This is a genomic window from Porphyrobacter sp. THAI-01a (assembly GCF_056868655.1).
The window spans coordinates 1,922,888-1,979,022 of sequence record NZ_CP180579.1 but is presented as its reverse complement, the minus strand read 5'-3'; the positions used below and the strand labels follow the sequence as shown (position 1 = coordinate 1,979,022).

The following is a 56,135-nucleotide window of genomic DNA, read 5'->3' as shown; positions in this document are numbered from 1 at the left end:
GCACCAGCGCCAGCGGCTGGGCGAGGAACTCGCTCACGGTGAACAGCTCGCCGCTCGCGGGCGAGAGGTTCCAGATGCGGGTGATGCCGTAGAAGGCGATCAGCAGCACGCCGAGCACCAGCACCGAGCGGGCCGAATAGCGCGCCGAGATGTCGCCCTTGAGCAGGGCGTTGATCGACACCGATCCGATCGCGATGCCGGCCGAGAAGGCGACCAGCAGGACCGCGGCGACCTGCTTGTCGGCGAGCAGCACGTTCTTGGCGAGCGGGATGAACTGCACCGAGAGGATCGCCGCGATCGCCCAGAAATAGCTGATCGCCAGTACCGAATAGCGCAGCTCCGGGTTGCCCATCGCGAAGGCGATCAGCGATTTCGAGGCGCGCACCGGGTTCCAGTCGACCTTCGTCTCCTCGGTCTGGGGCGGGGCGGGGGGCACCCAGCGGCAGGTCGCATAGCCGACCAGCGCGATGGCGATCACCGCGATGATCGAATCGTTGATGTGCATCGCCCCGCCCAGCATCATGCCGACGAGGATCGCCACATAGGTGCCCGCCTCGACAAGGCCGGTGCCGGCCAGCACCTCGTCCTTGTGGAGATGCTGCGGCAGGATCGCGTATTTGATCGGGCCGAAAAAGGTGGAATGGACCCCCATCGCGAACAGCGCGGCGAACATCAGGGGCAAGGCAAGGCCCTCGATCTGCACCCCGCGCGAGGCGAGCAGCAGGCCGGTCGCGCCGACCGACATGATGATGATCTCGGCGAACTTGATCCAGCGGATGATGGTGGTCTTGTCGCGCATGTCGGCGAGCTGGCCGGCGGTGGCCGAGAACAGCACGAAGGGCAGCACGAACAGTGCGGTGGCGATGCCGCTGATCAGCGTCTCCATCTCGGGCGAATCGTAGACCGAGTAGACCACGAACAGCACCATCGCGTTCTTGTAGAGATTGTCGTTGAGCGCGTTCAGGAGCTGGGTCAGGAACAGCGGCAGGAAGCGCCGCTTGCGCATGAGATCGGTCGATGTGGTCATGCGGTTGTTACGCTGTCGCTTCCCCGTGTGTTACCGGCACATAGCGCGAAGGGCCGCAAGGGCAAGAGCATAGGCCGCGCGCCGGCTCCGCGTGCGAGCGTGTCATCAGGGGTTTTGCGCGCCCTCGTCCGGCGCTAGAGGGGTGCGGAAGCCCATGTCGAGCCTGCCCAATATCCTCACGCTCTCGCGCATCTTCGCGGTGCCGCTCCTGGCCTTCTTCCTGTGGTGGCCGGACTGGCGGCTGGGCTATCTGGTGGGCTTCGTGCTCTATTGCATCATTGCCATCACCGATTTCTTCGACGGCTATCTGGCGCGCGCGCAGGGGACGGTCTCGAAGCTCGGCATCTTCCTCGATCCGATCGCCGACAAGATCATGGTCGCCGCCGTGATCCTCGTGCTGACGGCGCAGGGATACCTGCGCGGGCCCTATGCGGGGGACATCCATGTGATCGCGGGCCTCGTGATCCTCGTGCGCGAGATCGCCGTCAGCGGCCTGCGCGAATTCCTCGGCGGGATTCAGGTCTCGGTGCCGGTCTCCAAGCTCGCCAAGTGGAAGACGACCTTCCAGCTGGTCGCGCTGGGCGCGCTGATCCTCGGCGGGGCGGTGCATGGCAAGCCCTGCCAGTCGGTGTTCGAGGGCTGCGGCACGCTTGCGGACAGCTGGGTGCACCTGGTCGGCCTCGTCTCGCTGTGGACCGCGGCGGCGCTGACCTGCATCACCGGCTGGGACTACCTGCGCGTCGGCCTCAAGCACATGGATTGAGTTGCAGCATTGTCACTGGAACCGGGCGGCCGGTTCGGGTTACACCATCTCCCATGGGATCGGATGCATCGGGCGAGCCGGGCGCGTTTGTCGGCCGGCTGGCGGATCAGGCGCGCAAGCTTCAGCGCGAGGCAAGAAGAGCCATCGCGCAGGGCGACTATGCCCGCGCCTCGGCGCTGATCGGCGATGCGGAGATGCTCGCCGAGGATGTCCACGGCCTTGTCGACGATATCGAGCACCGCGAGACTGACCGACTGATGGGCCACGCCGCCGCCGAGACCGAGGCCCGCACCCGGCCTGCGGCAGTCCCGCTCCCCCGCCGCCGCCTGCGCCTCGCGATCGGCGCCAGCCTCGCCATGAGCCTCGCGCTGACGGAGTGCTGAACGGGCGCTAGTCGTATTCGGGCGCCGGCCCCTCACCATGGGGGAGCCGCTGTGCGCCATCCTGTTCGCGCCGTTCCTCGCCCGGGTAGCGCACCAGAAGCACCAGCAGCAGCCCCACACCCCAGATCGCGGCAATGCTGAAATATAACAACGGTGCATTCCCTGCGCCCGACGTGTTCGCCGCGAGCGCGGCGCCGATCGGCCGGCCGAAATTGCTGATGCCCATGTAGATCGTGAACTGGGTCGCCGCGACCGCCGGATCGCACACCCGCATCGCCAGCGTCAGCGCGGCGATGAAGTAGATCAGTCGCGTCGTTTCCATCGCGATCTGGAAGGCCATGAGCACGCGCTCGTCGCTCCAGGCCGAGGAGTTCGCGCCCATTGCCGCAGTCGACAGCATGCCGATCGCCAGCGCCAGCGCGACCGCGCGCTGGGGACCGATCCGCCCGACCAGCCAGCCGCCCGCGAGAATGCCGCACAGCCCGCTCGTGAGCGTCAGGGCGGAGATGAAACCGGTGTATTGCGTCGGCGTCCACCCCGCGTGCTGCTGGTAGAGCACGGGGTGAAACGCCTCGAAGCCGCCTTCGGGGATCACCCGGATGAGCAGGATCGGCAGCAGCAGCAGGCTGACTGGCGCCAGCACCGCGCGCGTGGCGCTGCGCAGCAACGGCCACCATGCCTCGACCACCAGCGTGTCATTATGCGGGTGGCTCCGGCCCGGGCTCCACGGCAGGCGCTTCTCGCCCTCGCGCTCGCGGATCACGGTCGCGAACAGCATCACGAGGGCGGGGATGACGGCCAGCACCAGCAGGCAGGTGGCGATGCCGAACCGCGCCAGCAGCCAGCCGCCGGTTGCGGTGGTGAGCGAAGCGCCGACAAACTGCGCCCCGGCCATGATCCCGCCCGCCCGGGCGCGCTCCTCCTCGGGCATGATGTCGATGGCGAGACTGTCGATCCCCACATCCTGAAAGGTCACCGCCAGATTGGCGAGGAACCCGAGCGCGGCGATCTGGGCGACGTGATGGGCCTCGGGCGACAGGGCCGCGCCTGCGATCAGAGTCATGACGAGCGTCCCTTGCGCGCCGATGATCCAGACACGGCGGCGCCCCATCGGCAGGAAAGTATAGCGGTCGATGAGGAAGCCGTTCGCGATCTTGAGCGTCCACGGCAGCGCGGCCGCCCCCACGACCGAGGCGATCGCTCCGGTGCCGACCCCGTTTGCTGCCATCCACGCCGGCAGGGCGAAGAAGAACAAGCCAATCGGAAAGCCCTGCGTGAGGTAGAAAAGCAGCAGCGTCGTGAACCGCAGCGGCCTGCTGTCGGTCAGCACGAAAACATGCGCGCGCACGCGTGCCATGTCCGGCATGGGCCTATGTCCCCCCCGATTTCCCCGCGGGAAGTTTCTCACGCACGCCTGCTTTCGGCAAGCGGGAGTTCGGGTGCTGGGAATTGGCGGCCGGCGCGGGCCCCTCGCCGGGCGCTAACCCGCCCGCAGTTCCTCCGCCAGCAGCATGAAATCCGCCTCGCGCGGGGAGTTCTTGCGCCAGGCGAGCACGATCTCGCGCTTGGCGGTGGGGCTGTCGACCGGCCGCGCGACCACCTCGGTTCCGGCGAGGATTCCCGCTTCGAGCGCCATTTCGGGCAGCATGGTCAGGCCGAGGTCGTTGTCGACCAGTTGCACCAGCGTGTGCAGCGAGGTGCCGATCATCGCCGCGCTCGCGCGCAGTTCGGAGCGCGAACACGCCGCCAGCGCATGATCGCGCAGGCAGTGGCCGTCCTCGAGCAGCAGGAGCCGGCCCTGGTCGATCATCTCGGGCTTGATGGTCGCCGGCGGATCGCGGGGATCGTCCTTGGGGAAGGCGATGAACAGCCGGTCGTCGGCGATATGCGCGATTGCGGCATCGCCGGTGTCGAAGGGCAGGGCGAGCAGCACGCAATCGACCCGTCCGTGATTGAGGGATTCGAGCGCATCATGGCTCGTCTCCTCGCGCAGCATCAGCTTGAGGTCGGGCCGCTCGCGCTTCAGCCGGGGCAGGATGCGCGGCAGCAGGAAAGGGGCGATGGTGGGGATGACGCTCATCCGCAGTTCGCCCACCAGCGGCTTGCCCGCGGCATGCACCAGATCGGCCAGCTCCTCCGCCTCGCGCAGCAGGCGCCCGGCCTTGGCCACCACCTGTTCGCCCAGCGCCGTGAAGCGCACCACCCGGCGCGAGCGTTCCACCAGCGTCACGCCGAGCAGCGATTCGAGCTCGCGGATTCCGGCTGAGAGCGTCGACTGCGACACGAAGCTCGCATCCGCCGCCTTGCCGAAGTGCCCGTGCTCGTGAAGCGCGACGAGGTATTGCAGCTGCTTGATGGTCGGCAGGTACGTGGACACGGCCTTCCCTCCTTAATCCGTTCGCCCTGAGCTTGTCGAAGGGCTGTCCTTCCTCAAAGCGCATGGGGACACAAGAAAGTGCAGGGCTTCGACAGGCTCAGCCCGAACGGTTCTGGTTCCTATTCCGCCGCCAGCGCACCGGGTTCAGGGACGTCGTCGATATGGGTCATCTTGAGCTTGCCCTTCTCGACCGCGAAGGCGAGCTTGCCCTCGACGAGGTCCAGCGCGTCCTTGCCGAACACCTCGTAGCGCCAGCCTTCGAGCACCGGCAGCTTGCGCACGCCGGCGGCCAGCGCCTCCATCTCGTCGGCGCGGGTGAGGAGGCGGGGCGCGACGTCGATCTCGCGGGCGCGGATTTTCAGCAGCAGCTTCAGGAGGTCCGCCACCAGCGCGCCTTCCTTGCCCAGCGGTGCGCCCTGCTTGATCTTCTCGGGCATCTCGTTCTTGGGCAGGGGCTCTGCCTCGGCGAGGACCTTCATCAGCCGCTTGCCGATGTCATTGTCCTTCCACGCCGGGGAAAGCCCGCGCACCTTGGCGAGATCGCCTTGCACCTTGGGCGGATGGCTGGCGATGTCGGCGAGCGTCTCGTCGCGCATGATCCGGCCGCGCGGGATGTTCTTGTGCTGCGCCTCGCTCTCGCGCCAGGCAGCCAGCGCCTTCATCCGGCCCAGCACCTGCGGGTTGCGCCCCGGCTGGCGGATGCGCTTCCAGGCGAGGCCCGGGTCGGTGAGGTAGTTCGCAGGATCGGCGAGCTTCTCCATCTCCGCATCGAGCCACACGCCGCGCCCGGTCTTGATCAGCTTCTTGAGGATCTTGGGGAAGATCGCGGCAAGGTGCGTCACGTCGCCGATGGCATATTCGATCTGCCGGTCGGTGAGCGGGCGGCGGCTCCAGTCGGTAAAGCGCGCGCCCTTGTCGATGGTGAGGCCGACCCAGGTCTCGACAAGGTTGGCATAGCCGATCTGTTCGGACTGGCTGATCGCCATCATCGCGATCTGGGTGTCGAAGATGGGATGGGGGGTGCGCCCCGTCATGTTGACGATGATCTCGACGTCCTGCCCGCCGGCGTGGAAGACCTTGAGCACATCCTCGTTGTCGGTGAGCAGGTCGAGCAGCGGCGTCAGGTCGATGCCGTCCGCCATCGGGTCGATCGCGGCGGCCTCTTCCGTATTGGCGATCTGCACCAGGCAGAGTTCCGGCCAATAGGTGTTCTCGCGCATGAATTCGGTGTCGACCGCGACGAAATCGGACTTCGCCAGGCGGGCGCAGAGGTCGGAGAGGGCCTCGGTGGTGGTGATAAGCGGGTGGATTTTCATGTTCTCTTGCTTCAATGGGGGCGGAGTGCCGCCCTCGGGTCGAACCCAGTTTGCGCCCGCAGCCCTGCCAAGCGTGGCTTGACAAAGTGCAAGGCTTGCCCTGTTAGCGCGCCGACGACGGAGCCGAGGGCCTCACGGCGCCGCGCGAGCGCGCCCTAGCGTCATAACCGCCAACAGGACAAGAGTTTAGATGCACCCCTACCGCACGCATACTTGCGCACAGCTTTCTTCCGATCACGTCGGCCAGACCGTGCGACTTTCGGGCTGGATCCACAGGAAGCGCGACCACGGGGGCGTGTTGTTCGTCGACCTGCGCGACCATTACGGCATCACCCAGATCGTCGCCGACAGCGACAGCCCGGCACTGCCCGTGCTTGAAGGCCTGCGGGTCGAGAGCGTCGTCACCATCGAGGGCGAGGTCAAGGCGCGGGTGGCCGAGACGGTCAACGCCAACCTCGCCACCGGCGCGATCGAGGTCTTCGCCCGCGGCGTCACCGTGCAGAGCGCAGCCGAGGAGCTGCCGATGCCGGTCGCCGACGAGCAGCCCTACCCCGAGGACATCCGCCTCAAGTACCGCTTCCTCGACCTGCGCCGCGAGACGCTCCACCGCAACATCATGACCCGCGTGGCGGTGATCGCCGACATGCGCAGCCGCATGAACGCGGCCGGTTTCAACGAGTTCTCGACACCCATTCTCACCGCGTCTTCGCCCGAGGGCGCGCGCGACTTCCTCGTGCCGAGCCGCATCCACGCGGGCAAGTTCTACGCGCTCCCGCAGGCGCCGCAGCAGTACAAGCAGTTGCTGATGGTCGCCGGCTTCGACCGCTATTTCCAGATCGCCCCCTGCTTCCGCGACGAGGACCCGCGCGCCGACCGTCTGCCGGGCGAGTTCTACCAGCTCGATCTCGAGATGAGCTTTGTCACGCAGGAAGAAGTGTGGGAGACGATGGAGCCCGTGATCCAGGGCACCTTCGCGGCCTTCGCGGGCGACAAGAGCGTCACCCCGGCGGGCCAGTTCCCGCGCATCCCCTATGACGAGGCGATGCTGAAGTATGGCTCGGACAAGCCGGACCTTCGCAACCCGCTGATCATCAGCGACGTGTCGTCGCACTTCACCCAGAGCGGCTTCGGCCTGTTCGAGAAGATCGTCGGCGGCGGCGGTGTCGTCCGCGCCATCCCTGCGCCCGCCACCCATGAGAAGAGCCGCAAGTTCTTCGACGACATGAACGACTGGGCGCGCAAGGAAGGCTACGCGGGCCTCGGCTATGTCACCCGCAAGGGCGGCGAATTCGGCGGCCCGATCGCCAAGAACCATGGGCCGGAGCGCATGGCGGAACTCTACGCCGAGCTCGGCCTCGGCGAGAACGACGGCTTGTTCTTTGCCGCAGGCAAGGAGGCCGATGCCGCCAAGCTCGCGGGCGCTGCGCGCATCCGCGTGGGCGAGGAACTGGGCCTCATCGACGAGAACGCCTTCGCCCTGTGCTGGATCGTCGACTTCCCCTTCTACGAGTACAACGAGGACGAGAAGAAGGTCGACTTCTCCCACAATCCCTTCTCGATGCCGCAGGGCGGGATCGAGGCGCTGGAGGGGCAGGACCCGCTCACGATCAAGGCGTTCCAGTACGATCTCGTGTGCAACGGCTACGAGATCGCAAGCGGATCGATCCGCAACCACAAGCCGGAAACGATGGTCAAGGCCTTCGAGATCGTCGGCCTCAGCCAGGCGGATGTCGAAGAACGTTTCGGCGGCATGTACCGCGCCTTCCAGTACGGTGCGCCGCCGCACGGGGGGATGGCGGCGGGCGTCGACCGCATCGTGATGCTGCTGTGCGGCGCGAAGAACCTGCGCGAGATCTCGCTCTTCCCGATGAACCAGCGCGCCGAGGACCTGCTGATGGGCGCGCCGTCGCCGGCCGAGCCGAAGGCGCTGCGGGAGCTGCACCTGCGCGTGATCGAGCCGCAGGCCAAGCCCGCAGGCTGAGGGCGCGGGTGCGCCCTGCCTGTGGGCAGCGTGCCTCAAGCCCACTTGCGCATCCCCGCGCCCTTCATTAGGGCGAGGGACGAGTTTACCTAACCCCAGTTTCAAGAGGGAATACCATGAGCGATACTGCCGATCGGGTGGCCAAGATTGTCGTCGAGCACCTCGGCGTCGAAGCCGAAAAGGTCACTCAGGATGCGAGCTTCATCGACGATCTGGGCGCCGACAGCCTTGACATCGTCGAGCTGGTGATGGCCTTCGAAGAGGAATTCGGTGTCGAAATCCCCGACGATGCGGCCGAGAAGATCACCACCGTCGGTGACGCCACCAAGTACATCGAAGAACACAAGGGCTGATCGCCCGACCATTCCCGTTTTGCCCTGAGCGTGTCGAAGGGTGCTTGCCGGCCTGTTGGCCGGCAGGACAATGCGGGGCTTCGACAGGCTCAGCCCGGACGGGTTGAGCCTGTTGTGCGTTTTGGAGAATGATATGCGCCGTGTGGTTGTTACCGGCCTCGGTCTTGTCACCCCGCTGGGCGGCGACGTCGAGACATCGTGGGCGAACCTCATTGCCGGTGAAAGCGGAGCGGGCCAGATCACCCGCTTCGACACTTCGGACCAGAAGTGCACCATCGCCTGCGAGGTGAAGCCGAAGGATCACCCCTGGGGCTTCGACCCCGACAAGCGCGTCGACCACAAGGTCCAGCGCCAGGTCGATCCCTTCATCGTCTACGGCATCGACGCCGCAGGGCAGGCGCTGGAAGACGCGGGCCTGACCGACATGACCGAGGCCGAGAAGGAGCGCACCGGCTGCTCGATCGGTTCGGGCATCGGTGGCCTGCCGGGCATCGAGCTGGAAAGCGTCAATCTCCACGAGCGCGGCCCCAGCCGGGTCAGCCCGCACTTCGTGCACGGGCGCCTCATCAACCTCATCACCGGGCAGGTGCAGATCAAGTACGGCTTCATGGGTCCGAACCATGCCGTCGTCACCGCCTGCTCCACCGGCGCGCACTCGATCGGCGATGCCGCGCGGATGATCATGATGGACGATGCCGACGTGATGCTGGCGGGCGGTGCGGAATCGACCGTCAACCCGCTCGGCATCGCCGGCTTCGCCCAGGCGCGCGCGCTCAACATGAGCATGAACGACCGCCCCACCGAGGCGAGCCGCCCCTATGACCGCAACCGCGACGGCTTCGTCATGGGCGAGGGCGCAGGGGTGGTGGTGCTCGAGGAATATGAGCGGGCCAAGGCGCGCGGCGCCAAGATCTATGCCGAAGTGACCGGCTACGGCCTTTCGGGCGATGCCTACCACGTCACCGCCCCGCATCCCGAAGGCCGCGGCGCGGAACTCGCGATGCGCATGGCGCTGCGGAAGGCCGGTCTCGGGCCGGGCGACATCGACTACATCAACGCCCATGGCACCTCGACCATGGCCGACACCATCGAACTCGCCGCGATCAAGCGGGTGCTGGGCGATGATCTCGGCGGCGCGTCGATGTCCTCGACCAAGAGCGCGATCGGCCACCTTCTGGGCGGTGCGGGCGCGGTCGAGGCGATCTTCTGCATCCTCGCGATGCGCGACCAGATCGTGCCGCCGACCCTCAACCTCCACGATCCCGACGAGGGCACTGAGGGTATCGACCTCGTGCCGCTGGTCGCCAAGAAGCGTCAGGTGCGCGCGGTGCTCAACAACTCCTTCGGCTTCGGCGGCACCAATGCCTCGCTGATCATGCAGAAGCTGGACTGACGGTGTGACCCGCGGGCGGCTCGTCCTCGGCGGTCTGGTCGCGCTGGCGCTTGCCGGGCTGATCTTCGCATGGAGCCTGCTCGGCTCGGCGACGATCGCCAAGGACACGAGCTTCACCATCCCCGCGGGCGCCTCGGTGTCCTCTGTCGCCGACAAGCTCGAGGCCGAGGGGCTAATCTCCTCGGCCTCCGGCTTCGTCCTGCAGGCGCGCATCTTCGGCTCCGACACGCCGATCCAGGCGGGCGAGTTCCTGCTGACCCCCGGCATGAGCCAGGGCGACATCCTCGCCGCCTTCCAGTCGGGCGACGTGATCCGCCGCTTTGTCACCATCCCCGAAGGCATGCCCTCGATCCTCGTGTGGGAACGCCTGATGGCCGAGGAGCTGCTGACCGGCGACATCGACGTGCCCCCCGAAGGCTCGGTCCTGCCCGACACCTACAGCTTCGAGCGCGGCCAGACCCGCAAGAGCCTGGTCGAACAGATGCAGGCGGCGATGGACAAGGCGCTGGCCGAGGAATGGGCCAAGCGCCGCCCCGGCATTCCGGTCGATACCATGCGCGAGGCGCTGATCCTCGCCTCGATCGTCGAGAAGGAAACCGGCAAGCCCGAGGAACGCCGCATGGTCGCCGGGCTCTATTCCAACCGCGTGCGCACCGGCATGATGCTGCAGGCCGACCCGACGATCATCTACCCGATCACCAAGGGCAAGCCGCTCGGCCGCCGCATCCGCCAGTCGGAGATCGCCGCCGTCAATGGCTACAACACCTACACCAAGGTGGGTCTGCCCGAGGGCCCGATTACCAATCCCGGCCGCGCCAGCATCGCGGCGGTGATGAACCCGGAGAACACGGGCGCGCTGTTCATGGTTGCGGACGGCACGGGCGGGCACTGGTTCGCCGACACGCTCGCCGAACACAACGCCAACGTCGCCAAGTGGTATGCGATCCGCCGCGAGCGGGGCGAGATGTAGGCGAGCCGCGTCCCATCGCCGACCCTTTCATCCTCACCGCCGTTCTGCCGCCCGATCTGCAAGGCTTCGCGGAAGGCCTGCGCCGCGCGCATTTCCCGCCGGAGCGCAATCACCTCCACGCCCACGTCACCCTGTTCCACGCCTTCGCCCCGGCGCTGCTGGAGGAACTGCGCGATTATCTGCCCGGGATCGCGGCGGAGTTCGCGCCGCCCGAGGGGGCGGTGAAGGGGGTGATGGATCTGGGCAAGGGCACCGCCATCGCGCTCGAGGCACCGCAGCTGCTGGCCCTGCGGGCGCTGATCGCCGAGCACTTCCGCGGCAGCCTCACCGCCCAGGATCTCCAAGAGCCGCGCCCGCACATCACCATCCAGAACAAGGTGACGAAGGAAGAGGCGCGGGCGCTCCAGGCAAGCCTCGCTCCGGTGCTTGCGCCGTGGATCGCCAGGGGGCGTTTCGCCTTCCCCGCGCTGGCGCTGTGGCGTTATCGCGGCGGCCCGTGGGAGCCGGTCAAGACCTGCGCCTTCCGGGGCCGCGAGCGGCTGTAACCCGCGCGCGCAACAGGGCTTGACCCTGCAAGCCGCGCGCCCTAAGTGCGCGCCTCGCCCGGGCCGACACCCGGACGCGAATCCGGCATGGCAATGCGTGCCGGATCCCCCTTGGGGCGGAGTAGCTCAGCCGGTTAGAGCAGCGGAATCATAATCCGCGTGTCGGGGGTTCGAGTCCCTCCTCCGCTACCACAGGTTTTTCCGGAAGCTTGCGGGTTTTTCCCCATTGCGCCTTCTGGAAGAACCATCGCCAATAGCGGGCGACCGTCACTCATCGGTTGCTATCAGATGCGCGATCAGTGCGGATGGGCCTTGCGCAGCCTGCGCCAGTGCGCGGCGAGCAGCAGCAGTGTGCCTGCCACCGTCAGCGCCAGTTCCCCGGTCTCGCTGGCGGACAGGATGCCGCCGACCAGCGCGGCGAAGGCGGCGAGGACCAGCAGGCTCTGGCCCTTGCCGGGTCGTCCACGCAGCAGCACCGGCCCGCTGACCAGCATAACCGGGACGATCAGCGCGGCATGGACCCATGCGTCTTCGCGCAAGCCTTCGGGCAATGCCGCGAGGACGGCGACCGGCAGGCTCGCCAGCAGCCAGGGCAGGGCGAGGCAATGCAGCAGGCACAGCACCGAAAGCCCCATTCCCAAGCGGTGCCAGGGCGCCTCGTTACTGGCGCTTGCTGCAGATCCTGACATATGTTGCCCCTATTGCGTTATAATACAACGTCACATAATGACGCCTGCTAGCGATACAAGTGCAACCCGGCAGGATTACCGCATGACCACCCCTTCATCCGATCGACGCCTTCCCGTGACCGTCCTTTCCGGCTTTCTCGGGGCAGGCAAGACGACGCTGCTCAACCACATCCTCGCCAACCGCGAGGGCAAGCGGGTGGCGGTGATCGTCAACGACATGTCCGAGGTCAACATCGACGCCGATCTGGTGCGCGGCGGCGAGGCGGCGCTCAGCCGCGCGGAGGAAACGCTGGTCGAGATGACCAACGGCTGCATCTGCTGCACCCTGCGCGACGATCTGCTGAAAGAGGTCCGCAAGCTCGCCGGGGAAGGCCGCTTCGACTATCTCGTGATCGAGAGCACCGGCATCTCCGAACCGCTTCCCGTGGCGGCGACCTTCTCTTTTCGCGACGAAGCGGGCGAATGCCTGGGCGATGTCGCGCGGCTCGACACGATGGTGACCGTGGTCGACGCCCTCAACCTGCTTGCCGACTATTCAAGCACCGACCTGCTCTCCGCGCGCGGGGAGACGGCGGGTGAGGGCGATGATCGCAGCCTTGTCGGCCTGCTGGTCGAACAGATCGAGTTCGCCGACGTGGTGATCGTCAACAAGGCGAGCGCCGTGCCGCCGGAACAGCTCGCCACGGTCAAGCAGGTGGTCGCCTCGCTCAATGCCGATGCCCGCATCATCGAGGCCGATTTCGGCAAGGTCGCGCTCGACACCATCATGGGCACCGGCCTCTATGACGAGGAGCGGTCCGAACAGCACCCGCTGTGGATGAAGGAGCTCTACGACTACGCGAGCCACCGGCCCGAGAGCGAGGAATACGGGGTCGAAAGCTTCGTCTACCGTGCCCGGCGGCCCTTCCATCCGGCGATGTTCTACCGCTTCCTGACCGGCGATGCATTGGACAAGGTGATCCGGGCCAAGGGCCACTTCTGGCTCGCCACGCGCACCGAATTCCTCGGGGAGCTGGCGATTGCCGGGCACCAGAAGACCGTCAGCCGGATGGGCCGCTGGTGGGCGGCAGTCCCGAAGAACCGCTGGCCCGATGACGGCACCTTCGAGGAGTTCGTGATCCGCCACTGGGACGCCGTCTGGGGCGACCGGCGGCAGGAACTGGTGTTCATCGGCATCGGACTGGACCGCGCCGCAATCATGGCGGCGCTCGATGCCTGCCTTGTCCCGGGCGAGGCCTTCACGCCCGAAAAGTGGGCGCGGCTCAACGACCCCTTCCCCGCGTGGGGCGAGGCGCAGACGACGCTCGAACCTGCCGAGTGAGCAGGGGCCTCGCCCGCCCCTGCCGCGGGGCGGGCGAAGCGCCGCAGCGCAAGCAGAAGCAGCGCGGCGGCAAGCGCGCGAGGCTGTAGAGGATGCTCTCGCTGCCGGCGCTCACCTTGTCGAGGGCGGTGAGCTGGCCTGCAGATAGCGCATGGCCCAGGGCATCGGCATTTTCGGTGACCTGCCCGGGCCGGCTTACGCCCATCCGCGTAGAGGTCACACCCGGTCCGCCAATGACCCAGGCGAGGGCCACGCGTGCGGGTGTCTCTCCCGTCTCGGTCGCAATGCGCTTCACCTCGTCCGCGATGCGCCAGTTCCGGTCGGTAAAGAGCATGTCGCCGAAGGGATTGTCGCCATCAAGCTGCCTTTCGTCTGTGGGGCCGTCACTCCCGTCGCGGGCTCCTTCATTGGGGAAGCCTCTCTTGCGTGAACCCGCCGCCTCCACGGCCGCACGATTATACTTGCCGGTCAGCAGGCCATAGGCGAGCGGGCTCGTCTTGAGGTCATGCGTGGTGATCATGGCTGGGGCCATGCCGTTTCGCTCAACGGGGCGTGCAGCCTTCGTCAGGTTGCTGGCGGCACGGGCGCGTAATCCTTCGCCTGCAAATCCCCGATAAGTCCCGGACCCTTCGGCGCCCAGCCGAGCCTTGCCTTTGTCCAGTCGTTCGATGCTGCACCATTGCGACCGATGAACATCGCCAGCCAGCCGAAATGGGCTTTGGCCTCTTCGGGTGACAAGGTGACCAGCGGAAGGTTGAGACCGGCGGCGACAGCCTCGGCGATCTGCCGGAAAGGGACGCCCGGCTCGCCCACGGCATGATAGGTCTCGCCGCGCGATCCGCGCTCCAGCACTGCGGCAAACATCCGCGCGACATCGCTGACATGCGCCGCCGCCCAGCGATCATCGCCTGCACCGGCATAGCCAGCAAAGCCTGACGCGCGGGCGTGGTCGATGTAGAAGGTGATGAGGCCCTGCCTGACCGGATCATGCACCTGGGGAAGCCGGACGATCCGTACATCCACGCCCGAGCTTAGAACCGCCCTTGCGGCTTGCTCCGTCGCTACGCGCGGAATGGGTGCGCCTTCGTTGAACACGGCTTCGAGCGCGAGCCCGCCATCCCCGCTGTCGCCGAGGACGGTGGCCGAGGTGACAATGAGGAGCCGGTCAGACCCCTGCAACGCCCCCCCGAGCGCGGTGATCACGCGGCGGTCCTTTTCGCAGTTCGCTGCATAGTTCGCAAAATCGTGGTCGAAGGCCGTGTGGATGATCGCATCGGCCTGCAAGGCACCCCCTACGAGGCTTCCGAGATCCTCGATGGTCCCGAAGTGCGGGCGGGCTCCGGCAGCCTCGAGCTGGTGCCTGCCGCTTTCGGAGCGTGTGAGCCCAACAACCTCGTGCCCTGCGGCCAGAAGTTCCGGAATGATCCGCGAGCCGACGAAGCCGGTCGCACCTGTAAGGAATATCCGCATGACGAGCCTTTCACGATGGTTGCGAAGGCTCCTTCAGCGTACAAGACATCTTACTAAAGTAGTGACGTTATCATGTTATAATCTTCAACAGGACGGCGATGACAGAAAGCAGCAACACAACCACACCGCTCGGGGCTTTCCTGCGGGATCGCCGGGCACGGATGGATCCGACGTCCTTCGGCTTTGGCGGGCGGCGACGCACGCCGGGCCTGCGCCGGGAGGAAGTGGCGCAGCGGGCCAATATCTCGCCGACATGGTATACTTGGCTCGAACAGGGGCGCGGCGGGGCGCCGTCTGCCGATGTGCTCGATCGTCTGGCCAAGGGACTGATGCTGACCGCACCTGAGCGCGAGCACCTGTTTCTGCTTGCTCTCGGGCGGCCGCCGGCGGTGACCTATTCGCGGCCCGATCATGTCACGCCGCGGCTGCAACGGGTGCTTGACGCCCTGCCGAACAGCCCGGCGATCATCAAGACGGCCACCTGGGACGTGATCGCGTGGAACACTGCGGCGGCCCGGCTGCTCACCGACTACGGCAGGCTCCCTCGCGAGGAACGCAATGTCCTGCGCCTGATCTTCACCAATCCGGTCACCAGAGCTGCACAAGATGACTGGTGGAATGTCGCAAGATATGTGGTCGGCGCCTTCCGGGCCGACGCGGCCCGCGCCGGAGCGGGAGCGGAAATCATGGCCCTTGTCGATGAACTGAGCCGCATCAGCCCCGAATTCGAAAGCCTCTGGGGTGAAAACGATGTTGCATCGCATGCCGATGGCATGAAGCGCCTGAGGCATCCGGAACACGGGCTCATCGAACTCGAGTTCTCGGTATTTGCCGTCGAGGGTCGCCCTGACCTCGGGATGCTGGTCTACAATCCCGCGACACCAGAATCGGCACGCTGCGTGGCAGAACTCCTTTCCGGATAGAATTATGGCCGCGCCAAAGCCGTGTTCGGACGGAGTCGCCGTTGCTGAGCGGATAGCCGGACGGCAGCTTTCGGAAACTCCCTGCAAGAAACCCGCCACTCGGCATTCGGCCCAACTGCGGACTTCGACAGGATCGGAGGAACCGCTCAACGTCCGAGATCGACCCTTCATCTCGTCATTCAGTCACGTTGACGCGTTGCCGACGAGTGGGGGTACCAATGGGGGTGTCATAAGGCACTCGGATACAAGTTAATATTGCAATTCAATTGTTTGAATGTTCGCGAAAGGTCCATCCTTCGCTACAATCCCCTTCATTCACTCAGCCGGGACGATTAGCAGGCGCGAGTGACAGGGGGCTTGCCAACCGGCATTTGTCCGGACAAATTGCGGGCCGGCAATTCCAGAGGAGCAATCATGCTGCACGTGTCTCCCTTCATCCGGCGCTCTCTCGTTCTTGCCTGCTCCGCCGCGGGGCTGGCGATCGCGGCTCCGGCCCTGCCGCAGGGCGGGTCTGCCGCCCCCGCTGCCGCGAGCGCCGACAGCCGCGCCGCCGCGCCGGAGGAATTCCGCATGTGGATCGATGCGCGCGCGGGCACGGGCGAGCCGGTGCACTGGGTGTCGGAAGGGGCGATCTACGAATATCCCACCGGCAGGAAGCTGTTCGGAATGATCGGGTTCGATTCCAGCCGGGTGTTCTGGCCCGACAAGCCGGGCGATCCGGTGGTGCACCTGACCCGCAAGACCTATGCCTACACCGATGCGGAAACCGGCGAGATTCTCACCGAATACAACGGCCGGAAGGTCGAGCCGATCGCCTACCCCTACCAGATGATCTCCTACCGCTACGAGAACGGGCGCATCTATGGCGACGTCGAACAGGGCGTCGCGCCCGCGGTGCAGAAGATCGAGGCCAAGACGGGCATGACCTGGCGCTGGATAGGCAAGGACACGCTCGCGATCACGGCGCCGGTGTTCCTCGATTTCCCGCTCCCCGGCGGCGGGCGATACGAGGCCTGGGAGAACTATGACTTCTTCATCCATCGCGCCGGCACCAATGCCGAACCGCACCAGATGGCGTGGCAGCGGTATGGCGCGCTTCCGCCGTTCGCGGGGAAGGGGCAGGCGATCTATCACCTGCTTTCCTGGCGGGTCGAGAGCAATGCCGCCCTGCCGCCGCGCCTGCGCGCATGGGCGGAGCGGGAAAAGCCCTTGTGGCTCAACCCCCCGCGCGATCTGGACGAGATCCGCGCACTCCAGAAGGGCGAGGCGGTGCAGGGCTGGGCGCGCTGATTGTGCAGCACGACGTGCTTGCGGTATGATCCAGATCAAGGACGCACCGCCCGAGGCTTGACAAACCCGCGTTCCACGTGAAATTTGTCCGGACAACTTTCCGGCCCAGCCCAGAGGTGCCGCCATGGCCAAAGACCTGCCCCCACCCTACACCGCGATGAGCCGCCATCCGATGATGCCGCGCACCTCCCACGACGAGGCGGCGCGCTTCAACTTCCTGACGCACTTCAACCGCTACCTGTCCGGCCCCATCGGCGGCGGCAACCGGCTCGCCTACGAAAAGCGGGTGCTGCCGGCCTTCCGCGCCGAGCATGGCCGCGATCCCGAGCACCGCTACGAGATCCGCGACGCGATGAACCGCGACCCGTGGCACCGCATGTGGTCGGCGCTGAAGCGCAATTCGATGGAGATGCGCCAGCACAACGGACGGCAGGTGGTGCTGCGCCAGCTCGACGAGCTCGATGCGATGGCGCGCCAGTTCAACGAGCATTCGGGGATGCTTGAACTCGATCCCGCGATCGAACAGCCCGAATACCAGACCGCCGTCGATATCCACTGCCAGCCGGGCGGCTATCACGGCGAGGAGCGTGCCGGAGACGTGACGGTCGGGGCGAATTACGATGTCGGCCTGTTCGCGACGACGGGCGGCGCGCTCGGCGGACTGAACGATGGCGGCGGGCAGGCGGTGGTCGGCTGGATCAGGTCCGAGCGGCCCGACTGGAAGCCCCGGCGCATCCTCGATATCGGCTGCACCATCGGCCACAACGCCGTGCCGATCGCCCAGGCCTTCCCCGATGCCGAGGTGATCGCGATCGACACCGCCGCGGCCTCGCTGCGCTACGGCGCGGCCCGGGCGGCGGCGATGGGGGTGAAGAACATCCGCTTCGTCCAGGCCTCGGGCGAGGATCTGTCGCGCTGGGCCGACGGGCATTTCGACTGGGTGCAGACCACCATGTTCCTGCACGAGCTGTCGGCGAAGTCGATGCCGCACATCCTCGCCGAAGCCAACCGCGTGCTCGCGCCGGGCGGGCTGATCCTGCACATCGAGCAGCCGCAATATTCGGACGAAATGCCGCTGTTCGAGCAGTTCATGCGCGACTGGGACGCGTTCAACAACAACGAGCCCTTCTGGTCGGCGATGCACGGACAGGACCTGAAGGAGGTGATGGCGAAGGCCGGCTTCCCGCGCGATTGCCAGTTCGTCGCCGGGGTGCGGGCGGTGGTCGATCCGGAGATCTTCCCGCCGTCACCCGACGCTGGCGAGGAAGACTATGGCCGCGCCGCGATCTGGAATGCCTATGGCGCGTGGAAGCCGCTCGCGGGCGAACAGCAGGTGGCGGCATGAACGCGGGCGAGGGCCAGCTCGACTGGGTCGCGCTCTCGGGTCGCCGCGCCAAGGGCAAGCGTCCCGACTTCTTCGACAACCCCGCGCTCGACCGGCTCTATTCGACGGTCTTCGCGCTCGCCGCCGAGGTTTCCGCGCTGCGCGAGCGGCAGGATACCATCGAACGGCTGCTCGATGCGAAGGGCACGCTCTCGCGCGAGGACATCGAGAACTACGTGCCCGATCGCGAGGCAGGCGACGAGCGGGGGATGGCGACGCGCGCCTACATCGCGCGGATCATGCGCGGCTTCCAGCAGGAGGTCGAGGCGATGGAAGCACACGACCCGCCGATCATGGACATCGTGGACAAGCTTTCGCGCGAATAGGGATCACGGCGCGGACGGGGCGCTGAAACGAGGGGGTCACGGCGACAATGGAATTTCTCGCGAGCAACGAACTCGCCATCCTGCGGTGGATACACATCCTCGCGATGGTCTACTGGCTGGGCGGCGAATGGGGCGTGTTCCAGACCAGCTATCACGTCACCAATCCCGCGCTTTCGCTGGAGGAACGGCGGCGGCACATGGAGACCGCCTACCGCATCGACATCCTCGCCCGGACCGGCATCGTGCTGCTCCTGCCGCTGGGACTGCACATGGGCAAGATCTACGGTTTCGTGCCCCTGCTCGAGGGGGCGGGCGTCTGGTGGATGTGGGCCTTCTTCGCGGTCTGGCTGGCGATGACCTGGACGGCCTTCATTAAGCGCGAGACCGATATCGGCATCGCCGTCACCCGCACCGAGGAGGTGCTGCGCTATCCGCTGATCATCGCGCTGTTCGGGGCGGCCGCGATGGCCTTTGCGGACAGCGGCCCGATCACCTCGGGGCCGAGCAACCTGTGGTATCCGTCCAAGATGGGGCTCTATGCCTTTGCGCTGTGCATCGGGCTGTTCCTGCGCCTCGTAATGCGGCGCTGGACCGAGCGGTTCCGGATCCTCGCCATGGGCCCCGACGCCGCGCAGGAGGCCGCGCTCGCCCGCGAGATCGCTCTCGCGCGGGTGGCGGCCTATATCTACTGGATCACCATCGCCTCGGTCTGTTTCCTCGGCGCGGTGAAGCCCTTCTGAGGAGAACGCCGCCATGCCCGCCTACATGATCGTCACCGCCGCGATCCGCGACCGCGAGGCCTTCATCGCCGGCTACGGCGCGGCGGCGGCGGCCCTGATCCCGAAATTCGGCGGCGAATACCTGCTGCGCGGGCCGGGCGCCGAGTGCCTCGAAGGCCAGTTCGGGGAGGGGGCGAGCATGGTCATCTCCAAATGGCCCGACCGCGCTGCGGCCAAGGCCTTCTGGAACAGCCCCGAATATGCCGAGGCGAAGAAATTGCGCGAAGGGCTTGCCGATGTGCAGGTCCTGCTGATCGACGGGCCCGACCTTATTGCAGGATCTGGTTGAGCTCGATCAGGATCCCGTCGGGGTCGAAGAAATTGCAGCCCATCACCCGGATGTCCGGCCCGCCGTTGCGGCCCGGATAGGTCTGCAGCCGCGCCTCGGCGGTGAAGGTCACGCCCGGGACCTGTTTCGCCCGCGCGCAGCGGCCCTCGACATCGTCGGTGTTGAGCACCAGCACGACATCGCCCGGGCCCATCCGCTTGGGATAGTCGCCCGCCGGGATGGCGGGATCGACCCACTCCATCAGCCCGACCCAGCCGACCCAGGGATCATTGGCGTTGAGCAGCACCAGCCGCGCCGTGGCGCCCGGCTCGCCCGCAGGCAGGGCCACGCCCGAGGTCTGGACGGTGGTGTCGTAATTGACCTGAAGCCCGATCACGTCGCGGTAGAGCGCGAGCGATTTTTCCATGTCGCGCACGATGATCGTGGCGCGGCGCACGTCGGTGGGCAGGCGCTCCTTCGGCGCGGCGACGCCCGGAGAGGCGGTCGCGGGCGCGGCGGCTGTGCGCGGGGCGCTGTCGCCGATATTGACGGCGCAGCCCGCCAGCAGGCTTGTGGCGGCGGCCAGTGCGATCATCCTCATGCGCTCTCTCCCACGGCGCCGCTTTCGATCAGGGCGGCGATCCTGTCCTCGTCGTAACCCAGCCCCGCCAGCACGCCGCGTGCATCGCGCCCGGGGGTCGGGAGCTGCTGCGGCGCGCCGATCCGTGCGCCGCCCATCTCCAGCGGGATGGTGGGCAGGCGCACGGCGGTGCCGTTGTCGAGCGTCACATCCTCCAGCCCCCCGTGCTGGAGGTGGGGATCGTCGAACAGGTCCTCGGGCTTGCCGATGGGGGCGAAGGGGAGGCCCGAACCGTCGAGCCTCGCGATCACCTCGGTCCGCGTCATGGTGGCGACGAGCGCGCGGATCGCAGGGATGATCCGGTCGCGCGCCGCCACGCGGGCGTTGTTTTCGCGTAAGGCTTCGTCCGCCCACAGTTCGTCGAGCGCGAACAGCCGGCAGAACTTCTCCCACAGCGCATCGGTGACGACGCCGATGAAGACCGGCTCGTCTTTCGTCTCGAACACGTCGTAGATCGCCCAGGCCGAGACCCGCGCCGGCATCGGGGCGGCGGGGCTGCCCGTGACGGCGAACTGCGCCATGTGCTGGCCGACGAGATAGGCCGTGGTCTCGAACAGGCTGGCGGTGACCTTCTGGCCGCGTCCGGTGCGGTGGCGTTCCTCGAGTGCGGCGAGCACGCCGATCACGCCGAACATGCCGCCCGTCACGTCGATCACGCTCGCGCCTGCGCGCAAGGGGCGGCCCGGCGGTCCGGTCATGTAGGCGAGGCCGCCCATCATCTGCGCGACCTCGTCGAGGGCGGTGCGGTTCTCGTAGGGGCCGGGCAGGAAGCCTTTTTCCGAGCAGTAGACCAGCCCAGGATTGGCCGCCGCGCAGCTCTCGTAATCCAGCCCCAGCCGGTCGAGCGCGCCGGGGCGGAAGTTCTCCACCAGCACATCGGCCTGCGACACGAGATCGCGCGCCACCGCGAGGCCTTCGGCACATTTCAGGTCGAGGCAGATCGACTGCTTGCCGCGGTTGTACATCGGGAAGTAGCCCGCGCCCGAGCCCTTGAGGCGGCGCGTGCTGTCGCCGCCGATGGGTTCGATCCGCACCACCTCGGCACCGAGACCGGCAAGGATGTGGCCGACCACTGGGCCCATGACCATGTGCGTGAACTCGACCACGCGGATGCCGGCAAGCGGGGCGGGGGCGCTCATGCGGCAACCCTCTGCGCGTAGTCCTTCATGGGTCCTGCATCGGGGGTGAAGCCGTAGAGCGGCTCCCCGGGCAGCGCCTCGGCGAGGATCGCACGCACTTCGAGCAGCTTCTCGAGGTCGATCCCGGTTTTATGGCCCATGCTGTTCAGCATCAGCACGAGGTCTTCGGTGACGAGGTTGCCGCTGGCCCCGGGCGCGAAGGGGCAGCCGCCGAGACCGCCGAGCGAGGCGTCGAAGGTGGTGATCCCTTCCTCCAGCCCGGCGACGACATTGGCGAGGCCGAGGCCGCGGGTGTTGTGGAGGTGGAGCGTCGTCATCCTGTCCGCGCCCACCGCCGCGCGCACCCGGCGCACCAGCCTGCGCACCTGCGCCGGATCGGCATAGCCGGTGGTGTCCGACAGCGAGAGCTCCTGCGCCCCGGCCTCGACCGCCTTTTCGGCGAGGCGCACCACCGCATCCTCGCTCACCGCGCCCTCGATCGTGCAGCCGAAGGCGGTGGAGAGGCCCACGGCGAAGTGAATGCCCGCCTCGCGCGCAATGGCCGCCGCCGCCGCGATTTCGGCCAACATGGCCGGGTGATCCTTGCGCACGTTCTTCAGAGAGTGGGTTTCGCTCATCGAGAAGGGGATGCTCATCGCGTGCACCCCCGCCTCGGCGGCGCGGGCCGCGCCTTTCGCGTTGGGCACCAGCGCCACGACATTGAGCCCCTCGATGCCGCGCGCGAAGGCGACGAGGTCGGCAGTGTCGGCCATCTGCGGCAGCAGGCTCGGGGGCACGAAGGAGCCCACCTCGATCTCGCGCACGCCCGCCGCCGCCTCGGCCGCGATCCAGCGTTTCTTCGCTTCGAGCGGCATGATCCGGCTGATCGATTGCAGCCCGTCGCGTGGGCCGACTTCGGAGACGAGGATTTCGGTCATGTGGCGTTCTCCAGATAGGCCCAGGGCCGCAGCTGCCGGTCGCCGGCCAGCCAGTCGCGGATCGCCTGCCCCTGTTTCAGGGTGAGGTCGATCGCATCCAGCCCTTCGAGCAGCATCGCCCTCGCTTCCGCATCGATGGCGAAGGGCCAGCTTTCGCTGCCGGCGCTGACGCTCTGTGCGGCAAGATCGATGGTCAGCGTCCGCCAGCCGAGACTGCGCACGACAGCCTCGGGCAGTTCGATCGGCAGCAGGCCGTTGCGGATGCAATTGCCCTTGAAGATCGGGGCGAAGGAGGGGGCGATGACAGCCTCGATCCCGAACTCGGCGAGCGCCCAGACGGCGTGTTCGCGGCTCGACCCGCAGCCGAAGTTCGCTCCGGCCAGCAGCACGCGGGCACCCGCCGCCTCGGGCCGGTTGAGCGCGAAGGCCGGGTCGGCGATCCGCGCGGCGGCGTCGGTGTAGCGCCACGGGGCGAACAGCCCGCCCGCAAGGCCGGTGCGCCCGGTGGTCTTCATCTCGCGGCTGGGGATGATCGTGTCGGTGTCGATATTGTCGCGCAGCAGCGGCACGGCGGGGCTGGTTATGATCGAGACCGGCTTCATGCGGGTGCCTCCTCGCGGGCGAGGGCGCGCGGATCGGCGATGGCCCCGGCGACGGCGCTCGCGGCGACGGTTTCGGGGGAGGCGATATGGGTGCGGATGCCGGGCCCCTGCCGGCCCTCGAAATTGCGGTTGGTGCTGGAGATCACGCGCGAGCCCTCGGGGAATCCCTCGCCGCCGGCGTAGAAGCACAGCGAACAGCCGCTCATGCGCCATTCGAAGCCTGCCGCCTCGAACACCTTGTCCAGCCCCTCGTCCTCGGCCTGCCTCTTCACCGCCAGCGAGCCGGGCACGACCAGCGCCTTTCGGATCGAGGGCGCGATCCGGCGGCCCTTCAGGAGCGCGGCGGCGCGGCGCAGGTCGGCGATGCGGCTGTTGGTGCACGAACCGATGAAGGCGGCATCGATCGGCGTTCCGGCGAGCGGCGCGCCGGGGGCAAGGCCGATGTAGTCATGCGCGCGCTGCGGCCCCTGCGGGACGGAAGCGGTGACGGGGATCGTGTGTTCGGGGCTGGTGCCCCAGCTCACCATCGGCGCGAGCGCGCCGGCGTCGATCGCGATCTCGCGGTCGAAGGCCGCATCGGCGTCGGATCGGAGGGTGGCCCAATAGGGATCATCGAAGGCTTCGAGGGCGTAGGGGCAACCGGCGAGGTAAGCAAAAGTCTTCGCGTCGGGCGCGATGATCCCGGTCATTGCGCTGAACTCGGTCGCCATGTTGCAGAGCGTCATGCGCCCCTCCATGTCGAGCGCCGCCACCGCCTCTCCGGCGAACTCCACCGCATGGCCCGCCCCGCCGCCCGCGCCGTGCGCCGCGATCAGGGCGAGCGCCATATCCTTGGGGGTCACGCCGGGGGCAAGCCGGCCGGTGAAGGTCACGCGCATCGTCCCGGGCCGCTCCATCCTGAGCGTGCCGGTGACCATCGCGTGCTCGGCCTCGCTGCTGCCGATCCCCCAGGCGAGCGCACCGAAGGCCCCTTGCGTGCAGGTATGGCTGTCGGGCGCGACCAGCGTGAGGCCGGGGAGCACGATCCCCTGTTCGGGCGAGATCACGTGGATGATCCCCTGATCGCGGTCGTTGACGTCGAACAGCCTGATCCCTGCAGCCCGCGTCGCCGCGCGGGTCTCGGTGATGAAGCCCTCGCCGCCCGGCATCAGCGTGCCGTCGCCGCGCCCCGGGCGGGTGTCGACGATGTGATCCATCACCGCGAAGACCCGTGCCGGATCGAGCACGCTCCGCCCGGTTTCGGCCATGCGCCGGAGCGCCGCCGCGCCGGTGCGCTCGTGCAGGAACACCCGGTCGATCGCGATCAGGTGCGCGCCGCCCGCCGTTTCGGCGATGCGGTGCGCGTCCCAGATCTTGTCGAACAGGGTCTGTCCCATAAGTGCCGCGTCAGCCCTTTGCCTTCATTTCCGCATCCACCGCGCGCCAGTCCTTCGTCACGAAGGTTTCCTGGATGGCGGTGCGCGTTTCCAGCATCCCGTTCCTGATCCAGTGCCACGTGCGGCAGCGGTGCTGGCCGCAATCTGAGATCTGGATCTGCTCGTAGAGATAGAGCGAGGGATCGCCGGTGCGCTGCCAGTAGAGCATCATGGTGCGGTTGTATTCGTCGAGCGGGACTTCCGCCGCCCAGCCCTGGATCAGCTCGTTGTCCCACCAGATGCGCCCGTCGCGGTAGGTCGCGGGGAAATCGCGCACCTCGGTGCGCCCGTCGGGCCAGCGATAGTGGTTGGTCTGGTGATAGGGCACCTCCGCGTCGCCGGTGATACGGCACAGCAGCCGGCTGGCGTGCTCGTCGACCTTCTCGTTCTTCGCGTTGAAATAGGAATAGGTGCCGTCCCACACGCCCTCGTGGCGCGCGAGCAGCGGCATGGCCTTGGCGAAGTCGGTCATCCGGTCTCTCCCTTGATGGTGCTGAGTGTATCATGCCAGCGGCGCGCGGCATCCCCCGCGACGATCCGGGCGCGGGCGCGGCGCTGGAGGGCGTGCGGATCGAGCGCCGCCGCGTCGAGGGGGATCGCATGGGCGGCGCTTGCCTCGTACCACGGCGCGAAGAAGGCCTCGGCGCGGGCGATGGCCCAGGCGCGCTGGAGATAGGCGCCGAAGCGGTCGGGCGTCATGTCGGGATAGAGCCGCTCCGGGTCGCCCGGCGGCGGCGCGGGCCACAGGATCGCCTCCGCCCCGAGCGCCAGCGCCGCCGCCTCGAGAGCGCCTTGCAGATCGTCGAAGGGATCGGACTGGCCGTGGCCGGGAACGTCGAGGGCGAGGGTGCCAGGCTCCGGATCGCGCATCTGCCCGGCCGGCGCATGCAGCACCAGCCGGTCGGCGCCGCGTTCGCCCTTCCAGTGGATCAGCCCGCCTTGCAGAGCGACCCAGCCTTCGTGCGCATCCTCGGCGAGCGGCGGGCAAGGCGCATCGCCGCCGTGCCGGCGCAGGAAGGCGAGGCTGGCGTCCTGGTGCTCGGCGGGGGTGGCGACCTTCCTCGCCTCCCACCCGGCGGGCATCGGCCCGAGACGGTCGATATGCGCCTGCAAGGGATCGCCGGCATAGGCGCTGATGAGGCAGGGCGGCACCTGCGCCTCGACCGGAGGAATGTCGCGCGGCGCGCGCAGCACCGCGCCATAGCCCGCCTGATAGGCATTGCCGGCTTCCAGCATCTCCATCACCGCCTGCGCGACCCGCGCCACATCGGCATGGGCACCGGGCAGCCGCGCTTCCTCGCGCGTGTCGAACCACGGGAAGATCCAGCTCTGTTCGAGCATCCGGTTCCACAGCCAGGCGAGGTGCTCGCCATAGGGCGCGGGGTGGAACTCGGGCAGGTAACGCTCGCCGAAGATGCGCATCTCGGCCTCGCTCCAGATCGCGTAGCCGCCGACCGCCAGCGCGCGAAACCGGTGCGGCTGGCGCTTCAGCGCGGTGACGAGGATGATGCCGCCCGAGTGGAAGCCGTAGGCGGGGCAGCAACCGATCCCGAGCGCATCGATCGTCTCGCACAGCGCATCGGCGAAGTCGGCGATCTCGGGCTGGCCCGGCAGCGGATCGGACAGGCCGAAGCCCGGCGTGTCGGGGGCGATGCAGGTGAAATGCTCGCCCCATTGGCGCATCAGCGGCTCGTATTCGGCCGAGGATCGCGGGCTCTGGTGAACCATCAGCAGCGCCGGACCCCTGCCGCAGCGACGGTAGTGGACGCGCCGGCCGGTGCCGGGGATCGTCAGCATGTGCCGCGTTATCATGGCGCAAAAGTTGTCCGGACAAATTTCACTCGACAAGCCTCTACGCCCGTTTATTGTCCCGTGTCAAAGCGGAATCGAACAGGTGCGAGGGACAGCCCGGACATGACGGAATTGATCGGCACGAGGATGATTTCGGACGGCAGGACCGCGCGCCAGCTGTTCGATGAGGTGATGGCCAACCCCGCCCGCCGCAAGTTCGGTTTCGGCAGCAAGCTCGCCATAGTCAATGTCGATGTCCAGCAGGCCTACACCCGCGTGGACATGTTCAGGACCGCCTACGAGACCGACCCGCGCCAGATCGAACACATCAACACGATCAGCCGCCTCGCGCGCGAGCGGGGGATGCCGGTGGTGTGGAGCCGCGTCGCCTACAAGGCCGACGCCGGGGATGCGGGCGTGTGGGGCACGCGCACCGATACCGAGGACAGCCTGCAGAACATCAAGTATGGCAGCGAGCGCCATGCCTTCGACGCGCGCTGCGACATTCACCCCGACGATCTCGAATTCACCAAGCGCATGCCGAGCGCCTTCTTCGAGACCCCGCTGGCGAGCTACCTGACCTTCCACCGGGTCGATACCGTGGTGGTGACCGGCGGTTCGACCTCGGGCTGCGTGCGGGCCACCGCGGTCGATGCGCTCAGCCACGGCTACCGCACCATCGTCCCCATCGAGACCTGCGCCGACAAGCACGAGAGCTACCACTTCGCCAACCTCACCGACCTCCAGCTCAAATATGCCGATGTGGAGCCCGTGCAGGCGGTGATCGAGTGGCTGGAGGCGCGCTGATGCGGGAAGGTGCGGGCGACCCGGAGCTTTACGACTACCATCCCTACAATGCCCGGCCGAGGATCGTCTGGCCGGGCGGCAAGACGGTCGCCGTGTGGGTCGCGCCCAATCTCGAATATTACGAGCTCGACCCGCCCGTTCACCCCAAGCGCAAGCCGTGGCCGCGCCCGCACCCCGACGTGGTGGGCTTCTCGCACCGCGACCACTCCAACCGCGTGAGCCACTGGCGCATGGCCGAGGTGATGAGCCGCCACGGCTTTCCCGGCTCGGTCAGCCTGTCGGTCGCGCTGTGCCAGCATCATCCCGAAGTGGTCGCAGACGCGGCGGCGCGCGGGTGGGAGTTCTTCAGTCACGGCATCTACAACACCCGCTATTCCTATGACATGACGGAGGAACAGGAACGCGCGATCATCGAGGATTCGATCGCCACCGTGCGCGCGGCCACGGGGCAGACGATCCGCGGCTGGCTCGCCCCGGCGCTGACCCACACGTCGCGCACACTCGACCTGATCGCGGAATACGGCCTCGATTACACCTGCGACCTCTATCACGACGATCAGGTGCAGGAGGTGAAGGTGGCGAAGGGCCGGCTCGCCTCAATCCCCTACAGCCTCGAGGTGAACGACCACTACGGCTTCTTCGTCTACAACATGAGCGGGCGCGAATATGCCGAGACGCTGATCCGCCAGTTCGAACGGCTGGCGGCGGAGGGCGAACGCTCGGGCACGGTCATGTGCATTCCGCTCCACGCCTATCTGATCGGCCAGCCGCACCGGATCGGTCCCTTCGAGGAAGCCCTGCGCCACATCGCCGCCGATGGCCGCGCATGGATCGCGCGGGCGGGCGAGATCGTCGACGCGTGGCGGGAGCAGGTCGGATGAGCACGCTGCCCGAAAGCTACACGCAATATCCGCGGCGCGGCGAAGGCTATGACCATGATCTCTATGAATGGTCGAACATGCACGCCCGCCCGCCGCTGCGCTGGCCGCAAGGGTCGGTCGCGGTGTGGCTGTGCGTCAGCCTCGAATGGTTCCCGATCATCCCCGGCGGCGCTTTCGCCGCGCCGGGGCACATGGTCACGGCCTATCCGGACTACCGCCACTACACCGCCCGCGATTACGGCAACCGGGTCGGGGCGTGGCGCTTCCTCGAGGCGTTCGAAAAGGCCGGCGTCAAGGCGAGCTTCGCCACCAATGCCGCGATTGCGGAACGCTATCCCGAACTCGTCGCGGGGTTGTCGGCAGGTGGTCACGAGGTCATTGCCCATTCGACCGACATGAACGGGACGATCGACTCCACCCTCGATCCCGACGTGGAGCGCGCCCTGGTGGCCGATGCGATGGAGCGGATTGAGCGCGCCAGCGGGGTGCGGCCGACGGGGTGGCTCTCCATCGCGCGCCAGCAGAGCTTCGCGACCCCCGGCATCCTCAGGGATCAGGGGCTAACCTACTGCTGCGACTGGGTAAATGACGAGCTTCCCTATCGCTTCGCAAATGGTCTTGTGAACCTCCCGCTCAACCACGAGCTGTCCGACCGCCAGATCATCACCGTCCAGCAGAAGAGCGCCGACAGCTGGGCCGAGAGCATGCGCGACGCCTTCGACTGGCTGGCCCGCGAGGCGGCGGAACAGGGGGCGGGGCGGATGCTGCCGATCCATTTAACGCCGTATATCATGGGCTTGCCTTACCGCATCGGCGCGCTCGAATGCCTGCTGGCCGATCTCGCCGCCCGGCCCGAGGCGTGGTTCGCGCGCGGAGACGAGATCGTTGCCGCGTGGGAGGCGCAGACATGAAGGCCCGCAATCCCCGCACCGGCGAGGCGGATTACGCCTTTGCCGAAAGCACACGCGCACAGATCGCCGCCGAAGCCGCACGGCTGCGCGCGGTGCAGCCCGCGTGGGAAGCCCTCGGTCCGGAAGGGCGCGCAGGGGTCATGATGCGTCTCGCCGATGCCGTCGAAGCCGCAGCAGGGAGCATCATTGCCGCCCTGTCGGTCGACACCGGGCGGCAGGCAATCGCGGCGATCGAGGTGCAGGGCTTTATCGCCAATATCCGCCGCTGGGCTAAGCGCGGGCCCGAGCTGTTCGCCGGGCTCGACCGGGGGCCCCGGCCCTCGCTGACGCCCGGGATCGAACTGGTCACGAATTACAGCGCCGTCCCGCTGTTCGGGGCGATCGCGCCGTGGAATTTTCCGGTGGTGCTGAGCCATATCGACGCGGTGCCCGCGCTGATGGCAGGTTCGGCCGCGCTGGTGAAGCCGTCCGAGGTCACTCCGCGCTTCGTCGAACCGATGCGCGCGGTGCTGGCCCGGGTGCCGGACCTTCCGCTCGCCTATGTCATGGGCGGGGCGGACGTGGGCCAGGCGCTGATCGAGGAAGTCGACTATATCTGCTTCACCGGCTCGACCGCGACCGGCCGCAAGGTCGCCGAGGCCGCCGCGCGGCGATTGATCCTGGCCAATCTCGAACTGGGCGGCAAGGATCCGATGATCATCACCGCCAGTGCCGACCCGGAATGGGCCGCGCGCGTCGCCCTGCGCGCCTCGATCGTCGCCACCGGGCAGGCGTGCCAGTCGATCGAGCGCATCTATGTCGCGCGTGCCATTGCCGAACCCTTCCTCGCCGCGCTGGTCGCGGGAGCCAAAAGCGTGCGCCTCACGCATCCCGATCCGGCGAGCGGGCACCTTGGCCCCTTCATCTTCCCCGAACAGGCCGACAAGGTGCAGGCGCAGATCGACGCCGCCGTCGCCGAGGGTGCCCGGGTGCTGGCAGGCGGCACGGTCGAGCGGCTGGAGGGCGGGGCCTATCTGCGCCCGACCGTGCTTGTCGATGTCACGCCGGCAATGGCGGTCATGCGCGAGGAGACCTTCGGCCCGGTGCTGCCAGTGACGGTGTTCGACACCATCGACGAGGCGATCGCGCTCGCCAATGACAGTGATTACGGCCTTTCGGCGGCGGTGCTGGCGGGCTCCCTCGAAGAGGCATCTGCGATCGCCCCGCTGCTCGATGCCGGTGCGGTGTCGCTGCAGGACGGGGCGCTGACCAGCATGGTCGGCGATGCCACCAATCTCTCGCGCAAGGGTTCGGGTCTCGGGCCCAGCCGGATGGGCGATAGCGGGCTCACCCGCTTCCTGCGGGAACAGGCGCTGATCCGCCAGACCGGCACGGCCTTGACGATCGACGCCTATGCCGAAAGGGGCAGTGCATGATGCGCGCGTGGGAGATCGGGCCGCGCAACATCGGCAGCCGGGGCATCGGCGGGTTGCGGCTCGCCGAGCGTGCCGCGCCCGATCCGGGGCCGGGCGAGGTGCTGGTGCGGGTGATCGCCGCCGGTCTCAACTACCGCGATCTTATGGTGCTGCGCGGTCAATACGGAACGGGCCTGCCCGACACCCGCGTTCCCCTGTCCGACGGCGTCGGAGAGGTAATCGCGCTGGGCGAGGGCGTGACCGGCCTCGCGCCCGGCGACCGGGTGATCGCGCCGCATTTCCTCGGCTGGCGCGACGATGCGGCCTATTCGCCCGCGGTATTCGCGCAGGACATGGGCGTAAGCGCGGATGGCTGGCTGGCCGAGCGGATCGTGCTCCCTGCGGCTGCGGCGCTCAGGGTGCCGGAGGGGGTCGGGGACCAGACCGCCGCGAGCCTTGCCGTGGTCGGCGCGACGGTGTGGCACGCGATGGTTGCCTTCGGCGGGGCGGGTGCGGGCAGCCTCGTGCTGGCGCAGGGCACCGGCGGGGTCTCGATCTTCGCGCTGCTTCTGGCCAAAGCCCTCGGGGCAAGCTTCGCGATCACCTCGTCGAGCGACGACAAGCTTGCGCGCGCACGGGCCATGGGCGCCGATTACGCGATCAACTACAAGGCCCGGCCCGACTGGAGCGCGGCGCTGCTGGAAGCGACCGGCGGGCGCGGAGCGGACGTGGTGGTCGACACGCTGGGCTTCTCCGCGCTGGGAGAGACCATCGCCGCGTGCGCGCCCAACGCGCGTATCGGAACGCTCGGCGCGCTCGCGGGATCGCCGCAGGATGTCGCCGGCGCGAGCCAGGGCGCGCTGATCGGCAAGAACATCGCCATCAAGGGCATCGCCAGCGGCAGCCGCGCGATGCTCGAAGCCGCGCTGGCGGTGGTTGCCGAGCGGGGGATAGCGATCCCCGTCGATCACGAATTCGCCTTTGCCGATGCGCCCGCAGCCTTTGCCTGCCTCGACAGCGGCAGCCACTTCGGCAAGATCGTGATCCGGACCTAGCGTTCCAGTTCGACCAGCTCGTAGCGGTTCATCATGTAGCCGTCGATCGCGCCATAGACGAAGACCGAGTCCGCGTCCGCCGTCACCCACATGTCGTAATCGGGGTGGGTCTTGCCGCCCATGCCGTCCCCGCTGTCGTCGACGAAGCGGAAGTGGCGGCAGGCGAAGGTGCCGGCGGCGACGGTCTTTTCCGCCTCGCCGACATATTCGAGCGTGATGAACACCTCGGCCAGCTGCGGCGGGGTCGCGCCGCGGTGATCGGGGGAGGGGAGGAACACCCTGAGCCTGCGCCTGTGCGGCCCCTTGCTCACATCCATGATCCGCGTCAGGAACCCGTCGCCCGCGATGGGGTGGGTGCCGAAGCCGTCGAAGGCGCCCACATCCTCGCGCAGTTCCGAATTGCGCCCGATCGAAGGGCCGTAGCTCTCGCAGGACAGGGTCCCGGCGGCCGCATCGTGACGCATCCAGCCCGAACCGAGGAATTCGTCGCCCACCGTCAGGTGCACCAGCAGGTTCTGCGGCACCATGCCCGGGCCGATGTGATAGGTCACATTGCGCAGCACCGTGGGATCGGGCTCCTCGATCTCGCACTGCGCGCTCATCACCACCGAGCCATCGGCATGGTGCGAGAAGTTGAACCACTCGCGCCCGCGCTCGCGCCCCTGCCATTCGGGCTTCACCGAGGTGTAGCTGATCCGCCCCCTGACATTCCTGTGCCGCATCAGATCACTCCTGCCTTGACGAGCCGTTCGATCACGTCGGCCTGCGCCCGTTGAAAGTGGTCGCGGTCCGGAACGGCGGGCTTGCCGCCCTCCATCATGCCGTCGGGACCGCGGAAGGGTTCTGCCGCGGCGGCAAAGCTCTGGGCGAACAGCGCCGGACGCTGGCGGGCGAGGTAGTTCGTCATCGCCGGCGTGCGGCGCGCCTCGCGCAAGGCCGCAAGGTCGATGGCGGCAAAGGCGGTGAAGGTCTCCCCGTCGCCCGACTGGGCGATCACCCGGCCCTTCCAGTCGACCACCTGGCTGTTCCCGTCGGCACTCGCCAGCGGCATCGCCGTCCCCGAAATGCCCGCCGTATTGGCCGAGACGACATAGGCGAGGTTCTCGAACGCGCGGGCCTGCTTGGCGATGTCCTTGTGGGTCGCGAGCGGCGAGCCGATTTCCGAGGAAGAATGGCAGAATACCTCCGCCCCGCGCAGCGCCAGCGCGCGGGCGATTTCCGGGTAGAGGATTTCCTCGCTGGCGATGCAGGCGAGATTGCCGATGTCGGTCCGCGCGACGGGAAAGACGCCTTCAAGCCCGTATTTGTCGAGATAGGCTTCCCACACGTCATGCGGCGAGGGGGCGAACATCGAAAGCAGCCGCCGGTAACGCAGCACCACCGCACCGGACGGGTCGATGATGAAGCTGGTCTGGAAGTAGAAGTCGGGAAACGCCGCGTCGGTCTCGTAGGCGTTGCCGGCGAGAAACATCCCCAGCCTCTGGCCCACGCCGCCGAGCGCCTCGTATTCGGGCCCGTCTGGCGCGAAACCCACGCGGGCGGCGAAATCGGGGATCGAAATGCGCCCCGGATAGGACGTGAAGAGATACTCCGGCAGCACCACGAGCTTGACCGGCTTGCCCGCATATTGCGCGACGAAGATCGCGCTGGTGCGGATCTGGCCTTCGAGCTCGGCAATGTGCGCGAGGATCGCCGCACGGGCGCTGGCGGTGTCCGGCAGCCGTTCGAGCGAGCGCGCGGTCAGTTGCATCGCCATTGCGGAATAAGAGGCGGTCTGGGTCACGTCGTCTCCTTGAGCGAATGCGAGCGGTGCGCGGGCGAGGGCGGCTGCGCCCAATCCTGCGGCAAGCGTGCGGCGGCGGTCAATCAGCGGCATCGCCGCCCAGCCCGAGCGCGCCGGGGTTCATCAGGCCTCTGGGGTCCACCTGCCGCTTGAGCGCGCGCAGGATTTCCCACCCGGCCGGATCGTGGCGCTCGCGCAGCGGGTAGGTGCGCGCGATCTGCAGGTGGATCGCCTCGAGGCTCTGGAAGATCGCGATCACCTCGCCCTTGAGCCGGTCGACCAGCGCGGTCGCCTCGGGGCTGTCGGCGAGCTTCGGCAGACGCGCGAGATGATCGGCCTCCACCGCATGGACATGGAGCGGATTGTGCTCGCCCGGCCAGAAGAACACCGGCTCGATGAGGCAGGACGAGCGACCCGTCGCCGCGATCAGCGCACCCGTTTCGACCTTGAGCCGGGCCATCTCCGCCGCATTTTCCTCCCACAGGCGCTGCAATCGCTCCCATGCCTCCACGAGCCGGGAGTGGGGCAGGAAGCCGTGCACCGGCACCCAGCGTTCGCCCCCGGGGCCGAGCATCGAATTGGGCGGGGGGAAGGGGTTGGCCCGCAGGATCTTGGGGATCGAGTTCTCCACCACACTGCCGCCATGCTCGCGCACGATCGCCTCGATCGCGCGCATGTCGGCATCGACAGCGCCCTGGTGGCGCCCCTCGGCGATGCAATGGAGGCTGAAGGGTACCCCGTCGAGAAACGAGCGTCCGGCGAGCGCAACCTTCGCGCCTTCTTTCATCGCCTTCAGGATCCCGCCCGATTTCGCCTCTGCCTTGAGCATGTTGCCGAGCTGCCTGGCGTCCTTGACCAGCGAATCGCGCTTCATCCTCTGGGCTTGCAGGAAGGGATCGAAGGCAAAGCTCTCCGATGCGAGCTCCGCCCGGGCGATGGCGCTCATCGCGCGTAGCAGCGCGTCATGCGCGGCGAAGCTGAAGGAACCATGGGCGAAGGCAGTGGCTTCGCGCACGAGCTTCAACCGAACCCGCGCCTTGACGCCGAAAGCACCGCAATCGGCCGCGAACAGGCTGGTGAGGTCGGGGCCATAGGGGCGGAAGAACGCCGAACCCGTCGTGACGATCGTCCCGTTGGCCAGCACCACGTCGAAGCTCACCGCGCTGTCGACGACGCTGCCGGCGCGGGCGCCCCAGAAGATGCCGTTCTGGCTCATCCCGCCGCCCACCGTCGCGCGGATGCCCGAGAGCGTGCCCCACGCCATGACCCGCAGGCCCCGCGGGGCGAGCGCGCGGTGAAGCTTGTCCCAGCTGATCCCCGCCTCGACCGTGACCACCATGTCGGTCTCGTCGATGGCGATGATCGCGTCGAGCGCCTCGGTGTCGACCAGCAGGAACGGCCCGCCGTCGTAGAGATAGCCGCCGGTGTAGCTCATCCCGCCGCCGCGCGGGACGATGGCAATGCCGGCAGCCGTCGCCGCGCCTATCCCGGCGGCGAGTTCCGCGACGCTCGAGGGGCGGAACACCGCCAGCGGACGCGCGCCGCAGGTCAGCACGTCGTGGCTGTAGAGTGAAAGCGCGGCATCGTCGGTCAGCAGCGTGGCGGAACCGACCGCTGCCGTGACCGCGGCTAACGGATTGTCCTTTGCGAGGCTCGCCATCAGGCCGGCTCCAGCCCTGCCGGAGCAGGCTCGTCCTCGCCTTCGGCCTCGGGAAGGGACTGCGGATAGCGGCCAAGCAGCAGCAGCAAGGCTCCCCCGAGGATGAAGGCGCCGATCGCCAGTCTCAGCACCGGATCATAGCTCCCGGTCCGGTCGAACGCCTGCGCGTAGATGACGGGCGAGGCGGCAGACCCCAGCCCGAAGGGCATGTAGAGCATCCCGTAGATCCGCCCGTAATTGGCCATGCCGAAATAGCGGCCCGTCAGATAGGCGATGAGGTCGCTCTCCGCGCCGGCGGCGAAGCCGAGCAGAAAACCCGCCAGAGCGGCGAGGGGGAAAGTGATCGAATCCCCCAGCAATATCCACCCCGAGGCGGCCGGCAGGCACAGCAGCGGGAAGGCGACAAAGCCCTGCCAGAAGCGGTCGAGCAGTGCGCCGGTGATGAGCCGCCCTGCGAAGATCCCGATGCCGAGGATGCCCATCACGCTCGCGGCGGTCTTGGCATCGACCCCGCGCAGGGCCAGCATCGTCGGCATGTTGATGAAGGCCCCTCCGAAGGCTGTCGCGATGCAGGCGATCGAAAGCCAGATGATCCAGAACCGGTAGTCGGTCATCGCCTTGCCGAGCGTTACGCCGGTCAGCCGCCCGCTGGCGCTCTCGATCGCGCGCGGGCGCTCCTCGGGACGGGGTTCGCGGAATAGGAAGAAGGCGACCGCAAGCGCCGCCAGCGGCAAGAGCGCCACGGCGGCGAACATCGCGCGCCAGCCCTGCGCCTCGATCACCTCGACGGCGAAGCGCGGCACGATCATCGCGGCCAGACTTGTGCCGAGCAGCAGGATTCCGAGGGCAAGGCCGCGGTTCTTGTAGAACCACAGGTTGATTGCGCGGCTCCATGTCACCGGAGTCGAACCGATCCCCACCAGCCCGATCACCGCCCACAGGCCGTAATAGATGTAGAGCGCCGCGCGCGGATCGCCCGTTGGCGTGAGCGCCACCGCGGCGAAGGACAGCGCGAAGGCCAGCAGCGACCACAGGGCCACGGGACGCACGCCGAAGCGGTCGGCCATCCAGCCGAACACCGGGGCAAGCACGCTGGCGATCACACCGAACAGGGTGATCGGCACGACGGCCTCGGTCTGGCTCCAGCCGAATTCCTCGCGCAGGGGGCCGACCGTGAAACCGATGATGTTGTAGGGGATCGGCGAGGCGCCGCACATCACCCCCAGCACGCCGGCCAGCAGGACTTTCCAGCCCTTGGCGAATTCGCCGCGCTCCTCTGCGATCTCGGGTTCGGTCCTTGTCGGGTCGGGGCTCACATGTGCTCCTGTGCATGACTGGCGGGTTGGGCTGGCTGAAGGTGACTGAGGCGCGGCAGCGTGTCCAGCAACAGGCGCGCCACGTCGTCCGGCGCGGTCAGCATCGCCTCGTGCCCTGTCGCCAGTTCGGCATAGGACCAGGTCGGGTCGGACGCGGCCATCTGCGCGATGAAGGGGAACTGCGTCTGCGTCATCGCCGGATCGGTGCAATGCACATAGGTGCGCGGGATGCCGTCCGGGCCGCCGTGCTCGAGCCGGATCGGGTCGAGCCAGGTCCGCAGCGGATGCGGGGTGAGACGATCGGCCACCCAGTCGTGCAGCGGATGATCCTCCGGAATGCCGAGCATTGCCGGAGGAAAGGCAGCCATCGCGATACCGTCGGGCGCGAGGCGGCGCAGACCGGCCTCGGCGGCGGCAATCGCCTCGGGCGGTCGCGGCGCGCCATAGGAGATCATGCTCTCGCCGTCACGGGGCAGGGCGGCGTCGAGGTAGAGAATATGGGCGATCCTGTCCTTGAGCCTGTCGGCCACGCCGGTGATCACCATTCCGCCATAGGAATGGCCTGCCAGCACGATGTCCGACAGATCGCGGTCGGTGATGTATCGCGCCAGATCGGCGATGTGACCTGCCAGCGATGTGTTAGCATCGAGCTCGTCCGCCCGTTCGGCAAGGCCCGGCAAGGTCGGGGCGTGGACGCGGTGCCCCGCCGCCTCGATCCGTTCGCGCACCGGATCCCAGCACCACCCGCCGTGCCATGCGCCGTGCACCAGCACGAAATCACGAGAAGCCGGGACGGCGTCGTCAGCGGGCACGGTAGAATTCCGTCAGATTGCCATCGGGATCGCGGACCGCGAAGATTTCGGCACTGCCAATCCCGGTGATCGCGACCGCAGTGGCGGCGTAGGCCGGCGCGACCGAATTGCCTGCGAGAAAGGCGCGGTAACCCTCGAGATCGGCGACCGGATAGCGCAGCGAGATGATGCCCCAGTTGGGCGGCGCTGCGAATTGGGAGAGGTCGCGCCCGGCAAAGCCCTCGAACTGCATCATCTCGACCCGTCCAATCTCGCCCGGCAGCACCGGTTGCGCGACCGCGGCGCGGCGGACCAGGGTGGTGGCGAGGTTGGCAGGCACCGAGAAATTGTTGGCGCGCGGTTCGGGATCGGTGAAGGGCGCATCGAACAGCACCCCGAACCCCAGCCGGTCGCGGTAGAAGGCCAGCGCGGCGGGCTGGTCCCTCACCATCCGCATGGCATTGAAGGCCTGGCTCAATCGACCCACCGGAAAGCCTTTGAAGGGTGGGGCATCGCGCTGGTAGAGCGCGTAATTGATCCCGTGGGGCCCGCGGATCACGACATTGACGAGATCCGAGCCGCCGAAGCGGAAGGCATAGGGTGGGCTTTCCGCCCACCATCCGCGCGCGATCGCCGCGTCGAACAGCGCGGGGACATTCTCGCTGCGCAGCATGATCGAAAAGATGCCGCCCGTGTCCCACGGGCGTGCCGCGAGGCGGATGGGGCGCTGCCCTTCGGCATTGTCGAAGCGGACATAGCGGATGCAGCCGGTTTCGGCCGCCGGGGCGCAGACGAGAAGGAAGGCGCCCGAGACGGACTTCGGAAGGCCCCAGTAATCGAGTTCGCCGCGCGAGACGGCGCCGCGCATCCTCTCGCGCCAGTCCCCGTCGCCGACAAGCCATGCCGCGCTCGCGTCGAGATCGGCAACGCTCACCACCGCCTCGGTCCAGGGCGCGACGCCGAAACGGGCCGCCGCCGGCGGCGCGGGTGCGTCGGCGGCGGCGGCAGGGCTGGGGAGGAGAGCCGCCGCCACGGCGAGCGCGGCAGCGGTGAGGGCACGAGCAGCGGTCAGACGCATCGTCTGGGTCCGGATCGCTGCTCCTGCATGGACAGGCCGATCAGAAGTCGTACTTCGCCCGCACCACCCAGGTGCGCGGCGGGTTCAGATAGCTGAAATTGGCCAGGGAGCTCTCGACCGCCTCCTCGTCGAAGCAGTTGCGGCATTCCGCAACCAGCGCCCAGCCGCCGACATGCTTGAGCGTCAGGCCGGCGTTGACGATCCAGCGATCCTCGCTGAACGAACCGGTGATCGGATCGATCAGGTTCCCGAGCCGCAGCGTGTTGGCCGGGAACACCGTCCCGGTCGGTCCGGTCACGTCCTGGTCGTAGAAGGTGACGTTGCTGGTGCCGACTTCGCTCTCGCTGCGCCAGTTGGCATTGACCGAGGGCGTGAGGGTGAGATCGCCGAGGGCGATATCGTAACTGCCGCCGAACGCGATGGTGAAATCGGGCGTGCGGACGGGTTCGGCAATCGTGCCGTCGGGAGCGACGATCCCGACACCGCAGGCAGCGGCATTGTTGGCACCGGCGGGGGCATTGGGAATGCGCCGCGCGGCCAGCTGCGTGAGGCAGGTCGCTTGCTGCGCGGCCACCGATTGCACCCCGAATTCATCGAGCGCCGGGGCGTTGCGGTCGATACGGTACTCGTCGTCCTGGTAGCCGACCGATGCAAACAGGTTCAGCCCTTCGACCGGCACAGTCGTGAGCTCGAGTTCGAGACCCCTGTTGCGGTAATCGGCGAAGTTGCGGATCAGGAACGCGAGCGATCCGTCGGGCCGGATGAAGCCCGAGGGCGTCTGCAGGTCGGCCAGATCGATCCAGAAGGCGGTCAGGTTGAGGCGCACCTTGCGGTCGAGAAACTCCGTCTTGGCGCCCGCTTCGTAGCTCCACGCGGTCTCGGGCCCGAAGGGCAGAAGTTCCGAGGCCGTGGTCCCGCGCGCGTTCCAGCCGCCCGACTTGAAGCCGCGGGTCGCCGAGGCGAACAGCAGCACATCGTCGGTCGCCCGGAAATTGACGGCAAAGCGCGGGGTGAAGATGTCGATGGACTGGTTGGTCGGAATGGGCCGGCCGTTGGTCGCGATCAGATTGGCCGTGTCGATGCACTGCGAGGGGCCGAGCTGCGCCGCTGCCCGGCACAGACCATTGCCGAGACGTGGGCGGTTGTCGCGGATCGCGAAGGTCTTCTCTTCGTCGGTGTAACGGATGCCGGCGGTCACCGTCAGGCGATCGGTGAGGTTGAGGTCGGCCTGGAGATAGCCCGCCCATGCCTCGGCGCCGTTGTCGATCACGCGGTCCGCCAGGACCAGCGGGAAGCCGTCGGGCAGCGGGGCGATCGCCAGCGAGAAGATGTCGCCGAAATCGGTGCGGTTGTCCTCGTGGAAGTAGAACACGCCGCCCACCAAGTCGATCAGCCCGTCGCCGATGGAACCGGTGAACTTGATCTCTTGCGTGAACTGCGTGTGCTGACCCTCGTTGACGATGGTGAACCCGCCGAACGTGAAGCCCCGGATCGGCGGCACCGGTGCGGTCAGGCTCGGCAGGGCACGCCCGTCGGCAAAGTCGACGGCGAAGTCCTGGTTGAGATCGACGAAGCCGGTGATGATGTTGACCGTCCAGTCGCTGCCGAGGTCGAACTCCAGGTTCGAGGAGATGAAGTCCATCGTCGCCTCGTTCCCGAGACCGAAGCCGGACTTGCGACCCGTCAGCAGCGGGCCGAAGGTGGAGCTGACGAAATTGCCGTTGCGCCTGATCCCGGTCGCCGCGAAGCGGCCGTCGCAATTGGCCGGATTGGTCGGGTCGCAATCGAAATTGAGCGTGTTGCCCGCGCTCGAGGAGGTCTTGATGTACGAACCCGTCCAGCGCGCCCAGTCGGCCAGCTCGCCCCGCAGACCGAGCCGCACGCCCCAGCCGTCGTTCTCGTTGTCGCGTTCATTGGTGACGTTGTTGATCGTGAAACCGTCGTCATCCTGCCAGTAGCCCGACACCTTGATGGCAAAGGTGTCGGCGAGGGGCAGGTCGAGCGAGGCGCGGGCGAGCTTCTGGTTGTAGCTGCCGTAACCGATCTCGGCATAGCCGCCGAAGCGGTCGCCCGGTTCGTTCATGTGGACGCTGATCGCGCCGCCCGTCGTGTTCCGCCCGAACAGCGTTCCTTGCGGGCCGCGAAGCACTTCGATGCGGTTGACATCGAACAACGAGAGGTTGTTCGCGTTCTGGCGCGAGAGGTAGATGTCGTCGACATAGGTGCCGATCGGCGGATCGAAGGTGGCGATCGATTCGGTGTTGCCGATGCCGCGCAGGTAGTAGGAGTTGGCCGAACCCAGGCCGGTGTTGTTGAGCCCGACGAGGTTCGGCACGAACTGCGCCACTTCGAGCGCATTGGCGATCCCGCGGCGTTCGAGCTCTTCCTGCCCGAAAGCGGTGATCGCGATAGGCACGTCCTGAACGCTTTCCTGCCGGCGCTGGGCGGTCACGATGATGTCTGACACGCCGCCCTGCTGCTGGCCGGCCTGCGTATCGGCACCGGAACTGTCCTGTGCCAGGGCGGGAGCGGCGGTTGCGCAAAGCGCAAGGGCGGAGGTCATGCCGGCAAGCGCCGGATACAGGCGAACACGGATTGTCATGGAATGGGGCTCCTTACCGAATGTGAGCCTGGTCGCCTGCTGACGATCCAGCGCCGCTCTCCTGCGCACCCTGAAGTTGTCCGGACAAAAGCTTGCCTGTCAAGCGCCGAAATGCAATTTGTCCGGACAATGTGCATGAAAAATGTCGTTAGACGTGATTTATGCGCAACAGTCTGACACGGGAGCCACGCCTTGGATCTTGCCGCACTCGCCTATCCGGCGCTCGTCTATGCGCATCTTCTGCTGTTCGTGCTGTGGCTTGGCGCAGACGTGGGCGTGTTCATGCTGGGACAGCATTTCCGCAAACGCGACAAATGGTCGCTCGACCAGCGCATTGCCCTGCTCACGCTGCTGGTCGAGGTCGACATGATCCCGCGCAGTGCCTGGGCCCTGATGGTGCCGCTGTCGCTGAGTGTCGTCGAAGCAGGCGGATGGTGGGCCGTGCCCGGCGGATTGCTGGCCGGCGCATGGGGCGTCGGCCTTGGCTGGCTGTGGCTGGTGTGGGACTCTCACCGCCACGACCAGACTCCGCGAGCCGCACGCAACCGCCGCATCGAAGGTTGGCTGCGCTGGCTGGTCGGCGGGTTCTACCTTTGGCTCGGCGGTCAGAGCCTGCTGCTCGGGGCGCCGCTGGAGCCCGATTGGCTAGCCCTCAAGGCGTTGCTGTTCGGGTGCATCTTCGTCGCTGCGATCATGATCGACGTGACGTTCAAGCCTGTCGGGGCGCAGCTGGCGGCGGTCCTGACGCAAGGGTCGAGCGACGCCACCGAAATCCCGCTGCGCCGCACGATGGACCGCACCCGCGTATGGGTGTTCGCGGTCTATCTGCTGCTGGTGGCAACCGCATTCCTCGGCAACGCGAAGCCGCTGTGACCGGCGCCATCCCGTGTCGTCGCAAAGCCACGGTCCAACACCGCGATTGGACTGCGACAAAAATTTGTCTGGACAAATTTTCCGACACAGGCAGAAATGCTAGGGGGACTTAACGGTGCCGCTCCGCGGAGCAGGGGCCAATGGGAGGCAAACACATCATGAAGAAGCTTGTTCGTAGCATCTTGCTGACGGCCACGATCCTGACGCCGGCCACGGCGATGGCGCAGACCGTGTCCGGAGATGATGATCGGGAAGCGGTATCGACAGCGCCCAGCGGCAACGAGATCGTCGTCACCGCGCGCAAGACGGAGGAACGGCTTCAGGAAGCGCCGCTGGCGGTTTCGGTGGTGACCTCGGAAGGCATCGACCGGCTCGGCTTCAACAGCGTCACCGACCTGACCCGCGCCACCGCCGGCCTCGTCTTCGACGACAGCTTCGGCCGTGACGCCAACCGCCCGGTGATCCGCGGGCAGGCGAACATCCTGGGGGATTCCGGCGTCGCCTTCTTCATCGACGGCATTTACTTCAACGGCTCGATTGCCGACTACGATATCGACTCCATCGCCCGCATCGAGGTGGTGAAGGGACCGCAGAGCGCACTCTACGGGCGCAACACCTATTCGGGCGCGATCAACATCATCACCAAGTCGCCCGGCGACCGCTGGGGCGGGCGGGTCCAGGCCGATGTGGCCGAGGGCATGACCTATGACGTCAGCGGTTCGATCAGCGGCCCGCTCGCACCCGGGCTCGGCCTCATCGTCGGCGGGCGCTATTTCAAGAACGAAGGCCTCTTCACTAACCAGTTCGACGGCACGCCGATCGGTGTGCAGGAGACGAGTTCGGGCTTTGCCATGCTCAAGTACGACAACGGCGGCGCGCTGCGTGTCGGTCTGCGCGGCAACTATACCCGGACGCGCGATGGCCAGCCGGCGATCTTCGCCACCGACGCCAACGACAACAACTGCCTGCCCGACAACGGGGCCCTCTATGCCGGGCGTGGCCGCTATTTCTGCGGCGTGATCCAGCCGCGTCCGGTCAGCAGCGACTACAGCCGCCAGTTCGCGGGCGAGTTCGTCGGCAACGCGATCGACACCTGGAACGCGGGCCTCAGCATCGACATCGATCTGACCGACAATCTGACGCTGACCTCGTTGACCGGGTACAACAACCGGGAAGCCGTGCAGCGCACCGATGGCGACTATTCGCCCAACCGCTTCCAGGGCGTGATCTTCGCCACCATTCCGCTCGGTTCGCCGGTGGCGCCCTCGGTGCCCTTCGGTTTCGCCAGTTCGCAGACCGATTTCTCCTTCTCGAATGCCTCCAAACGCGAAGACTGGTCGCAGGAGCTTCGCCTGCAATACACCACCGAACGCGCACGGGTGCTGCTGGGCGGCTACTACTGGGATCAGGACAGCGTCTCGCGCGACAACCGCGTGCTGCCCCCGGGTGCGCAGGCCGAAGCCAATGCCAACATGCTCGCCGCCCGCCAGGCGCGCTGCGCGATCACGCCGCGCTGCGGTTCGCTGAGCCCCGCTTTCCCGCTCGGCACCCTTGCGGAGAGCCGCAACAGCTCGATCGACAATATCCGCAACATGGCGGTGTTCGGCTCGATCAGCTACAACCTGACGGATCAGCTCTCGATCAGCGCCGAGGGGCGGTATCAGGAAGAGCGCATCCGCACGCTGGCGCAGACCGCGACCGTGGCGGCGGGAAATATCGGCGCGCCGGTACGCGGCGAGGCGACCTTCCGCGAGTTCCTTCCGCGCATTACCGTCGATTACCAGCTGACCCCGGACAATCTGCTCTATGCCGTCTATTCGGAAGGCCAGAAGCCCGGCGGTTTCAACGGGGCAGCGGCGATTTCGGTCGGACGCTCGACCTTCGATGCCGAGGACGTGAAATCCTACGAGGTGGGTTCGAAGAACACCTTCCTCGACGGCGCGCTGGTGGTGAACCTCGCCCTGTTCCACAACCAGATCACGGGATATCAGCTGACGCAGCCGGTCGAGGTTATCAACCCGCCGGCAGCTCCGCAGCAGGTGACCGCGATCAACAATGCCGGTGACGCGCGCATCAACGGCTTCGAGTTCGAGCTCATCGCGCGCCCTTCGCCCGAGCTCACCCTCACGGCCAACTACGCCTATGCGAACAGCCGCTTCCGCCGCGGTCTGGACGAGAACCAGGGCGTGCTCGACGATGTGGCGGATGACGGCCTCGTCAACTGCTCGACCGGCGACCAGCTGCCCAACATTTCGGGCTGCCAGTCGCGGTTCGGCGACATCACCGGCAAGTCGCTCCCGCGTGCGCCCGAGCACACCGTTTTCGTCGATCTCGACTACCGCCGCGACATCGGCAATTCCGGCTGGCAGGGTTTCGCCGGGATCAACGCCTATCTGCTCTCGAGCAGCTTCGCGCAGGTCCACAATCTAGCCGAAACCGGCGACTCGGTCATCAGCGATGTCCGGCTCGGCGCGCAGAACGACAACTTCCGCATCCAGCTGTATGTCCGCAACCTGTTCGACGAGACGGCGGTCAACCAGCTGATCCGCTATGCCGACGCCAACCGCGACCTGCGCCGCAGCTTCATCGCCGGCCTTCGTCCGCCGCGCCGTTTCGGGGTGATCGCCGAGGTGCGTTTCTGACACGTCGGCCTAAGGGATGACACATCGGACGGCGGGAGCACACGGTGCTTCCGCCGTTCGCCTTTCAGCCGCTCAGACGCGCGCCAGCACCGCCTCGACCGCTGCCTCGGCGCTTTCCAGCGCCGCTTCCATGCCGCTTGCCGCGCGCCCGAGATGTTCGCCGGCAAAGTGCATCCGGGTTCCGCGATGGCGGGTGAGGGCGGCGAGGTCGGCGGCCATTCCGGTGCCGATATGGTGGTAGATGCCGCGCGCGCCGGGCTCCTTCTGCCAGCTGAAGAACCGCAGCACGCGCAGCTTGCCTCTGGCCGAAGGCCGCATGGCCTCGATCCGCGCCACGATCAGGCGTCCCGCCTCGTCAGGCGGCATTTGGTCGAGCAGGTCCGCACCGGCGCCGGTGGTCCAGAGCTTGAGCATGGGCGGGTTCGATCCGAGCACGAACACGCGTCCGATCAGCGGCTCGTCGGTCCACAGCGTCTGCGGCAGTCCGTCGGCTTCCCAGAACGGCTCGCTCGCCGCGATGTAGGCGAAGCTGGCACGGGTGTAGGGCAATTCCGCGAGCATCCGCCTTGCCGCGGGGGGAAGGGGGACCTCCATCGGGATCCGGCGCAGCGCGGCAAAGGGGATCGTGCAGATGGCCTGTGCCGCATGCAGGGTCCGGTCGCCGAGCCGGAGGCTGACGCCGCCAGCTTCCTCGCGAATGCCGCCGACGGTCTGGCCAAGCCGCACTTCGCGCCGCAAGTCCGACGCCATCGCTTCGGGCAGGCGCTGCGATCCTCCTGCGATAGTCGCCACCGGTCCCGGCTGGCTGGCGTAGATGGCGAAGGTTCTGGCAAGGTTGAGCTGCGACATGGTGTCGAGCGCATTGCCATTGAAATTGGCGCCGATCAGTCGCAGCGCCTCCTCGCTCGCCCCGGCCCGCCTCAGCGCATCGCGCACCGAGATGTCGGCATCGGGCGCAGCATCGCGCCAGGCGGCAGGTCCGGACAGGCGGGTGAAGGCGCGGGCGTAATGCCGCATCAGTGCAGCCGGTTCGACGGCACGCTCGCGCTCGGCGAGGCGGTTGCCGGCGCTGGTTGCCCACTCCGCGGGCGCCGCGACGGCACCATTGACCACGTAGAGATTGCCGGGCGCATCGGCGATGCCCGCACCGCTGCCGGCACCATCGGGGAGGTCGATCCCGAGCTGTTCGGCCAGCGCGCGCAGGCGGGCATATCCCGGCCCGACCTGAATCCCTCCGGCTTCAGGGGCACCCGGCAGGTCGCGCAAGGTGTGGAGCCTTCCGCCGACGCGCTGTCCCGCCTCGACCACAACGACCGACAGGCCAGCCGCCTCGCAGAGCCGGGCCGCGTGAAGCCCGGCGAGCCCCGCGCCGATGATCGCGACGTTGGCTTCGGTCCGGCCGCGCGCCGCTGCCGGAGCGGCGCCGGCGATGATCGCGGCGCTCCCCCCGGCCAGAAAGGCGCGCCGCGTCGTCGGGATCAATGGCCCTCGCCAGTCTTGCCGCCGGTGCCCGCAGCCTTGCGCGCCTCATCGGTCAGCAGCTTGAACTTCGTCCAGGTGGTCTCGTTCGGGCGCATGTCGTCGGCGGGCGGGGCCTGCTCGTAGATCGGGTAATTGGCCCGGATCTCGTTCTTGAGCACGGTCGGCAGTTCCTCGAAGCCGCCGGGCAGCTTGCGCCCCATGGCATTGAAAACCATCTGGCCGGGGCGGCTGCCCATCTTCATCCAGGGTGCCCAGCCGGAAATCCGCACCCAGCTGATCATCGGATAGGCCGTCGGCTTGGTGCTGTCGTAAAGCTCGCTCTTGAGCGCACCGAAATCGAAGATCTCCATCGCGTGATATTCGCCGCCGACATATTCCTGATAATCGCCGGCGAGCGGATTGGTGTAGAACAGCGGCGCCTCGAAGGGCATGAAGACATAGTCGCCCGCCTCGCGCAGGCTGTCGAGCGTGAGCGGCTTGCCGTCGGCACCCACCGCGAAGTTGGGACGACCGTTCACCGGGTCGTTGTGGATGTGCATCACCTCGACCGTTTCCCCGGTGTAGGGATTTGTCCATTGCTTGAGGACTTCGCCGGTCTTGGGGTCGAGCATCAGCATGACCTCGCGGCTGACCAGTCGCCAGCCCTTGCCGCGCTGGGGATCGTTCACCTCGACGCACCGGCGGATGTTCATGCCTTCGCCCTTGAACAGCAGCTTGTCGCGCACCCCGGGGCTGCGCCCGTAGATGTTGCCCGACCAGTGATAGACCGCCGGCTTGTCCGCAGAGACGCCGCATTGCAGCCGCTTGGAGATCTCCAGCGCGTCCTGCGGATTGGCAGGGTCGAGCGTGCGGGCATCCGCTGCCCCCGCTGCCAGCGTCGCGCCGGCGAGCAAAGCGGTAGCCCAACGGCCGAATTTCCTGGATGTCATCTTTTCCCTCCAAACCAGCGTGATATGCGGAACAAGCGCGATGGATCACACAATTCCTCCTTGACTTTAGATTTGTCCGGACAAATTGTGAAGCCTCAATTCTGAGTGGTGCGGTAGAGCGCCGATAGGATCAGGACCGCCATCGTGTTTGCCGCAGCCAGCCTGTTGTTTGTCCCCGGATCGCGGACCGATCGCTTCGCCAAGGCGAAGGCGGCGGGCGCCGGTCTCACCGTGATCGATCTCGAGGACGCGGTCGCGGCTGACGACAAGGCCGCCGCCCGTGCGGCTGCGCTGGGGCAGGTAGCCGAAGCGCCGGAGGGCTGGGCGATCCGCATCAATGCCGTGCGCACCGCGGCCGGCATCCGCGATCTTGCCGCGCTGGTCGATTCACCCGCATTGCCCGAGGTGCTGCTCGTGCCAATGGTCGAACTGGCGGGCGATCTGGAGGTCATCGCCGGCGCGCTGGGCGACCGGTGTCCGCAGCTGATCCCGCTGATCGAGACCCCCCGGAGTCTGCGCCATGCTCTTGCCATCGCCTCCGTCGATAAGGTCGCTGCGGTGATGTTCGGCGGCGGCGATTTCTCGGGCGAGCTGGGCGTCGAACTGGCGTGGGAGCCGCTGCTCGCTGCGCGCCAGCAGCTCCTGCTCGCCTGCGCCGAGGCCAGAAAGCCTGCGATCGACGTTCCCTTCATCCGGCTTGAGGACGAAGCGGGCCTTGCCGAGGAAGCGGCCCGCGCCCGCGCGATCGGTTTTTCCGCCAAGGCGGCGATCCATCCCGCGCAGCTGCCCGCGATCCACACCGCTTTCCTGCCGACCGAGGCGGAGGTTGCAGAGGCGCGCGAGGCGCTGGCCGCCTACGAGGCCGGCGGCGGGCGCGCGATCCGGTTCCGCGGGCGCATGCTCGAGGCGCCCTTCATCATCAGGTATCGCGCGCTTGTGACGCGCCACGAGGAGCAAGCGAATGCGTGACAGCTACATCGAAGTTTCCCCCGGCCGCTTCCGCGAGGTGCAGGGGCGCTATTTCGAGGATTTCGTGGTCGGCCACGTCTACGAACACCGCCCCGGGCGCACCATCACCGATGCCGACAACGTCTGGTTCACGCTGCTCACCATGAACACCCACCCGGCCCATTTCGACTACGAGCTGTCGAAGGACACCGAATTCGGCAAGCCGCTGGTGGTCAGCCCGTTCACGATTGCCTTGATGACCGGCATGAGCGTCTCCGACACCAGCGGGAAGGCGATCGCCAACCTCGGCTGGGACGAGGTGCGGATGGTCAAGCCGCTGTTCGTCGGCGACACGCTCTATTGCGAGAGCGAGGTGCTGGAGAAGCGCGACAGCGCCAGTCGCCCCGAACAGGGCATCGTCACTTTCAAGACCATCGCGAAGAACCAGCACGGCGACATCGTCGCCCATTACAAGCGCACCGTGCTGGTGTGGAAGCGCGGCTTCGGCGCGCTCGACAAGTAACCCTGCAAGACCCCAAGGACCCATCGTCATGGCCACCGCCGCAGCAATCGCCAACCCGATCCGCACGATCGACCCAGAGGAGGAACGCGCCTTCATGGACGCGATCGACCGCTGGCTCGAGCGCGAGGTGATCCCGGTCATCAAGCACCACGATCACAACGACATCTGGCCTGCCGAACTGGTCGCGCAGATGGCCGAGATGGGGCTGTTCGGGGCCACCATCGGGCAGGAATACGGCGGTCTCGGACTGCCCGCGACGACCTATGCCAAGATCGTGATGAAGATCTCCAGCCACTGGATGGCGATCACCGGCATCTTCAACTCGCACCTCATCATGGCCGCTGCGGTCGAACGTTTCGGCACGGCGCAGCAGAAGGCCAAGTGGCTGCCCCGGTTCGCGACCGGCGAGATCCGCGGCGGGCTGGCGCTGACGGAGCCCAATGCCGGAACCGATCTTCAGGCGATCCGCACCGTGGCGCGGAAGGACGCGAACGGCGACTACATCCTCAACGGCACCAAGACTTGGATTTCCAACGCGCTCAACGGCCAGTGCTTCGCGCTGCTTGCCAAGACCGACCCTGCCGCCGAACCGCGCTACAAGGGCATGAGCCTGTTCATCGCCGACAAGCGCGAAGGGCTTTCCACCGGCAAGAAGTTCGACAAGCTCGGCTACAAGAGCATCGATAGCGCGGAACTCGTCATGGAGGACTACCGCATCCCCGCCGACCAGCTGATCGGCGGCGTCGAGGGGCAGGGCTTCTTCCAGGCCACCGGCGGGCTCGAGCTCGGACGCATCAACGTCGCCGCGCGCGGTGTGGGGCTGGCCGAAGGCTCGCTTCGGCTCGCCACCGAGTATGCCCAGCAACGCCAGACCATGGGCAAGCCGATCGCGGAGCACCAGGCGATCCAGCTGAAGCTCGGCGAAATGGTCACCCGTGCACGGGCCGCGCGGCTGCTGACGCTCGATGCCTCGGAGGCCTACGACCGCGGCGAACGCTGCGACAAGGAAGCCGGCATGGCCAAGTACTTCGCCAGTGAGGCTGCGGTCGAGAACAGCCAGGAGGCGATGCGGATCTACGGCGGCTATTCCTATTCCAAGGAATACGACATCGAACGCTATTACCGTGACAGCCTGCTGATGTGCATCGGCGAGGGGACCAACGAGATGCAGCGCATGATCATCGCCAAGCAGCACCTCAAGGAAAACCCGGCCTGAGAGGGCGGCGCGGGATGGAGCCGGCAACCGATCTTCCGCTCCGGGGCTTCCGGATCATCAGCGCCGAACAATACGGCGCTGGTCCCTACGGCACGATGTTCCTCGCCCAGATGGGCGCCGAGGTCATCAAGATCGAGCCGCCCGGCAAGCCTGCTCCCGATGGCACGCGGCGCGGCGGCGGCGACACGGCGCGCGCCGTTGGGCCGCATTTCCTGCGCCCGGGGGAAAGCGTCTACTTCCAGGCCTTCAACCTCAACAAGCGGTCGCTGACGCTCGATCTCGGGACCGACGCCGGACAGGAAGTGCTGCACCGGCTGGCGGGGCAGAGCCACGCTGTCGCCAACAACATGCGCGGCGATCTGCCCGCGCGGCTGGGGCTCGATTACGCCGCGCTCGGCAGGATCAACCCGGCCATCGTCTGCGCGCACCTGTCGGCCTATGGGCGCGACAACGCGCGCGCCAAGTGGCCGGGCTATGACTACCTGATGCAGGCCGAGGCGGGATATTGCCAGCTGACCGGCGAGCCGGGCGGCGACCCGCAGCGCATGGGCCTGTCGATGGTCGATTTCATCACCGGAACAATCTTCTGCATCGGCCTTCTGGGCGCGCTGGTCGACGCGCAGCGCAGTGGCAGGGGGCGGGACGTCGACACCGATCTGCTGTCCGCCGCCGTGCACCAGACCTCCTATCCGGCCCTGTGGTACATGAACAACGGCGACGAGACCCAGCGCACGCCGCGCAGCGCCCATCCCACCGCCACGCCCAGCCAGATGTTCCGCGCCGCCGACGGCTGGATGTTCGTGATGTGCCAGCTGCCCAAGTTCTGGGACATCCTCACCACCCGCATCGGCCGCGAGGATCTGGCTGCCGACCCCCGCTTCGCCAACAATGCCGACCGGCTGGCGAACCGCGAGGTGCTGACGCGGTTGCTCGACGAGGAATTCAGCCGGAAGCCGATGGCCCATTGGCAGGAACTGCTCGGAGGGCATGTCCCCGTCGCTCCCGTCTATGAGCTCGGCGCGGCGCTCGACAATCCGTGGCTTGCCGAGATCGGCCTGCGCGACAGCGTGGACCACCCCGATGCGCCGGAGCTCAAGGTGCTGGCGAACCCGCTGAAGTTCGACGGCAAGCGGCTGCCCAACCGCGCCGCGCCGCTGCTCGGGGCCGATAGCGAGGATATTCTCGCCGACCTCGGCTATGATCCCGACGAGATCGCCCGCCTGCGCGCGGACGGGATCGTCTGACGCCGGCCGCAAGGGGAGGGAGAGGGCAGGAGCATGGGCAAGCTCAGCGGCATACGCGTGATCGATCTCTCGCAGTTCCTGCCGGGTCCGATGCTGACCGTGATGATGGCCGATCAGGGTGCGGAGGTGATCAAGATCGAGCCGGCCGCAGGCGATCCGGCCCGCGAGCAGGCGCCCTTCGATACCTATGACGGTGCAACCCATTCGGTGTGGTTCGCCAATCTCAATCGCGGCAAGACAAGCGTCGTGCTCGATCTCAAGAGCGAGGACGGCAAGGCCGCGCTGCGGGATCTGGTCGCCGGCGCGGATGTCTTCGTGGAAGGCTTCAGGCCCGGTGTGATGGCGCGGCTCGGCTTCGATTATCCGAGCGTCAAGGCAATCCGCCCCGATATCGTCTATTGCTCGATCTCTGCCTTCGGACAGGAAGGCTCGCTGTCGCATCATCCCGCGCACGACATGGCGGTGCAGGCCCTGAGCGGGTTCCTTTCGGTGAATGACGGGGCTGACGGGACGCCGGTGGTGCCCGGCGCGCCGAGCGCCGATCTGGCGGCAGGGCTGACGGCCCTCTCCGCGGTGCTGATGGCACTGGTGGGGCGCGACCGGACGGGGGAGGGCGCCTATATCGACTGCGCGATGTTCGACAGCCTGCTGCCCTGGTGTGCCCACATTGCCGGCAGTGCCATCGCGGGCGGCGAAAGCCCGCGCTCGGCTGCGCAGCGCAGCCTCGGGGGGGCAGCGCTTTATCAGGTCTATCGCACCGCCGATGATCGCCACATCGTGCTGGGCGGGAGGGAGCTGAAATTCGCGCGCAACCTGCTGGTCGCGCTGGGCCGCGAGGACCTCTATCCGCTCGCCGATGCTCCGGCCGGCGAGCAGGGCGAGCTGATCGCCTACCTGCGCGAAACCTTCGCCACGAAAACCCGGGCCGAGTGGGTTGAATGGTTCGCCGACAAGGATGTCGCCTTCGCCCCGGTGCTCGACTTCCGCGAGGCGCTCGACTCCCCCCACATCGCCGAGCGCGGCCTGACGGTGGCGGACGCCAGCGGCGGCCGTTTCATTGCGCCCGCGATCCGCTTTGCCGGAGAGAACTGGTCGCCGGGCCGCGTGCCGGGGCTGGGAGAAGGGGCCGCGTGATCTCCGCCTCAAGCCTCGACGTCGATATGCATCGCGTAGGCGAAGCGGTCACCGGGATGGTGGCTGACCGAGATCTCGAAGATCCGTCCCTTGGGATCGAAATAGCACCGCAGGATCCGCAGCACCGGGCTGCCTTCGTCGACCTCGAGCGCTGCGGCGATCGCGGGGTCGGCGGCGATTGCCTGGATGTCCTGCGTGACCTTGCCGATCTGCACGCCGGCGAGCTGCTCGATCTGGCTGAACAGCGTGCCGGCGCCAAGATCGAGAGCCTCGACGGCATCGCCCAGCATCTCGTGGAAATAGGCGTCCGTCGCAGCGATCGGCGGCGCGTCCCCGGCATGACGACGGACCCCGCGAAACGCGGTCCATTCGCCGTCGGTCGGATCGGCAAGCTGCACGGCGACTTCGCCGGGAAGCGGGCCGTGACCCTGCCTTTCGTAGACCACTTCGCTGCCTTGGGCATATTGCAGCAGCTCGCCGACGTTGGAGAGCGGCTGGTGCAGCGCGCCGCCGCGTGCGGCGGCCGGCTGGACCGTCGTGCCCGAACCGCGCCGTCGCTGGATCAGTCCTTCCGCCTCGAGCCGGCGGAGCGCCTCGCGGATGGTGTAGCGGCTGACGTCGTACTTGCGGCACAGGACGGTTTCGGTCGGGAACTGCCGCCCGCCGGCGAAATCGCCCTTGAGGATCTCCTCGCGCAGTTCGGCTGCAAGTTGCAGATAGCGCGGGATGCGCTGCATCTTCGCTCCGGTGGCGGTAGTGGCCAAGCTTTGCTCCGAATCTCTTGCGGCAGGGCGGAGGCGGCGCGATGACCGGACCGCTCCTGACCGGACTTGGCACAAGGTTAGCGCGCCCCGTCACAAAAGGCGAGCGTCAGCGTGCACGTCTGCACCTGCTCGACTGGCTTGCCTGTGTCGCCGGGGCGCGGGGCAGCGAAGCAGGGGCGCTGGGCGCAAGCATCGCGCTCGCCGGCTGGGAGCGCGCGACCTATCTCGGCAACGTGCTGGAAATGGACGATGTCCACCGCACCGCGCTGCTCCATCCCGGTCCTGTGGTGTGGCCGGCGGCGCTGAGCATGGCGAGCGCGGGCATGGAGGCGCGGCTCGATGCCGCAGTGCGCGGCTACGAGGCGATGATCGCGATCGGCGCAGCCATGGACGCGCATCACTACGCCCGCTGGCACCCGACCGCCACGATGGGCGGCTTCGGTGCGGCGGCGGCCTTCGGCTCCCTGATCGGCTTCGCTCCGGTCGAATATGCCCATGCGCTGGCCAATGTCGGATCGGTCGCCGGGGGTCTCTGGCACATGCGTCACGCGCCGGGCGTGCTGACGAAGCAGTGGCACATCTACCACGCGGTTCGCACGGGCCGCGACGCGGCACTGCATGTCCATTACGGGGCGACCGGGCCGCTCGAACTGCTCGAGGGGGCGCAGGGGCTGTTCGCGGCGATGGCGCAAAGCCCGGGTGCGCTGGCGGGGGATAAGGCGGGCTGGCTGATCCATGCGGTCAGCTTCAAGCCTTTCGCCGCCTGCCGCCATGCCCACCCTGCCATCGACGCGGCGCTGGAGCTGCGCAGGCAGGGCCGTCTCGTCGCGCCCTTCTCGGTCGAAACCTATGCCGACGCACTGACCTTCTGCGACCGGCCTGACCCACTCAACGAACTGGAGGCGAAGTTCTCGCTCCAGCACGCGGTCGCGGTGGTAGCCGACGGGCGAGACGCCGAGCCGCAGGACTTCACGCCCGAGGCCATCGCCGCGCTCGCCCCCTTGCGCGCGCAGGTGAGCGTCGCCGAGGACCCTGCGATCACCGCCCGCTACCCCGCGCATTTCGGGGTGCGGGTCAACGGGCTGGAGCTGGTCGACACGCTCGGCGATCCCGAAAGGCCGGTGGGCGAGGAGCACATCATCGCCAAGATGCACAGCCTCGCGCGATGGGGCGGCTTGCCCTCGGGCGAGGCGGATCGCGCCGTGCGGCTCGCGCTGGTGGACGACGATGCCGCCGCCATAGACGCCATGCTCGAGGCATGGATCCGGTGAGCGCGACCGCCGATCTTCTCGCCTTCGCGGGCGCCGAGCACGCGCTGCCGGAAGCCGTGCGCGCCGACACGCTGCGCCTGCTTGCCGACACGCTCGCGGTCGGCGCGGCGGGTGCGGGTGCGCCGGGCGCGGATGCGATCCTTGCGGCGGCCCGGATGATGGGGAGCGGAGATGAGGCCCGGCTGATCGGCACCCCGCAGCGCCTGCCCGCGCCCGCAGCGGCCTTCGTCAACGGCTACCGCATCCACTGCCTCGAATGGGACGCGGTGCACGAGCCTGCCGTGGTTCACGCGCTCAGCACCGTGGTCGCGGCTCTCGGCGCGGCGATCGACCGGCGGGGCGGCTGCGATTCCGAGGCGGCGCTGGCGGCCCTTGCGGTGGGGGTGGATGTCGCCGCGGGCCTCGGGCTGGCTGCCGATACCCCGCTGACTTTCTTCCGCCCCGCCACCGCCGGGGTGATCGGTGCGGCACTCGCCGTGGCGCGGATCGACGGTGCGCCGCTCGACGATACGCTCGGCCTTGCCTTCTCGAGCGCGGCGGGCACGATGCAGGCCCATGTTGAGGGGCTGGCGACGCTCCCCTTCCAGATCGCCAACGCCGCCCGCGCGGCTGTGACCGCCAGCGACCTCGCCCGCGCAGGCTTTCCCGGGCCGCGGGACCCGCTGGAAGGCCAGTTCGGCTATTTCCGCCTGTTCGACGGAGGCGACCTTGCACGCTACACCCGCGATCTCGGCAAGGTCTGGCGCATCGCCGAAGTGAGCGTGAAGCCCTTCCCGAGCGGTCGGGCCAGCCACGCTCTGATCGGCGCGATCGGCGAGCTCGGCCTCGGGGCGCAGGATGTCGAGGCGCTCGAGATGCATGTGCCGCCGCTGGTGCACCGCCTGATCGGGCGGCCCTTCCGGTCCGACATGACCCCGGCCTATGCCCGCCTGTGCGGCCCGCTGCTGGCGGCGCTGGCCCTGCGCGACGGGCTGATCGACCCGCGCGCCTTCACCCCCGGCACCTTCGCCGACCCGGCCATCGCCGCGCTGGCGGGGCGCATCGCCATCCTCGTCGACGACAACCCCGATCCCAATGCGCTGAGCCCGCAGCGGATGGTGGGGCATGTCGCGGATGGACATATCGACATGGAGATCCCTCACACGCTCGGCAGCCCGGCCAGCCCGCTTTCACCTGCGCAGGCGGAGGCCAAGCTGCGCCTCGCCCGCGATCTTGCCCCCGCCGATGCCGACCCGCGCATCTTCGCCGACCCTCTCAGCTACTTCACCGGAACGCCATGACCTACCCGACCTATTTCGAAGCGCTCGACCACCAGCAGATCCTCGCCGACTACCCCATCGGCGAGGCCTTCACCGCGCGCTACAGGAAAATGAGCCGCGACGAGCTCTTCGCGATGCAGGATGCGCAGTTCCGGCGGCTGATGGCGCGCGGTTGGCAGGTGCCATTCTACCAACGGCTGTGGGGCGCGAAGGGGATCGAGCCGGGCGACATCCGCGGCCTTGCGGACATCGGCAAGCTGCCGGTCTACGACAAGAGCGACCTCATGGCCTCGATCGCGGACTATCCGCCCTTCGGCGACTTTCACGGCATGGGCGATCCCGCCTCGCGCGCGCCGACCATCTTCCACACCACCTCCGGCACCACCGGCAAGCCGCAGACCCTGATCTTCGGGCCCAAGGGGCGCGAGGTCGGCAATCTCCTCGTCGGCCGGATGTACCGCTGGATGGGGCTGGAGCCGACCGACGTCGTCCACTCGGTCTACGGGCACGGCATGATCAACGGCGGGCACTATATCCGCGAGGCGGTGACGCACTTCACCAATTCGGTGTTCCTCTCCGCCGGCACGGGGATCGAGACCCGCTCCGTCAACCAGGTGCGGCTGATGGCCGATTTCGGCGTCACCGCGATCGTCGGCTTCGTCGACTATATCAGAAAGCTTGCCGAGACCGCCGAGGCAGAAGGGCTGTTCGACAAGATCGCTATCCGCATGATCATCGGCCACCTCGGCACCGAGGACCGCGCCTCGACCGAGGCGGCGTGGCACGGCGCGAAGGCCTATGACTGGTACGGCGTGGGCGATACCGGAAGCATCGCGGGCGAGGGGCCGGAGCGCGACGGGATGTATGTCTGGGAGGACGCGCAGTATCTCGAACTGCTCGACATCGAGACCGGGCAGCCGGTGGCACAAGGGCAGACCGGGGACATGGTCGTCACCTGCCTCTACAAGGACGACATTGCCCCCTGCATCCGCTTCAACACGCACGACATCACGCATGAACTCGATGGCCGGGGCGAGATCGTCTTCAAGCGCATCGCAGGGTTCAAGGGCCGCAGCGACAACATGGTCAAGCTGCGCGGGATCAATGTCTTCCCCCACGCGATCGGGGCGATCATCGAGAACCGGCCCGACCTCACCGGCGAATATGTCTGCCACCTGCGCCGCGACCAGGCCCAGAAGGACCACATGACGGTGACGCTCGAAAGCCGGGGCGGGACCGACCCGTCGGAGCTGGCGGACCTGCTGCGCCGGGGCCTTGGCGTCGAGGTCGAGGTCGCGCTGGTCGGTCCCGGCGAGACGGCGGCGGCAACCGAAATCGATACCCGCCAGAAGCCGCTGCGGCTGATCGACAGGCGCGGGGTGTGAGGGTGCATCCATGATCGACTTCGACGCCATCGAAGCGGCCAACGAACCGCTCAACGCCTTCAGCGACTTCGACCGCTCGGCATGTTTCGGCGCGGGGCCGCTCGCGGGCCTGACCGTCGGGGTCA

The 56,135-nt window shown here is 67.5% G+C and carries 54 protein-coding genes and 1 tRNA gene (2 of these 55 running past the window's edge); 31 read left to right on the top strand and 24 right to left on the bottom strand.

Annotated elements, in window-relative coordinates; all coding sequences use genetic code 11:
• Positions 1-1,027, bottom strand: partial view of an MFS transporter gene (locus ACMX37_RS09600; protein ID WP_483145716.1) — the 5' portion only. It extends 293 nt beyond the left edge of the window; 1,027 of the gene's 1,320 nt are visible here — the first part of the coding sequence; it begins with the start codon at positions 1,025-1,027; its stop codon lies beyond the left edge, outside the window.
• A 154-nt stretch (positions 1,028-1,181) separates the two neighbouring features.
• Between ACMX37_RS09600 and pgsA the strand changes: the two genes are divergently transcribed.
• Positions 1,182-1,790 carry a CDP-diacylglycerol--glycerol-3-phosphate 3-phosphatidyltransferase gene (gene pgsA, locus ACMX37_RS09595; protein WP_483145715.1) on the top strand — a complete coding sequence of 203 codons (609 nt, stop codon included), beginning with the start codon at positions 1,182-1,184 and terminating at the stop codon, positions 1,788-1,790.
• A 53-nt stretch (positions 1,791-1,843) separates the two neighbouring features.
• Positions 1,844-2,173 carry a hypothetical protein gene (locus tag ACMX37_RS09590; RefSeq protein ID WP_088913946.1) on the top strand — a complete coding sequence of 110 codons (330 nt, stop codon included), beginning with the start codon at positions 1,844-1,846 and terminating at the stop codon, positions 2,171-2,173.
• Between the two features lie 7 nt (positions 2,174-2,180).
• On the opposite strand, the gene ACMX37_RS09585 is transcribed toward ACMX37_RS09590, so the two are convergent.
• The 3 genes from ACMX37_RS09585 to rnd form a co-directional block, all read right to left on the bottom strand.
• A complete protein-coding gene (locus ACMX37_RS09585) occupies positions 2,181-3,539 on the bottom strand; it encodes an MFS transporter (RefSeq protein WP_483145714.1) in 1,359 nt (452 codons plus the stop codon).
• 114 nt (positions 3,540-3,653) lie between these two features.
• Positions 3,654-4,550, bottom strand: a complete 897-nt coding sequence (locus ACMX37_RS09580; RefSeq protein ID WP_483145713.1) for a hydrogen peroxide-inducible genes activator — start codon at positions 4,548-4,550, stop codon at positions 3,654-3,656.
• Positions 4,551-4,669: 119 nt separating this feature from the next.
• Positions 4,670-5,866, bottom strand: coding sequence for a ribonuclease D (rnd, locus tag ACMX37_RS09575; RefSeq protein WP_483145712.1), 1,197 nt, complete (start codon positions 5,864-5,866; stop codon positions 4,670-4,672).
• 190 nt (positions 5,867-6,056) lie between these two features.
• Between rnd and aspS the strand changes: the two genes are divergently transcribed.
• From aspS to ACMX37_RS09545, 6 genes are all read left to right on the top strand, one after another.
• Entirely contained in the window at positions 6,057-7,847 is a 1,791-nt protein-coding gene (gene aspS / locus ACMX37_RS09570; protein ID WP_483145711.1) for an aspartate--tRNA ligase, read from the top strand.
• Between the two features lie 116 nt (positions 7,848-7,963).
• Positions 7,964-8,200, top strand: a complete 237-nt coding sequence (locus tag ACMX37_RS09565) for an acyl carrier protein (protein ID WP_068351714.1) — start codon at positions 7,964-7,966, stop codon at positions 8,198-8,200.
• Between the two features lie 133 nt (positions 8,201-8,333).
• Complete coding sequence (gene fabF, locus ACMX37_RS09560) at positions 8,334-9,593, top strand: beta-ketoacyl-ACP synthase II (RefSeq protein WP_483145710.1); 1,260 nt, start codon at positions 8,334-8,336, stop codon at positions 9,591-9,593.
• A 4-nt stretch (positions 9,594-9,597) separates the two neighbouring features.
• A complete protein-coding gene (gene mltG, locus ACMX37_RS09555; RefSeq protein WP_483145709.1) occupies positions 9,598-10,563 on the top strand; it encodes an endolytic transglycosylase MltG in 966 nt (321 codons plus the stop codon).
• The gene (locus ACMX37_RS09550; RefSeq protein WP_483145708.1) at positions 10,527-11,108 is read left to right on the top strand and encodes a 2'-5' RNA ligase family protein; all 582 of its coding nucleotides are present in this window, start codon (positions 10,527-10,529) and stop codon (positions 11,106-11,108) included. The genes mltG and ACMX37_RS09550 overlap by 37 nt, the downstream gene beginning before the upstream one ends.
• A 115-nt stretch (positions 11,109-11,223) precedes the next feature.
• A tRNA-Met gene (locus ACMX37_RS09545) sits at positions 11,224-11,300 on the top strand.
• 104 nt (positions 11,301-11,404) lie between these two features.
• Here the strand turns inward: ACMX37_RS09545 and ACMX37_RS09540 are convergent.
• Positions 11,405-11,797 (bottom strand): MerC domain-containing protein, encoded by a 393-nt coding sequence (locus tag ACMX37_RS09540; protein WP_483145707.1) that lies wholly within the window; start codon positions 11,795-11,797, stop codon positions 11,405-11,407.
• Between the two features lie 82 nt (positions 11,798-11,879).
• Between ACMX37_RS09540 and ACMX37_RS09535 the strand changes: the two genes are divergently transcribed.
• Positions 11,880-13,118 carry a GTP-binding protein gene (locus tag ACMX37_RS09535; RefSeq protein ID WP_483145706.1) on the top strand — a complete coding sequence of 413 codons (1,239 nt, stop codon included), beginning with the start codon at positions 11,880-11,882 and terminating at the stop codon, positions 13,116-13,118.
• Here ACMX37_RS09535 and ACMX37_RS09530 read toward each other — a convergent pair.
• Both ACMX37_RS09530 and ACMX37_RS09525 read right to left on the bottom strand, forming a co-directional pair.
• A complete protein-coding gene (locus ACMX37_RS09530; protein WP_483145705.1) occupies positions 13,060-13,638 on the bottom strand; it encodes an aldo/keto reductase in 579 nt (192 codons plus the stop codon). The two genes, ACMX37_RS09535 and ACMX37_RS09530, sit on opposite strands and share 59 nt — an antisense overlap.
• Positions 13,639-13,682: 44 nt before the next feature.
• A complete protein-coding gene (locus ACMX37_RS09525; RefSeq protein WP_483145704.1) occupies positions 13,683-14,588 on the bottom strand; it encodes an SDR family oxidoreductase in 906 nt (301 codons plus the stop codon).
• Positions 14,589-14,686: 98 nt separating this feature from the next.
• Between ACMX37_RS09525 and ACMX37_RS09520 the strand changes: the two genes are divergently transcribed.
• From ACMX37_RS09520 to ACMX37_RS09495, 6 genes are all read left to right on the top strand, one after another.
• The gene (locus ACMX37_RS09520; RefSeq protein WP_483145703.1) at positions 14,687-15,511 is read left to right on the top strand and encodes a helix-turn-helix transcriptional regulator; all 825 of its coding nucleotides are present in this window, start codon (positions 14,687-14,689) and stop codon (positions 15,509-15,511) included.
• 414 nt (positions 15,512-15,925) lie between these two features.
• On the top strand, positions 15,926-16,801 hold the full coding sequence (locus ACMX37_RS09515) for a DUF1838 family protein (RefSeq protein WP_483145702.1): 876 nt from the start codon (positions 15,926-15,928) through the stop codon (positions 16,799-16,801).
• A 124-nt stretch (positions 16,802-16,925) separates the two neighbouring features.
• Positions 16,926-18,146, top strand: coding sequence for a class I SAM-dependent methyltransferase (locus ACMX37_RS09510; RefSeq protein ID WP_483145701.1), 1,221 nt, complete (start codon positions 16,926-16,928; stop codon positions 18,144-18,146).
• Positions 18,143-18,511 carry a hypothetical protein gene (locus ACMX37_RS09505; protein ID WP_483145700.1) on the top strand — a complete coding sequence of 123 codons (369 nt, stop codon included), beginning with the start codon at positions 18,143-18,145 and terminating at the stop codon, positions 18,509-18,511. Before ACMX37_RS09510 ends, ACMX37_RS09505 begins: the two co-directional genes overlap by 4 nt.
• 47 nt (positions 18,512-18,558) lie before the next feature.
• Positions 18,559-19,251 carry a hypothetical protein gene (locus ACMX37_RS09500; protein ID WP_483145699.1) on the top strand — a complete coding sequence of 231 codons (693 nt, stop codon included), beginning with the start codon at positions 18,559-18,561 and terminating at the stop codon, positions 19,249-19,251.
• A 13-nt stretch (positions 19,252-19,264) separates the two neighbouring features.
• Positions 19,265-19,579 carry a DUF1330 domain-containing protein gene (locus ACMX37_RS09495; protein WP_483145698.1) on the top strand — a complete coding sequence of 105 codons (315 nt, stop codon included), beginning with the start codon at positions 19,265-19,267 and terminating at the stop codon, positions 19,577-19,579.
• On the opposite strand, the gene ACMX37_RS09490 is transcribed toward ACMX37_RS09495, so the two are convergent.
• The 7 genes from ACMX37_RS09490 to ACMX37_RS09460 are packed head-to-tail and all read right to left on the bottom strand — an operon-like array spanning position 19,560 to position 26,068.
• Positions 19,560-20,159, bottom strand: coding sequence for a VOC family protein (locus tag ACMX37_RS09490; protein ID WP_483145697.1), 600 nt, complete (start codon positions 20,157-20,159; stop codon positions 19,560-19,562). The genes ACMX37_RS09495 and ACMX37_RS09490 overlap by 20 nt on opposite strands.
• Complete coding sequence (locus ACMX37_RS09485) at positions 20,156-21,337, bottom strand: CaiB/BaiF CoA transferase family protein (protein ID WP_483145696.1); 1,182 nt, start codon at positions 21,335-21,337, stop codon at positions 20,156-20,158. The genes ACMX37_RS09490 and ACMX37_RS09485 overlap by 4 nt, the downstream gene beginning before the upstream one ends.
• Complete coding sequence (locus ACMX37_RS09480) at positions 21,334-22,254, bottom strand: hydroxymethylglutaryl-CoA lyase (protein WP_483145695.1); 921 nt, start codon at positions 22,252-22,254, stop codon at positions 21,334-21,336. Before ACMX37_RS09480 ends, ACMX37_RS09485 begins: the two co-directional genes overlap by 4 nt.
• Positions 22,251-22,856, bottom strand: a complete 606-nt coding sequence (gene leuD / locus ACMX37_RS09475) for a 3-isopropylmalate dehydratase small subunit (RefSeq protein WP_483145694.1) — start codon at positions 22,854-22,856, stop codon at positions 22,251-22,253. Before leuD ends, ACMX37_RS09480 begins: the two co-directional genes overlap by 4 nt.
• The gene (locus ACMX37_RS09470; RefSeq protein WP_483145693.1) at positions 22,853-24,232 is read right to left on the bottom strand and encodes a 3-isopropylmalate dehydratase large subunit; all 1,380 of its coding nucleotides are present in this window, start codon (positions 24,230-24,232) and stop codon (positions 22,853-22,855) included. Before ACMX37_RS09470 ends, leuD begins: the two co-directional genes overlap by 4 nt.
• A gap of 10 nt (positions 24,233-24,242) precedes the next feature.
• The gene (locus ACMX37_RS09465; RefSeq protein WP_483145692.1) at positions 24,243-24,743 is read right to left on the bottom strand and encodes a DUF3598 domain-containing protein; all 501 of its coding nucleotides are present in this window, start codon (positions 24,741-24,743) and stop codon (positions 24,243-24,245) included.
• Positions 24,740-26,068, bottom strand: a complete 1,329-nt coding sequence (locus ACMX37_RS09460) for an alpha/beta fold hydrolase (protein ID WP_483145691.1) — start codon at positions 26,066-26,068, stop codon at positions 24,740-24,742. Before ACMX37_RS09460 ends, ACMX37_RS09465 begins: the two co-directional genes overlap by 4 nt.
• Before the next feature lie 117 nt (positions 26,069-26,185).
• Here ACMX37_RS09460 and ACMX37_RS09455 point away from each other — a divergent pair, with 117 nt between their 5' ends.
• From ACMX37_RS09455 to ACMX37_RS09435, 5 genes are read left to right on the top strand one after another with little or no spacing between them, the layout of a single operon-like run.
• The gene (locus ACMX37_RS09455; RefSeq protein WP_483145690.1) at positions 26,186-26,869 is read left to right on the top strand and encodes an isochorismatase family protein; all 684 of its coding nucleotides are present in this window, start codon (positions 26,186-26,188) and stop codon (positions 26,867-26,869) included.
• Positions 26,869-27,750, top strand: a complete 882-nt coding sequence (locus ACMX37_RS09450; RefSeq protein WP_483145689.1) for a polysaccharide deacetylase family protein — start codon at positions 26,869-26,871, stop codon at positions 27,748-27,750. Before ACMX37_RS09455 ends, ACMX37_RS09450 begins: the two co-directional genes overlap by 1 nt.
• On the top strand, positions 27,747-28,661 hold the full coding sequence (locus ACMX37_RS09445) for a polysaccharide deacetylase family protein (RefSeq protein WP_483145688.1): 915 nt from the start codon (positions 27,747-27,749) through the stop codon (positions 28,659-28,661). The genes ACMX37_RS09450 and ACMX37_RS09445 overlap by 4 nt, the downstream gene beginning before the upstream one ends.
• Positions 28,658-30,076 carry an aldehyde dehydrogenase family protein gene (locus ACMX37_RS09440; protein WP_483145687.1) on the top strand — a complete coding sequence of 473 codons (1,419 nt, stop codon included), beginning with the start codon at positions 28,658-28,660 and terminating at the stop codon, positions 30,074-30,076. Before ACMX37_RS09445 ends, ACMX37_RS09440 begins: the two co-directional genes overlap by 4 nt.
• A complete protein-coding gene (locus tag ACMX37_RS09435) occupies positions 30,073-31,110 on the top strand; it encodes a zinc-dependent alcohol dehydrogenase family protein (RefSeq protein WP_483145686.1) in 1,038 nt (345 codons plus the stop codon). The genes ACMX37_RS09440 and ACMX37_RS09435 overlap by 4 nt, the downstream gene beginning before the upstream one ends.
• Here the strand turns inward: ACMX37_RS09435 and ACMX37_RS09430 are convergent.
• The 7 genes from ACMX37_RS09430 to ACMX37_RS09400 all read right to left on the bottom strand — a co-directional run bounded on the left by ACMX37_RS09430 (position 31,107) and on the right by ACMX37_RS09400 (position 40,340).
• Positions 31,107-31,832 carry a hypothetical protein gene (locus ACMX37_RS09430; RefSeq protein ID WP_483145685.1) on the bottom strand — a complete coding sequence of 242 codons (726 nt, stop codon included), beginning with the start codon at positions 31,830-31,832 and terminating at the stop codon, positions 31,107-31,109. The genes ACMX37_RS09435 and ACMX37_RS09430 overlap by 4 nt on opposite strands.
• A complete protein-coding gene (locus tag ACMX37_RS09425; protein WP_483145684.1) occupies positions 31,832-32,893 on the bottom strand; it encodes a nitrilase-related carbon-nitrogen hydrolase in 1,062 nt (353 codons plus the stop codon). Before ACMX37_RS09425 ends, ACMX37_RS09430 begins: the two co-directional genes overlap by 1 nt.
• Positions 32,894-32,972: 79 nt before the next feature.
• A complete protein-coding gene (locus ACMX37_RS09420; protein ID WP_483145683.1) occupies positions 32,973-34,553 on the bottom strand; it encodes an FAD-binding oxidoreductase in 1,581 nt (526 codons plus the stop codon).
• Positions 34,553-35,869, bottom strand: coding sequence for an MFS transporter (locus tag ACMX37_RS09415; RefSeq protein ID WP_483145682.1), 1,317 nt, complete (start codon positions 35,867-35,869; stop codon positions 34,553-34,555). Before ACMX37_RS09415 ends, ACMX37_RS09420 begins: the two co-directional genes overlap by 1 nt.
• Positions 35,866-36,681 (bottom strand): alpha/beta fold hydrolase, encoded by an 816-nt coding sequence (locus tag ACMX37_RS09410; RefSeq protein WP_483145681.1) that lies wholly within the window; start codon positions 36,679-36,681, stop codon positions 35,866-35,868. Before ACMX37_RS09410 ends, ACMX37_RS09415 begins: the two co-directional genes overlap by 4 nt.
• Positions 36,671-37,738 carry a VOC family protein gene (locus ACMX37_RS09405; protein ID WP_483145680.1) on the bottom strand — a complete coding sequence of 356 codons (1,068 nt, stop codon included), beginning with the start codon at positions 37,736-37,738 and terminating at the stop codon, positions 36,671-36,673. Before ACMX37_RS09405 ends, ACMX37_RS09410 begins: the two co-directional genes overlap by 11 nt.
• A 40-nt stretch (positions 37,739-37,778) precedes the next feature.
• The gene (locus ACMX37_RS09400) at positions 37,779-40,340 is read right to left on the bottom strand and encodes a TonB-dependent receptor (protein WP_483145679.1); all 2,562 of its coding nucleotides are present in this window, start codon (positions 40,338-40,340) and stop codon (positions 37,779-37,781) included.
• A gap of 192 nt (positions 40,341-40,532) precedes the next feature.
• On the opposite strand from ACMX37_RS09400, the gene ACMX37_RS09395 reads away from it, so the two are divergent.
• Complete coding sequence (locus ACMX37_RS09395) at positions 40,533-41,213, top strand: hypothetical protein (RefSeq protein ID WP_483145678.1); 681 nt, start codon at positions 40,533-40,535, stop codon at positions 41,211-41,213.
• A 158-nt stretch (positions 41,214-41,371) separates the two neighbouring features.
• On the top strand, positions 41,372-43,855 hold the full coding sequence (locus ACMX37_RS09390; RefSeq protein WP_483145677.1) for a TonB-dependent receptor: 2,484 nt from the start codon (positions 41,372-41,374) through the stop codon (positions 43,853-43,855).
• 72 nt (positions 43,856-43,927) lie between these two features.
• Here ACMX37_RS09390 and ACMX37_RS09385 read toward each other — a convergent pair whose 3' ends face one another.
• Together ACMX37_RS09385 and ACMX37_RS09380 are read right to left on the bottom strand one after the other, a co-directional pair.
• Positions 43,928-45,337 carry a flavin monoamine oxidase family protein gene (locus tag ACMX37_RS09385; RefSeq protein ID WP_483145676.1) on the bottom strand — a complete coding sequence of 470 codons (1,410 nt, stop codon included), beginning with the start codon at positions 45,335-45,337 and terminating at the stop codon, positions 43,928-43,930.
• Positions 45,334-46,266 carry a DUF1838 family protein gene (locus ACMX37_RS09380; RefSeq protein WP_483145675.1) on the bottom strand — a complete coding sequence of 311 codons (933 nt, stop codon included), beginning with the start codon at positions 46,264-46,266 and terminating at the stop codon, positions 45,334-45,336. Before ACMX37_RS09380 ends, ACMX37_RS09385 begins: the two co-directional genes overlap by 4 nt.
• A gap of 144 nt (positions 46,267-46,410) precedes the next feature.
• On the opposite strand from ACMX37_RS09380, the gene ACMX37_RS09375 reads away from it, so the two are divergent.
• Genes ACMX37_RS09375 through ACMX37_RS09355 form a run of 5 tightly spaced genes read left to right on the top strand, consistent with a single transcriptional unit; the run spans position 46,411 to position 51,331 of the window.
• A complete protein-coding gene (locus tag ACMX37_RS09375) occupies positions 46,411-47,235 on the top strand; it encodes an aldolase/citrate lyase family protein (protein WP_483145674.1) in 825 nt (274 codons plus the stop codon).
• Positions 47,228-47,737, top strand: a complete 510-nt coding sequence (locus ACMX37_RS09370; RefSeq protein ID WP_483145673.1) for a MaoC family dehydratase — start codon at positions 47,228-47,230, stop codon at positions 47,735-47,737. Before ACMX37_RS09375 ends, ACMX37_RS09370 begins: the two co-directional genes overlap by 8 nt.
• A 28-nt stretch (positions 47,738-47,765) precedes the next feature.
• Positions 47,766-48,953: an acyl-CoA dehydrogenase family protein gene (locus ACMX37_RS09365; RefSeq protein WP_088914011.1), complete on the top strand. Its 1,188-nt coding sequence runs from the start codon at positions 47,766-47,768 to the stop codon at positions 48,951-48,953.
• Between the two features lie 14 nt (positions 48,954-48,967).
• Positions 48,968-50,197 (top strand): CaiB/BaiF CoA transferase family protein, encoded by a 1,230-nt coding sequence (locus ACMX37_RS09360; RefSeq protein ID WP_483145672.1) that lies wholly within the window; start codon positions 48,968-48,970, stop codon positions 50,195-50,197.
• 33 nt (positions 50,198-50,230) lie between these two features.
• A complete protein-coding gene (locus ACMX37_RS09355; RefSeq protein ID WP_483145671.1) occupies positions 50,231-51,331 on the top strand; it encodes a CaiB/BaiF CoA transferase family protein in 1,101 nt (366 codons plus the stop codon).
• Positions 51,332-51,339: 8 nt separating this feature from the next.
• Here the strand turns inward: ACMX37_RS09355 and ACMX37_RS09350 are convergent, their stop codons facing one another.
• On the bottom strand, positions 51,340-52,095 hold the full coding sequence (locus ACMX37_RS09350; RefSeq protein ID WP_483145670.1) for a GntR family transcriptional regulator: 756 nt from the start codon (positions 52,093-52,095) through the stop codon (positions 51,340-51,342).
• Between the two features lie 41 nt (positions 52,096-52,136).
• Between ACMX37_RS09350 and ACMX37_RS09345 the strand changes: the two genes are divergently transcribed.
• The 4 genes in view from ACMX37_RS09345 to ACMX37_RS09330 are tightly spaced (at most 10 nt apart) and all read left to right on the top strand, a layout consistent with a single transcriptional unit that may run on beyond the window.
• Complete coding sequence (locus ACMX37_RS09345) at positions 52,137-53,366, top strand: MmgE/PrpD family protein (RefSeq protein ID WP_483145669.1); 1,230 nt, start codon at positions 52,137-52,139, stop codon at positions 53,364-53,366.
• Positions 53,363-54,646: an MmgE/PrpD family protein gene (locus ACMX37_RS09340; protein ID WP_483145668.1), complete on the top strand. Its 1,284-nt coding sequence runs from the start codon at positions 53,363-53,365 to the stop codon at positions 54,644-54,646. The genes ACMX37_RS09345 and ACMX37_RS09340 overlap by 4 nt, the downstream gene beginning before the upstream one ends.
• A complete protein-coding gene (locus tag ACMX37_RS09335) occupies positions 54,643-56,010 on the top strand; it encodes a phenylacetate--CoA ligase family protein (protein WP_483145667.1) in 1,368 nt (455 codons plus the stop codon). The genes ACMX37_RS09340 and ACMX37_RS09335 overlap by 4 nt, the downstream gene beginning before the upstream one ends.
• 10 nt (positions 56,011-56,020) lie before the next feature.
• Positions 56,021-56,135: the 5' end (the start) of an amidase gene (locus tag ACMX37_RS09330; protein ID WP_483145666.1), read on the top strand. 1,064 nt of this gene lie beyond the right edge of the window; the window shows 115 of its 1,179 coding nt (coding positions 1-115); its start codon is at positions 56,021-56,023; its stop codon lies beyond the right edge, outside the window.

Coding starts and splice junctions, on each gene's coding strand:
- ACMX37_RS09590 (WP_088913946.1), top strand. CDS start 1,844: ATGGGATCGGATGCATCGGGCGAGCCGGGCGCGTTTGTCGGCCGGCTG.
- ACMX37_RS09500 (WP_483145699.1), top strand. CDS start 18,559: ATGGAATTTCTCGCGAGCAACGAACTCGCCATCCTGCGGTGGATACAC.
- ACMX37_RS09525 (WP_483145704.1), bottom strand. CDS start 14,588: ATGCGGATATTCCTTACAGGTGCGACCGGCTTCGTCGGCTCGCGGATC.
- ACMX37_RS09445 (WP_483145688.1), top strand. CDS start 27,747: ATGAGCACGCTGCCCGAAAGCTACACGCAATATCCGCGGCGCGGCGAA.
- ACMX37_RS09530 (WP_483145705.1), bottom strand. CDS start 13,638: ATGATCACCACGCATGACCTCAAGACGAGCCCGCTCGCCTATGGCCTG.
- ACMX37_RS09430 (WP_483145685.1), bottom strand. CDS start 31,832: ATGCGGCACAGGAATGTCAGGGGGCGGATCAGCTACACCTCGGTGAAG.
- ACMX37_RS09435 (WP_483145686.1), top strand. CDS start 30,073: ATGATGCGCGCGTGGGAGATCGGGCCGCGCAACATCGGCAGCCGGGGC.
- ACMX37_RS09485 (WP_483145696.1), bottom strand. CDS start 21,337: ATGAGCGCCCCCGCCCCGCTTGCCGGCATCCGCGTGGTCGAGTTCACG.
- ACMX37_RS09540 (WP_483145707.1), bottom strand. CDS start 11,797: ATGTCAGGATCTGCAGCAAGCGCCAGTAACGAGGCGCCCTGGCACCGC.
- ACMX37_RS09490 (WP_483145697.1), bottom strand. CDS start 20,159: ATGAGGATGATCGCACTGGCCGCCGCCACAAGCCTGCTGGCGGGCTGC.
- aspS (WP_483145711.1), top strand. CDS start 6,057: ATGCACCCCTACCGCACGCATACTTGCGCACAGCTTTCTTCCGATCAC.
- ACMX37_RS09470 (WP_483145693.1), bottom strand. CDS start 24,232: ATGGGACAGACCCTGTTCGACAAGATCTGGGACGCGCACCGCATCGCC.
- ACMX37_RS09585 (WP_483145714.1), bottom strand. CDS start 3,539: ATGCCGGACATGGCACGCGTGCGCGCGCATGTTTTCGTGCTGACCGAC.
- ACMX37_RS09390 (WP_483145677.1), top strand. CDS start 41,372: ATGAAGAAGCTTGTTCGTAGCATCTTGCTGACGGCCACGATCCTGACG.
- ACMX37_RS09400 (WP_483145679.1), bottom strand. CDS start 40,340: ATGACAATCCGTGTTCGCCTGTATCCGGCGCTTGCCGGCATGACCTCC.
- ACMX37_RS09335 (WP_483145667.1), top strand. CDS start 54,643: ATGACCTACCCGACCTATTTCGAAGCGCTCGACCACCAGCAGATCCTC.
- ACMX37_RS09495 (WP_483145698.1), top strand. CDS start 19,265: ATGCCCGCCTACATGATCGTCACCGCCGCGATCCGCGACCGCGAGGCC.
- ACMX37_RS09450 (WP_483145689.1), top strand. CDS start 26,869: ATGCGGGAAGGTGCGGGCGACCCGGAGCTTTACGACTACCATCCCTAC.
- ACMX37_RS09365 (WP_088914011.1), top strand. CDS start 47,766: ATGGCCACCGCCGCAGCAATCGCCAACCCGATCCGCACGATCGACCCA.
- ACMX37_RS09460 (WP_483145691.1), bottom strand. CDS start 26,068: ATGCTGACGATCCCCGGCACCGGCCGGCGCGTCCACTACCGTCGCTGC.
- ACMX37_RS09520 (WP_483145703.1), top strand. CDS start 14,687: ATGACAGAAAGCAGCAACACAACCACACCGCTCGGGGCTTTCCTGCGG.
- fabF (WP_483145710.1), top strand. CDS start 8,334: ATGCGCCGTGTGGTTGTTACCGGCCTCGGTCTTGTCACCCCGCTGGGC.
- ACMX37_RS09355 (WP_483145671.1), top strand. CDS start 50,231: ATGGGCAAGCTCAGCGGCATACGCGTGATCGATCTCTCGCAGTTCCTG.
- ACMX37_RS09420 (WP_483145683.1), bottom strand. CDS start 34,553: ATGGCGAGCCTCGCAAAGGACAATCCGTTAGCCGCGGTCACGGCAGCG.
- ACMX37_RS09360 (WP_483145672.1), top strand. CDS start 48,968: ATGGAGCCGGCAACCGATCTTCCGCTCCGGGGCTTCCGGATCATCAGC.
- ACMX37_RS09515 (WP_483145702.1), top strand. CDS start 15,926: ATGCTGCACGTGTCTCCCTTCATCCGGCGCTCTCTCGTTCTTGCCTGC.
- ACMX37_RS09505 (WP_483145700.1), top strand. CDS start 18,143: ATGAACGCGGGCGAGGGCCAGCTCGACTGGGTCGCGCTCTCGGGTCGC.
- ACMX37_RS09380 (WP_483145675.1), bottom strand. CDS start 46,266: ATGACATCCAGGAAATTCGGCCGTTGGGCTACCGCTTTGCTCGCCGGC.
- rnd (WP_483145712.1), bottom strand. CDS start 5,866: ATGAAAATCCACCCGCTTATCACCACCACCGAGGCCCTCTCCGACCTC.
- ACMX37_RS09480 (WP_483145695.1), bottom strand. CDS start 22,254: ATGACCGAAATCCTCGTCTCCGAAGTCGGCCCACGCGACGGGCTGCAA.
- ACMX37_RS09510 (WP_483145701.1), top strand. CDS start 16,926: ATGGCCAAAGACCTGCCCCCACCCTACACCGCGATGAGCCGCCATCCG.
- ACMX37_RS09370 (WP_483145673.1), top strand. CDS start 47,228: ATGCGTGACAGCTACATCGAAGTTTCCCCCGGCCGCTTCCGCGAGGTG.
- ACMX37_RS09565 (WP_068351714.1), top strand. CDS start 7,964: ATGAGCGATACTGCCGATCGGGTGGCCAAGATTGTCGTCGAGCACCTC.
- leuD (WP_483145694.1), bottom strand. CDS start 22,856: ATGAAGCCGGTCTCGATCATAACCAGCCCCGCCGTGCCGCTGCTGCGC.
- pgsA (WP_483145715.1), top strand. CDS start 1,182: ATGTCGAGCCTGCCCAATATCCTCACGCTCTCGCGCATCTTCGCGGTG.
- ACMX37_RS09440 (WP_483145687.1), top strand. CDS start 28,658: ATGAAGGCCCGCAATCCCCGCACCGGCGAGGCGGATTACGCCTTTGCC.
- ACMX37_RS09345 (WP_483145669.1), top strand. CDS start 52,137: ATGACCGGACCGCTCCTGACCGGACTTGGCACAAGGTTAGCGCGCCCC.
- ACMX37_RS09535 (WP_483145706.1), top strand. CDS start 11,880: ATGACCACCCCTTCATCCGATCGACGCCTTCCCGTGACCGTCCTTTCC.
- ACMX37_RS09465 (WP_483145692.1), bottom strand. CDS start 24,743: ATGACCGACTTCGCCAAGGCCATGCCGCTGCTCGCGCGCCACGAGGGC.
- ACMX37_RS09455 (WP_483145690.1), top strand. CDS start 26,186: ATGACGGAATTGATCGGCACGAGGATGATTTCGGACGGCAGGACCGCG.
- ACMX37_RS09405 (WP_483145680.1), bottom strand. CDS start 37,738: ATGCGTCTGACCGCTGCTCGTGCCCTCACCGCTGCCGCGCTCGCCGTG.